At 60.4% G+C, this 57,671-nt stretch carries 52 protein-coding genes and 1 pseudogene (1 of these 53 running past the window's edge); 34 read left to right on the forward strand and 19 right to left on the reverse strand.

Annotation, left to right across the window (positions count from 1 at the left end):
- Positions 1 to 513 precede the first annotated feature (513 nt).
- Together HX866_RS24465 and HX866_RS24470 are read right to left on the reverse strand one after the other, a co-directional pair.
- The gene (locus HX866_RS24465; RefSeq protein WP_177140553.1) at positions 514 to 1,734 is read right to left on the reverse strand and encodes a CaiB/BaiF CoA transferase family protein; all 1,221 of its coding nucleotides are present in this window, start codon (positions 1,732 to 1,734) and stop codon (positions 514 to 516) included.
- A 17-nt stretch (positions 1,735 to 1,751) separates the two neighbouring features.
- Entirely contained in the window at positions 1,752 to 2,933 is a 1,182-nt protein-coding gene (locus HX866_RS24470; RefSeq protein ID WP_177101180.1) for an acyl-CoA dehydrogenase, read from the reverse strand.
- Between the two features lie 158 nt (positions 2,934 to 3,091).
- On the opposite strand from HX866_RS24470, the gene HX866_RS24475 reads away from it, so the two are divergent.
- The 14 genes from HX866_RS24475 to HX866_RS24540 all read left to right on the forward strand — a co-directional run bounded on the left by HX866_RS24475 (position 3,092) and on the right by HX866_RS24540 (position 17,054).
- A complete protein-coding gene (locus HX866_RS24475) occupies positions 3,092 to 4,012 on the forward strand; it encodes a LysR family transcriptional regulator (protein WP_177140554.1) in 921 nt (306 codons plus the stop codon).
- A 417-nt stretch (positions 4,013 to 4,429) separates the two neighbouring features.
- Positions 4,430 to 5,551, forward strand: coding sequence for a Re/Si-specific NAD(P)(+) transhydrogenase subunit alpha (locus HX866_RS24480; protein WP_177093748.1), 1,122 nt, complete (start codon positions 4,430 to 4,432; stop codon positions 5,549 to 5,551).
- Between the two features lie 11 nt (positions 5,552 to 5,562).
- Complete coding sequence (locus tag HX866_RS24485) at positions 5,563 to 5,886, forward strand: NAD(P) transhydrogenase subunit alpha (RefSeq protein ID WP_177093749.1); 324 nt, start codon at positions 5,563 to 5,565, stop codon at positions 5,884 to 5,886.
- Complete coding sequence (locus HX866_RS24490) at positions 5,886 to 7,322, forward strand: NAD(P)(+) transhydrogenase (Re/Si-specific) subunit beta (protein WP_177140555.1); 1,437 nt, start codon at positions 5,886 to 5,888, stop codon at positions 7,320 to 7,322. Before HX866_RS24485 ends, HX866_RS24490 begins: the two co-directional genes overlap by 1 nt.
- A 181-nt stretch (positions 7,323 to 7,503) precedes the next feature.
- Positions 7,504 to 8,997 carry an acetyl-CoA hydrolase/transferase family protein gene (locus tag HX866_RS24495; RefSeq protein ID WP_177093751.1) on the forward strand — a complete coding sequence of 498 codons (1,494 nt, stop codon included), beginning with the start codon at positions 7,504 to 7,506 and terminating at the stop codon, positions 8,995 to 8,997.
- 319 nt (positions 8,998 to 9,316) lie between these two features.
- Positions 9,317 to 9,532 (forward strand): DUF1127 domain-containing protein, encoded by a 216-nt coding sequence (locus HX866_RS24500; RefSeq protein ID WP_100940038.1) that lies wholly within the window; start codon positions 9,317 to 9,319, stop codon positions 9,530 to 9,532.
- A 379-nt stretch (positions 9,533 to 9,911) separates the two neighbouring features.
- Positions 9,912 to 10,229 carry a DUF2388 domain-containing protein gene (locus HX866_RS24505; protein WP_177140556.1) on the forward strand — a complete coding sequence of 106 codons (318 nt, stop codon included), beginning with the start codon at positions 9,912 to 9,914 and terminating at the stop codon, positions 10,227 to 10,229.
- 65 nt (positions 10,230 to 10,294) lie between these two features.
- Complete coding sequence (locus tag HX866_RS24510; protein ID WP_177093753.1) at positions 10,295 to 10,588, forward strand: DUF2388 domain-containing protein; 294 nt, start codon at positions 10,295 to 10,297, stop codon at positions 10,586 to 10,588.
- A gap of 27 nt (positions 10,589 to 10,615) precedes the next feature.
- A complete protein-coding gene (locus tag HX866_RS24515) occupies positions 10,616 to 10,936 on the forward strand; it encodes a DUF2388 domain-containing protein (protein WP_177093754.1) in 321 nt (106 codons plus the stop codon).
- Positions 10,933 to 12,900 (forward strand): DUF7844 domain-containing protein, encoded by a 1,968-nt coding sequence (locus HX866_RS24520; RefSeq protein WP_177140557.1) that lies wholly within the window; start codon positions 10,933 to 10,935, stop codon positions 12,898 to 12,900. The genes HX866_RS24515 and HX866_RS24520 overlap by 4 nt, the downstream gene beginning before the upstream one ends.
- A gap of 97 nt (positions 12,901 to 12,997) precedes the next feature.
- Positions 12,998 to 13,852 carry an IS5 family transposase gene (locus HX866_RS24525; RefSeq protein WP_177140558.1) on the forward strand — a complete coding sequence of 285 codons (855 nt, stop codon included), beginning with the start codon at positions 12,998 to 13,000 and terminating at the stop codon, positions 13,850 to 13,852.
- 647 nt (positions 13,853 to 14,499) lie between these two features.
- Positions 14,500 to 15,177 carry an N-acetyltransferase gene (locus HX866_RS24530; RefSeq protein ID WP_177140559.1) on the forward strand — a complete coding sequence of 226 codons (678 nt, stop codon included), beginning with the start codon at positions 14,500 to 14,502 and terminating at the stop codon, positions 15,175 to 15,177.
- A complete protein-coding gene (locus tag HX866_RS24535) occupies positions 15,170 to 15,994 on the forward strand; it encodes an ImmA/IrrE family metallo-endopeptidase (protein ID WP_177140560.1) in 825 nt (274 codons plus the stop codon). Before HX866_RS24530 ends, HX866_RS24535 begins: the two co-directional genes overlap by 8 nt.
- Positions 15,987 to 17,054, forward strand: coding sequence for a beta family protein (locus HX866_RS24540; RefSeq protein ID WP_177140561.1), 1,068 nt, complete (start codon positions 15,987 to 15,989; stop codon positions 17,052 to 17,054). Before HX866_RS24535 ends, HX866_RS24540 begins: the two co-directional genes overlap by 8 nt.
- Here HX866_RS24540 and HX866_RS24545 read toward each other — a convergent pair.
- The gene (locus HX866_RS24545; RefSeq protein WP_177140562.1) at positions 17,035 to 17,637 is read right to left on the reverse strand and encodes a sce7726 family protein; all 603 of its coding nucleotides are present in this window, start codon (positions 17,635 to 17,637) and stop codon (positions 17,035 to 17,037) included. The genes HX866_RS24540 and HX866_RS24545 overlap by 20 nt on opposite strands.
- A 482-nt stretch (positions 17,638 to 18,119) precedes the next feature.
- Here HX866_RS24545 and HX866_RS24550 point away from each other — a divergent pair.
- A pseudogene (locus tag HX866_RS24550) lies at positions 18,120 to 19,083 on the forward strand (IS481 family transposase).
- Positions 19,084 to 19,090: 7 nt separating this feature from the next.
- On the opposite strand, the gene HX866_RS24555 reads toward HX866_RS24550, so the two are convergent.
- The gene (locus HX866_RS24555; protein ID WP_177140563.1) at positions 19,091 to 19,597 is read right to left on the reverse strand and encodes a hypothetical protein; all 507 of its coding nucleotides are present in this window, start codon (positions 19,595 to 19,597) and stop codon (positions 19,091 to 19,093) included.
- Complete coding sequence (locus tag HX866_RS24560; protein WP_177140564.1) at positions 19,594 to 20,607, reverse strand: AAA family ATPase; 1,014 nt, start codon at positions 20,605 to 20,607, stop codon at positions 19,594 to 19,596. Before HX866_RS24560 ends, HX866_RS24555 begins: the two co-directional genes overlap by 4 nt.
- 387 nt (positions 20,608 to 20,994) lie before the next feature.
- On the opposite strand from HX866_RS24560, the gene HX866_RS24565 reads away from it, so the two are divergent.
- The 10 genes from HX866_RS24565 to HX866_RS24610 all read left to right on the forward strand — a co-directional run bounded on the left by HX866_RS24565 (position 20,995) and on the right by HX866_RS24610 (position 32,007).
- Positions 20,995 to 21,288 carry a DUF3077 domain-containing protein gene (locus HX866_RS24565; protein WP_177140565.1) on the forward strand — a complete coding sequence of 98 codons (294 nt, stop codon included), beginning with the start codon at positions 20,995 to 20,997 and terminating at the stop codon, positions 21,286 to 21,288.
- A 424-nt stretch (positions 21,289 to 21,712) separates the two neighbouring features.
- On the forward strand, positions 21,713 to 23,020 hold the full coding sequence (locus HX866_RS24570; protein ID WP_177140566.1) for a CitMHS family transporter: 1,308 nt from the start codon (positions 21,713 to 21,715) through the stop codon (positions 23,018 to 23,020).
- Positions 23,021 to 23,111: 91 nt separating this feature from the next.
- Positions 23,112 to 23,879, forward strand: coding sequence for a TerC family protein (locus HX866_RS24575; protein ID WP_177140567.1), 768 nt, complete (start codon positions 23,112 to 23,114; stop codon positions 23,877 to 23,879).
- 270 nt (positions 23,880 to 24,149) lie between these two features.
- Entirely contained in the window at positions 24,150 to 25,808 is a 1,659-nt protein-coding gene (locus HX866_RS24580) for a Na/Pi cotransporter family protein (RefSeq protein WP_177140568.1), read from the forward strand.
- Positions 25,809 to 25,863: 55 nt separating this feature from the next.
- Positions 25,864 to 27,234 carry a M16 family metallopeptidase gene (locus tag HX866_RS24585; protein WP_177140569.1) on the forward strand — a complete coding sequence of 457 codons (1,371 nt, stop codon included), beginning with the start codon at positions 25,864 to 25,866 and terminating at the stop codon, positions 27,232 to 27,234.
- A gap of 175 nt (positions 27,235 to 27,409) precedes the next feature.
- Complete coding sequence (locus tag HX866_RS24590; RefSeq protein WP_177140570.1) at positions 27,410 to 28,426, forward strand: DUF5924 family protein; 1,017 nt, start codon at positions 27,410 to 27,412, stop codon at positions 28,424 to 28,426.
- 78 nt (positions 28,427 to 28,504) lie between these two features.
- A complete protein-coding gene (locus HX866_RS24595; RefSeq protein ID WP_177093761.1) occupies positions 28,505 to 29,638 on the forward strand; it encodes an ABC transporter permease in 1,134 nt (377 codons plus the stop codon).
- Positions 29,635 to 30,438, forward strand: coding sequence for an ABC transporter ATP-binding protein (locus HX866_RS24600; RefSeq protein ID WP_121135781.1), 804 nt, complete (start codon positions 29,635 to 29,637; stop codon positions 30,436 to 30,438). The genes HX866_RS24595 and HX866_RS24600 overlap by 4 nt, the downstream gene beginning before the upstream one ends.
- Before the next feature lies 1 nt (position 30,439).
- Positions 30,440 to 31,378 carry an MlaD family protein gene (locus HX866_RS24605; protein ID WP_177140571.1) on the forward strand — a complete coding sequence of 313 codons (939 nt, stop codon included), beginning with the start codon at positions 30,440 to 30,442 and terminating at the stop codon, positions 31,376 to 31,378.
- Positions 31,375 to 32,007, forward strand: coding sequence for an ABC-type transport auxiliary lipoprotein family protein (locus HX866_RS24610; RefSeq protein ID WP_177093763.1), 633 nt, complete (start codon positions 31,375 to 31,377; stop codon positions 32,005 to 32,007). The genes HX866_RS24605 and HX866_RS24610 overlap by 4 nt, the downstream gene beginning before the upstream one ends.
- A gap of 140 nt (positions 32,008 to 32,147) precedes the next feature.
- On the opposite strand, the gene HX866_RS24615 is transcribed toward HX866_RS24610, so the two are convergent.
- The 4 genes from HX866_RS24615 to HX866_RS24630 all read right to left on the reverse strand — a co-directional run bounded on the left by HX866_RS24615 (position 32,148) and on the right by HX866_RS24630 (position 35,863).
- Entirely contained in the window at positions 32,148 to 33,377 is a 1,230-nt protein-coding gene (locus tag HX866_RS24615) for a nucleoside recognition domain-containing protein (RefSeq protein WP_177093764.1), read from the reverse strand.
- 123 nt (positions 33,378 to 33,500) lie between these two features.
- The gene (gene gltP / locus HX866_RS24620; RefSeq protein WP_177093765.1) at positions 33,501 to 34,799 is read right to left on the reverse strand and encodes a glutamate/aspartate:proton symporter GltP; all 1,299 of its coding nucleotides are present in this window, start codon (positions 34,797 to 34,799) and stop codon (positions 33,501 to 33,503) included.
- Between the two features lie 527 nt (positions 34,800 to 35,326).
- Complete coding sequence (locus tag HX866_RS24625; RefSeq protein WP_177093766.1) at positions 35,327 to 35,491, reverse strand: DUF1328 domain-containing protein; 165 nt, start codon at positions 35,489 to 35,491, stop codon at positions 35,327 to 35,329.
- Positions 35,492 to 35,581: 90 nt separating this feature from the next.
- Positions 35,582 to 35,863 (reverse strand): hypothetical protein, encoded by a 282-nt coding sequence (locus tag HX866_RS24630; protein ID WP_177093767.1) that lies wholly within the window; start codon positions 35,861 to 35,863, stop codon positions 35,582 to 35,584.
- 449 nt (positions 35,864 to 36,312) lie between these two features.
- Between HX866_RS24630 and algB the strand changes: the two genes are divergently transcribed.
- On the forward strand, positions 36,313 to 37,659 hold the full coding sequence (gene algB / locus HX866_RS24635; RefSeq protein WP_177093768.1) for a sigma-54-dependent response regulator transcription factor AlgB: 1,347 nt from the start codon (positions 36,313 to 36,315) through the stop codon (positions 37,657 to 37,659).
- A gap of 10 nt (positions 37,660 to 37,669) precedes the next feature.
- Positions 37,670 to 39,448 (forward strand): ATP-binding protein, encoded by a 1,779-nt coding sequence (locus HX866_RS24640; protein WP_177140572.1) that lies wholly within the window; start codon positions 37,670 to 37,672, stop codon positions 39,446 to 39,448.
- A gap of 11 nt (positions 39,449 to 39,459) precedes the next feature.
- Here the strand turns inward: HX866_RS24640 and HX866_RS24645 are convergent, their stop codons facing one another.
- From HX866_RS24645 to HX866_RS24675, 7 genes are all read right to left on the reverse strand, one after another.
- Complete coding sequence (locus tag HX866_RS24645) at positions 39,460 to 41,073, reverse strand: EAL domain-containing protein (RefSeq protein WP_177140573.1); 1,614 nt, start codon at positions 41,071 to 41,073, stop codon at positions 39,460 to 39,462.
- A gap of 76 nt (positions 41,074 to 41,149) precedes the next feature.
- Complete coding sequence (locus HX866_RS24650) at positions 41,150 to 41,929, reverse strand: N-acetylmuramoyl-L-alanine amidase (RefSeq protein WP_177140574.1); 780 nt, start codon at positions 41,927 to 41,929, stop codon at positions 41,150 to 41,152.
- An 89-nt stretch (positions 41,930 to 42,018) separates the two neighbouring features.
- The gene (locus HX866_RS24655) at positions 42,019 to 44,256 is read right to left on the reverse strand and encodes a GGDEF domain-containing protein (protein ID WP_177140575.1); all 2,238 of its coding nucleotides are present in this window, start codon (positions 44,254 to 44,256) and stop codon (positions 42,019 to 42,021) included.
- Positions 44,257 to 44,273: 17 nt separating this feature from the next.
- Positions 44,274 to 45,134 (reverse strand): endonuclease/exonuclease/phosphatase family protein, encoded by an 861-nt coding sequence (locus HX866_RS24660; protein ID WP_371318781.1) that lies wholly within the window; start codon positions 45,132 to 45,134, stop codon positions 44,274 to 44,276.
- Positions 45,135 to 45,144: 10 nt separating this feature from the next.
- On the reverse strand, positions 45,145 to 45,789 hold the full coding sequence (locus tag HX866_RS24665) for a thiol:disulfide interchange protein DsbA/DsbL (protein WP_177093773.1): 645 nt from the start codon (positions 45,787 to 45,789) through the stop codon (positions 45,145 to 45,147).
- A gap of 207 nt (positions 45,790 to 45,996) precedes the next feature.
- Complete coding sequence (locus HX866_RS24670) at positions 45,997 to 46,602, reverse strand: c-type cytochrome (protein WP_121135769.1); 606 nt, start codon at positions 46,600 to 46,602, stop codon at positions 45,997 to 45,999.
- Positions 46,603 to 46,647: 45 nt separating this feature from the next.
- Entirely contained in the window at positions 46,648 to 46,938 is a 291-nt protein-coding gene (locus HX866_RS24675) for a c-type cytochrome (RefSeq protein ID WP_121135768.1), read from the reverse strand.
- Positions 46,939 to 47,127: 189 nt separating this feature from the next.
- On the opposite strand from HX866_RS24675, the gene yihA reads away from it, so the two are divergent.
- The gene (gene yihA / locus HX866_RS24680) at positions 47,128 to 47,772 is read left to right on the forward strand and encodes a ribosome biogenesis GTP-binding protein YihA/YsxC (protein ID WP_177101197.1); all 645 of its coding nucleotides are present in this window, start codon (positions 47,128 to 47,130) and stop codon (positions 47,770 to 47,772) included.
- Between the two features lie 445 nt (positions 47,773 to 48,217).
- On the opposite strand, the gene polA is transcribed toward yihA, so the two are convergent.
- On the reverse strand, positions 48,218 to 51,037 hold the full coding sequence (gene polA / locus HX866_RS24685; protein WP_177140576.1) for a DNA polymerase I: 2,820 nt from the start codon (positions 51,035 to 51,037) through the stop codon (positions 48,218 to 48,220).
- A 74-nt stretch (positions 51,038 to 51,111) separates the two neighbouring features.
- Here polA and HX866_RS24690 point away from each other — a divergent pair, with 74 nt between their 5' ends.
- Both HX866_RS24690 and HX866_RS24695 read left to right on the forward strand, forming a co-directional pair.
- The gene (locus HX866_RS24690; RefSeq protein ID WP_121135765.1) at positions 51,112 to 51,402 is read left to right on the forward strand and encodes a DUF2782 domain-containing protein; all 291 of its coding nucleotides are present in this window, start codon (positions 51,112 to 51,114) and stop codon (positions 51,400 to 51,402) included.
- Between the two features lie 56 nt (positions 51,403 to 51,458).
- The gene (locus tag HX866_RS24695; RefSeq protein ID WP_177093776.1) at positions 51,459 to 52,409 is read left to right on the forward strand and encodes a homoserine kinase; all 951 of its coding nucleotides are present in this window, start codon (positions 51,459 to 51,461) and stop codon (positions 52,407 to 52,409) included.
- A gap of 91 nt (positions 52,410 to 52,500) precedes the next feature.
- On the opposite strand, the gene HX866_RS24700 is transcribed toward HX866_RS24695, so the two are convergent.
- A complete protein-coding gene (locus tag HX866_RS24700) occupies positions 52,501 to 53,421 on the reverse strand; it encodes a zinc ABC transporter substrate-binding protein (RefSeq protein WP_177093777.1) in 921 nt (306 codons plus the stop codon).
- Positions 53,422 to 53,487: 66 nt separating this feature from the next.
- Between HX866_RS24700 and zur the strand changes: the two genes are divergently transcribed.
- The 4 genes from zur to HX866_RS24720 are packed head-to-tail and all read left to right on the forward strand — an operon-like array spanning position 53,488 to position 56,293.
- The gene (gene zur, locus HX866_RS24705) at positions 53,488 to 53,970 is read left to right on the forward strand and encodes a zinc uptake transcriptional repressor Zur (protein WP_177093778.1); all 483 of its coding nucleotides are present in this window, start codon (positions 53,488 to 53,490) and stop codon (positions 53,968 to 53,970) included.
- On the forward strand, positions 53,970 to 54,758 hold the full coding sequence (gene znuC, locus HX866_RS24710) for a zinc ABC transporter ATP-binding protein ZnuC (RefSeq protein ID WP_177093779.1): 789 nt from the start codon (positions 53,970 to 53,972) through the stop codon (positions 54,756 to 54,758). Before zur ends, znuC begins: the two co-directional genes overlap by 1 nt.
- Complete coding sequence (znuB, locus tag HX866_RS24715) at positions 54,751 to 55,539, forward strand: zinc ABC transporter permease subunit ZnuB (RefSeq protein ID WP_177093780.1); 789 nt, start codon at positions 54,751 to 54,753, stop codon at positions 55,537 to 55,539. Before znuC ends, znuB begins: the two co-directional genes overlap by 8 nt.
- Positions 55,540 to 55,576: 37 nt before the next feature.
- Positions 55,577 to 56,293, forward strand: coding sequence for a PA5502 family lipoprotein (locus HX866_RS24720; RefSeq protein ID WP_177093781.1), 717 nt, complete (start codon positions 55,577 to 55,579; stop codon positions 56,291 to 56,293).
- A 68-nt stretch (positions 56,294 to 56,361) separates the two neighbouring features.
- Here HX866_RS24720 and HX866_RS24725 read toward each other — a convergent pair whose 3' ends face one another.
- Positions 56,362 to 57,671: the 3' portion of an RICIN domain-containing protein gene (locus HX866_RS24725; protein ID WP_177140577.1), read on the reverse strand. Its footprint extends 661 nt past the window's final position; the window shows 1,310 of its 1,971 coding nt (coding positions 662-1,971); its start codon lies off the right edge, out of view; the stop codon is at positions 56,362 to 56,364.

The raw sequence follows: 57,671 nt of genomic DNA on the forward strand, positions 1-57,671 counted from the left end.
CGCTGCTGTCAACACCTCTTTTACACCGCTTTCGATCGAGAAGATCGAATCGCTGAGAAGGCGAAAACTTGCTGCCTCATCAGCTACTTCTAGGCTTCGATACTCTGAAGCGAACCGCCAGTCCAAACTCTAAAAACCTTCGTAACTCATTGAATCTCAAAGGCTTTTCCGTTTCGACTGCGCCGGAAGTGGGGCGAATTATAGACCCACAGAATTTCCCGTCAACCGTTAATTTCAGTTTTATGGCAAATGGGCCAAAAAGCCCCGCAAACCTGTATGTAGGAGCGAGCTTGCTCGCGATGGAGGTCAACGATAACGCAGGGCATCTGGATGCACCGAGGCGCCCTTGCGCTCATCGCGAGCAAGCTCGCTCCTACAAGAGGCAGCGCAGCTCTCAAGTCTTGCAGCGTTAGAACCGACGCCATCGCCAGCAAGCCGGCGCCTACAAGAGCAGCAACTCTCAAGACCTGGATCGTTTGAACCCGCGCGTCTATATAGAAGAGAGCAGGGCGCCTAGAGGACGCCCGCCTCACGCAGCGCCCCTACGGCCTCCGGCGCCAAGCCCAACACTCGCTGCAATACCTCCAGCGTGTGCTCGCCTAATAGAGGAGGCGCATTGCGATACTCCACCGGCGTTGCGGACAAACGGATCGGACTCGCCACCTGCGGCGCCAACCCCGCCAGCGGATGCGGCAACTCCACCGCCAGGCCACGGGCCTGCACCTGGGGATCGGCGAACACCTGCGACAGATCATTGATCGGCCCACAGGGCACACCCGCCCGCTCCAACTGCGCCACCCACTCAGCCGTGGTCTTGAATACCGTCGCCTGACGAATCAACGGAATCAGCAGCGCCCGGTTGGCCACCCGCAACGTATTGGTCGCAAACCGCGGATCGTCCGCCCACTGCGGCTGACCCGCCACCTCGGCAAACTTGCGGAACTGTCCGTCATTACCCACCGTCAGGATGAAATCACCATCCGCCGTAGGAAAGTCCTGATACGGCACGATGTTCGGATGAGCATTGCCCAAACGCTTCGGTGCCACCCCCGTAGTTAGATAGTTCATGGCCTGATTCGCCAGGCAGGCCACCTGCACATCCAGCAGCGCCATATCGATGTGCTGGCCGCCACCGCCCTGATCGCGATGAGCCAGGGCCGCCAGAATCGCCACCGTCGAATACAGCCCGGTGAGGATATCGGTCAGCGCCACGCCTACCTTCACCGGCCCTGCGCCCTCATCCCCCTCGGGGCGACCGGTAAGGCTCATCAGCCCACCCAGCCCCTGAATCATGAAGTCATAGCCGGCACGCTTGGCGTAAGGCCCGGTCTGACCGAAGCCGGTGATCGAGCAATAGATCAGCGCAGGGTTGATGGCCTTGAGCGACTCATAGTCCAACCCATAGGCCGCCAGACCACCCACCTTGAAGTTTTCGATCAGGATATCGGACTTGGCCGCCAGCTCACGGACCAGGCGCTGCCCCTCGGACCGGGTGAAATCGATGGTCACCGACTGCTTGTTACGGTTGGCCGACAGGTAATAAGCCGCTTCCGTGGTGTTCTCACCATAGGCGTCCTTCAGGAAGGGCGGGCCCCAGGCGCGGGTGTCGTCGCCATTGCCCGGCCGCTCGACCTTGATGACCTCAGCCCCAAGGTCCGCCAGGATCTGGCCGGACCAGGGCCCGGCCAATACTCGCGACAAATCCAGCACTCGCAGATGCGATAGCGCGCCCATGAGCCAAGCCCCCTCTATTAATAGAACGCCTGGAGGCCAGTCTGGGCACGCCCGAGGATCAGCGCATGGACGTCGTGGGTCCCTTCATAGGTGTTCACCACCTCAAGGTTCACCAGGTGACGGGCAATCCCGAACTCGTCGGAGATCCCGTTGCCACCCAGCATGTCGCGGGCCATGCGCGCGATGTCCAGGGACTTGCCGCAGGAGTTGCGCTTCATGATCGAGGTGATCTCCACCGCCGCCGTGCCTTCATCCTTCATCCGCCCCAGACGCAGGCAGCCTTGCAGGGCGAGGGTGATCTCGGTCTGCATATCGGCCAGCTTCTTCTGGATCAATTGCGTCGCCGCCAATGGCCGACCGAACTGCTGACGATCCAGGGTGTACTGGCGAGCGGTGTGCCAGCAGAACTCGGCAGCGCCCAGTGCGCCCCAGGAGATACCGTAACGTGCGGAGTTGAGGCAGGTGAACGGGCCTTTCAAACCACGCACCTCAGGGAAAATGTTCTCTTGCGGGACAAACACGTTGTCCATGACGATCTCACCGGTAATCGAGGCGCGCAGGCCGACCTTGCCGTGAATCGCCGGAGCACTCAGGCCTTTCCAGCCTTTCTCGAGGACAAAGCCGCGAATGTCGCCGGCATCATCTTTAGCCCAGACCACAAATACATCGGCAATCGGGCTGTTGGTGATCCACATCTTGCTGCCGGTCAGGCTGTAGCCGCCGTCGACCTTACGTGCACGACAGATCATCGCGCCCGGGTCGGAACCATGGTTCGGCTCGGTCAGGCCAAAGCAGCCGATCCATTCGCCGGAGGCGAGCTTCGGCAGGTACTTCTGCTTTTGCGCCTCGGTACCGAACTCATTGATCGGCACCATCACCAGGGAGGACTGCACGCTCATCATCGAACGATAGCCAGAGTCGACCCGCTCGACTTCCCGGGCAATCAGGCCGTAGCTGACGTAGTTCAGCCCGCTGCCGCCGTACTCCACGGGAATGGTCGCCCCCAACAGGCCGACTTCACCCATTTCACGGAAGATCGCCGGGTCGGTCTTTTCGTGACGGAAGGCTTCGAGAACCCGTGGCGCCAGCTTGTCCTGGGCGAACTGCTCAGCCGTGTCGCGGATCATGCGCTCTTCCTCGGTGAGCTGTTGATCCAGCAGCAGGGGATCGATCCAGTTGAAGCTTGCCTTGGCGCCCATGGGTGAGTCCTCGTGAAGTCAGTAAAAAAGGTCTGGACTGATCCTAGGCCCCACCCGGTTATCCGGCAAACGAGGATTTCGCATACTGTTGTGCTAATTTCTCACTCCGAAAAGCTCTCAACCGCCATTTAGCATCACCTTTAGTGAGGTTGCCGTACATGCGCCGCAAGATCCCCAGCACCACCGCGCTGATCAGCTTCGAAGCCGCGGCGCGCCACGAGAGTTTTACCAAGGCCGCGCTAGAGCTTTCCCTCACTCAAGGTGCCATTTGCCGACAGATCGCCAGCCTGGAAGAGTTTCTCGGCGTCGAACTGTTCCGACGCTCCCGACGCGGCGTGAAGCTGACCGAAGCCGGGCTTTCCTACAGCCGGCGAGTCGCCACCCAACTGGACGCAGTGGAGCGCGATACGCTCTCGGTCATGGGCCAGCAGGGCGCCAACGTCATCGAACTGGCCGTGGTCCCGACCTTCGGCACCCAATGGCTACTGCCCAGGCTCAAGGACTTCCAGCAGCAGCACCCGGAAGTCACCGTCAACCTGACCAACCGGACCCGGCCGTTTCTCTTCGCCGACACCGACTTCGACGCCGCGATCTACTTCGGCGATGCCGACTGGTCAGGTACCGAATCCCACCGCCTGATGGGCGAGAACCCCATGCCGGTGTGCAGCCCAAGCCTGCTGGGCGACCTGCAGAGCCTGAGCCCGACGCGGATCGCCGAACTGCCGCTGCTGCAACAGACCACACGCCCCTATGCCTGGCGCCAGTGGTTCAACGCCCAGGAGCTGAATGTGCCCCGCGACATGACGGGGCCGCGCTACGAGCTATTCTCCATGTTGGCCCAAGCCGCCATGCATGAGATGGGGGTCGCGCTGATTCCTCCTTTCCTGATCCAACGGGAACTGGAAGAGCGGCGCCTGGTGATCGCCAACCCCAATGCACTCTCCAGCATCAAGGCGTATTACCTGATGATTCCCGAGCGAAAGGTCGAATCGGCGTCCTTGCGCGCTTTTCGTGACTGGCTGGTACACCAGGCGCAAGGCTACAGCCTGCTGTCTTCAAGGTCTTCCGCCGTTAGTTGACCCTGTAGTCAATATCCCTTAACACCTACAGATATAACAATATGTCGCCTTTCGGCGGACTGTACCGATATCCGTAAATTTGGTACTGAAGTGCCGGATGGCAAGGCTTTCAGCCCCTATTTCCGTCCGATATCCATTCATTCACGTCGCCGATTCGAATTTTCTTCAAATCCAGCCAAAATCCTTGTAAGCCCCTTTTTTCATGGGCCCGCGCCGTGACGTTGCGACATTTGGTCACAGCGTGACTTGTAGTTAATCCTGCGTCACCTTTCAGAATATCTTGAAGGGTGTGGTTTTCACCTGCAAAATGCCGCGCCCCGCCGACAAATCCGGCGGGATCGTGCTGATCGGCCGCTCCAGACGCACCATCCGCAGTGCGCTGGCCTCTTATAAAAAAGATCACGCAGGAGATTTGACGTGCACATTGGTGTTCCTCTCGAAACCCAGACGGGTGAAACCCGGGTTGCTGCAACCCCGGAAACCATCAAGAAGCTGATCGGCCAGGGTCATAAGGTCACTGTGCAAAGCGGCGCCGGCCTCAAGGCCAGTGTTGTCGACAGTGCCTATGAAGCGGCGGGGGCAGCCATTGGCAGCGCCAACGACGCCTTCGGCGCCGAGCTGATCCTCAAGGTGGTGGCGCCCAGCGACAGCGAACTGACGCTGATCAAGCGCGGCACCGTCCTGGTGGGCATGCTCAATCCGTTCAACAACGAAACCCTCGCCAAGCTGGCCGAACACGGCATCACCGCCTTTGCCCTGGAGGCCGCGCCACGCACCTCCCGCGCCCAGAGCCTCGATGTGCTGTCGTCCCAGGCCAACATCGCCGGCTACAAGGCGGTGCTGCTGGCAGCCCATCACTACCCACGCTTCATGCCAATGCTGATGACTGCGGCGGGTACCGTGAAAGCCGCGCGTGTGCTGATCCTGGGGGCGGGCGTCGCCGGCTTGCAGGCCATCGCCACGGCCAAGCGCCTGGGGGCGGTGATCGAAGCCTCGGATGTACGACCTGCGGTCAAGGAACAGATCGAATCCCTCGGCGCCAAGTTCGTCGATGTGCCGTATGAGACCGATGAAGAACGCGAATGCGCGGTCGGCGTCGGTGGTTATGCCCGGCCGATGCCCGCCAGCTGGATGCAGCGCCAGGCCCTGGCCGTGCACGAACGCGCCAAGCAGGCCGACATCGTCATCACCACCGCACTGATTCCGGGACGCAAGGCGCCGGTGCTGCTGAGCGCCGAGACCGTCGCGCAGATGAAGCCCGGCTCGGTGGTCATCGACCTCGCGGCGGCGCAAGGCGGCAACTGCCCGTTGACCGTGGCGGACCAAGTGGTGGTCGAACATGGCGTGACCATTTGCGGCCCGACCAATCTGGCCGGTGAAGTCGCGGCAGACGCTTCGGCACTCTACGCCCGCAACCTGCTGGACTTCCTGAAGCTGGTCTTCAACAAGGAAGGCCAATTCGAAGTGAACCTGGAAGACGACATCGTCGCCGCGTGCCTGATGTGCCGCGACGGTCAGATCGTGCGCAAGAACGGCTGAGGATAACAATAATGGAAGACATGCTGATCTCTCACGGCATCTACAACCTGATCATCTTCGTACTGGCGATTTATGTCGGTTACCACGTGGTCTGGAACGTTACACCCGCACTGCACACCCCCTTGATGGCGGTGACCAACGCCATCTCGGCGATCGTCATCGTCGGCGCTATGCTCGCCGCCGCGCTGACCGTGACCCCGCTGGGCAAGACCATGGGCACCCTCGCCGTGGCACTGGCCGCGGTCAACGTGTTCGGTGGCTTCCTGGTGACACGCCGCATGCTTGAAATGTTCAAGAAGAAAGCGCCCAAGGCTGTGAAAGAGGTGCAATCGTAATGAGCATGAATCTGGTCACGACGCTCTACCTGATCGCGTCGATCTGCTTTATCCAGGCCCTCAAGGGCTTGTCGCACCCGACCACGTCGCGGCGCGGCAACCTGTTTGGCATGCTCGGCATGGCCTTGGCGGTCCTCACCACCATCGGCCTCATCTATAAGCTGGGGGCTGAGCTTGCCACCGCCGGCATCGGCTACGTCATCGTCGGCCTGCTGATCGGCGGCACCGCCGGTTCGATCATGGCCAAGCGCGTTGAAATGACCAAGATGCCGGAACTGGTCGCTTTCATGCACAGCATGATCGGCCTGGCGGCGGTGTTTATCGCGATTGCCGCGGTGGTCGAGCCGCAATCCCTGGGCATCGTCAAACAGCTGGGCGATGCGATTCCGTCGGGCAACCGCCTGGAACTGTTCCTCGGCGCCGCGATTGGTGCAATTACCTTCTCCGGCTCGGTGATCGCCTTCGGCAAACTGTCGGGCAAGTACAAGTTCCGCCTGTTCCAGGGCGCACCGGTACAGTTCGGCGGCCAGCACAAGCTGAACCTGGCACTGGGCCTGGCCACCCTCGGTCTCGGCCTGACCTTTATGCTGACCGGCAACCTGAATGCCTTCGCCCTGATGCTGGCCCTGGCCTTCGTGCTCGGCGTGCTGATCATCATCCCCATCGGCGGGGCCGACATGCCGGTGGTGGTGTCGATGCTCAACAGCTACTCCGGCTGGGCTGCGGCAGGGATCGGCTTCTCGCTGAACAACTCGATGCTGATCATCGCCGGCTCCCTGGTGGGCTCAAGCGGTGCAATCCTCTCGTACATCATGTGCAAGGCGATGAACCGCTCGTTCTTCAACGTGTTGCTCGGCGGCTTCGGCAACAGCGCCGACGCCGCCGGCCCGGCCGGTTCGAAGGAAGCCCGTCCGGTGAAATCCGGTTCGGCGGATGACGCCACCTTCCTGCTGACCAACGCCGACACCGTGATCATCGTCCCAGGCTATGGCCTGGCGGTGGCCCGGGCACAGCACGCGCTCAAGGAACTGACCGAGAAGCTGACCCACCGTGGCGTGACCGTGAAATACGCGATCCACCCGGTGGCCGGACGCATGCCCGGGCACATGAACGTGCTGCTGGCCGAGGCCGAAGTGCCTTACGACCAGGTGTTCGAGATGGAAGACATCAACTCCGAGTTCGGCCAGGCCGACGTGGTGCTGGTGCTCGGTGCCAACGACGTGGTCAACCCGGCCGCCAAGAACGATCCAAAATCGCCGATTGCCGGCATGCCGATTCTCGAAGCCTTCAAGGCCAAGACCATCATCGTCAACAAGCGCTCCATGGCCAGCGGTTACGCCGGCCTGGACAACGAACTGTTCTACCTCGACAAGACCATGATGGTCTTCGGTGATGCGAAGAAGGTCATCGAGGACATGGTCAAGGCTGTCGACTAAAAGCTTGCGCTGACGCAATACCGAAAACCCCAGCCTCCCGTAGGCTGGGGTTTTTCTTTGTCCGCAGAAAACCGACCAAAGGCTCTGAATCCGCCTCTGGCATTCGACCTTGGTCGGGCGGCGAAACTATTTGAAACCTCTAGACTGCGCATCTTGCTTTCGTTGCCTGAGATAACACGCCATGTACCGTGATCGTATTCGCTTGCCTTCGTTGTTGGACAAGGTCATGGGCGCAGCCGACGCTGCCGCTCTGATTCAGGACGGCATGACCGTCGGCATGAGCGGTTTCACCCGCGCCGGTGAAGCCAAGGCCGTGCCCCATGCCCTGGCCGAACGGGCCAAGACGTCGCCCCTGAAAATCACCCTGATGACCGGCGCCAGCCTGGGCAACGATCTCGACAAACAGCTCACCGAAGCCGGTGTGCTGTCGCGACGCATGCCGTTCCAGGTCGACAGCACCCTGCGCAAGGCGATCAACGCCGGCGAGGTGATGTTTATCGACCAGCACTTGTCGGAAACCGTCGAGCAGCTGCGCAACAAGCAGCTCAAGCTGCCGGACCTGGCGGTGATCGAAGCCGTGGCCATCACCGAACAAGGGCATATCGTGCCGACCACCTCGGTGGGCAACTCGGCCAGCTTCGCGATTTTCGCCAAGCAGGTGATCGTCGAGATCAACCTGGCGCACAATCCGAACCTGGAAGGCCTGCACGACATCTATATCCCCAGCTATCGCCCGACCCGCACGCCGATCCCGTTGGTGAAGGTCGACGATCGCATCGGCAGCACCGCGATCCCGATCGACCCGGCCAAGATCGTCGCCATCGTGATCACCAACCAGCCCGACTCACCGTCCACCGTGACCCCGCCGGACGCAGACACCCAGGCCATCGCCAGCCACCTGATCGCCTTCCTTAAGGAAGAAGTGGCCGACGGACGCATGACCAACAAGCTCGGCCCGCTGCAGGCCGGCATCGGCAACATTGCCAACGCGGTGATGTGCGGCCTGATCGACTCACCGTTCGAAGACCTGACCATGTACTCCGAAGTGCTGCAGGACTCGACCTTCGACCTGATCGACGCGGGCAAGCTGTCCTTCGCCTCCGGCAGCTCGATCACCTTGTCGAGTCGGCGTAACAGCGACGTGTTCGGCAACCTGGAACACTATAAAGAGAAGCTGGTGCTGCGCCCGCAGGAAATCTCCAACCACCCGGAAGTGGTACGGCGCCTGGGTATCATCGGCATCAACACCGCCCTGGAGTTCGACCTGTACGGCAACGTCAACTCCACCCACGTCTGCGGCACGCGGATGATGAACGGCATCGGCGGCTCCGGCGACTTCGCCCGCAATGCGCACTTGGCGATCTTCGTCACCAAGTCCATTGCCAAGGGCGGGGCGATTTCCAGCGTGGTGCCCATGGTCAGCCACGTCGACCACACCGAGCATGACGTGGATATCCTCGTCACCGAAATCGGCCTGGCCGACCTGCGCGGCCTGGCGCCACGGGAACGGGCGAGGGCGGTGATCGACAACTGTGTGCATCCGGACTTCCGCGATGCCCTGAACAGCTACTTCGATCGCGCCTGCGCCCTGGGTGGCCACACCCCCCACATCCTGCGTGAAGCACTGAGTTGGCACATCAACCTGGAAGAAACCGGGAAGATGCTGCCGAGCTGATTGATACAGTTGCCCGCTGATGCAAACACAGTTTCATCAGCGGTCCTGGATTATTCGACAGATTGAAAAAAACTGTACTGCTGTACCGGTCATTTCCCGCCTCGAATCACCTCGAATCCTCCCAACCCAGACCAAAACGCACCATTTTGAGGCTGACAGGTACAGTTGCCTCAGTTTAGTGCAGTACAGCACCTCTAAACAGTTAACTGAGCCCTCACAATACAGATGAACTGTATCTACAGAGACTAGGCAAAGAGGAGGATCATTGGCATCAGTTAAACCACTACCTAATCCCGCCACAAGCGGAAGGATGCTAATCATGGAACGTACACTCAGTTCCGACATGTTCTACGAAAACACCGCTACTGACGCTCAAGCTTCGATGCCTCTGCGCGTTCTCGCCAACCTGATGTTGTGGCAGCGCCGCATTGCCAGCCGCCATCAACTGGCTCGCCTGGATTCGCGTCTGCTGGCCGATGCCGGTATCAGCGAAGCACAGCGTTACGAAGAGTTGAGCAAGCCGTTCTGGCGCTAAGCCGCGCTCGCTGGCCCTGACCCACCGGGTCCACCGCCAGCACCCGAATTGAAAAAACAGAGCCCGTCGCGGGAAACCGCGACGGGCTTTGTCGTTTTCGACGAAGCAATCTCGGGGAAGGCCTGCAAAAACACCGGGGTGGTACAGTTTTATATTTATAAAAACTAACCAGTACACTTTTACCTATCCCACACGAAAGCCTCTAAACCGCGGATCAACCGACGAAACCTGCTTTCGACGAGTAGGGAACTCCGCCTAATATCGTGGTCATAGGTAGCCCGAAGCGCGGAATGTGCGTCTGAGGTTCATCGTTCAGTGTGTTCGAGTGGCGGTCTCAGTCCGCTGCCACTGTTCCTTTTCATGCCCCAGGAGATTCACCATGTCCCGCCTTCGCCTGCTCAGCGCCGCCGCCCTGTTGACCCTGGCCAGCGCCGCCCACGCCAGCAGCTTCATTGTCACTACCGATTCGCTGGTTGGTGCCCTCAAGGCCTCCTCCGACGCTTCGTCCGATGCCACCTCGTCGTTGCGCGACAACAAGATCGTGCGCGCCGCCCAGGATGACGCCGCTAGCTTCGTCGCCAGCAATGGCCAGATCCGCAGCGTGAAACTGGAAAGCGCCTTCGACACCATCCGCCGCCAGGCCCCGCAGCTGCAAGCCAGCGACGCAGAGCTGGCCCAGGCGATCCTGGCGATCTGAAACCCTGGCGCATGGGCCTCGGATTCCGCTAGCCTTGGCGCTCGCTCAATAAGACATCGAGACCCATGCGATCACTCACCTTATTGCTCATAGCGTTCGCCTGGATCAGCCAGGCCCAAGCCTTCGACCTGACCACCCAGACCCTGGTCGGCAGTGGTTATGTCACCAGCCAAGTGACCACCGCGCCCTTCGACCGTAAACTGATACTCGCGGCCCAGGATGACGCTGCCGCGTTCGTGGCCACGGAAGGTCAGCTGCGTGGTGCACAACTGGAGTCGGCCCTGGCGTACCTGCGTCAAACCCAGCCAAAACTTCATGCCAGCGACCTTGAACTGGCCCAGGCAATTCTCGTCCAATAGTCACTTTGCATTCCCGGAGACCTTTACATGCGTACCCCCCTGATCGCTGCAGCCCTCGGCCTGCTGTTGCTGACCGACGTAGCTTCGGCGCACACCCTGGTGGCTACCAGCAATATGCTCGTACGCGCAACGGGCCGTACCCTCGACTTCACCTCGGACACCACCACCTCGATCCGCGACTCGAAAGTGGTCCGTGAAGCCCATGACGATGCCGCCAGCTTCGTCGCCAGCCAGGGCGATATCCGTGGCGCCCACCTGGAAGCCGCCTTTGCAGCCCTGCGCACCGAGGTGCCAAGCGCCCGTGACGCCAGCGACCAAGACCTCGCCGAAGCCATTCTCGCCCTGTGAGACTACTCGCCGGCGGGCTGCTGACCTGTGCCTTGTTGCTGTTCGGCAACGCGGCCCAGGCCAGCCTGCAGTTGCAGCTCAAGAACGAAGACCTGAGCCCGGCCGAACGACAAGCCAGCCAGGTACTGATCGATGAGGCCATGGCCCATCTGCCGCCGCGCTTTATCGAACAACTGGACCGCCGTATCGATGTCGTCTGGTCGACCCAGATGCCCGACAACGCCTATGGCGAGGCCTCGCTGGTCTCCGAAGTGGACCTCAATCGCGCCCTGCTGCCCGGTCTGGTGGACGGTTCGGCCGCGACAAAAAAAACCAATCGCTCCCATGGCACCGTGCGTGAGGAAATACTCGCCACCGTCCTCCACGAACTGACCCATATTTATGACCGTGCCCGTTTGTGGCCGGACGCCGAACGGACGCTGATCCAGCGCTGCACCCAACGCGACAGCAATACCGGCCTGGTCGGCCTGCCTGATCAATGCCGGGGCCAGACCGGCCGACGTTTCACCCTCAGCGACGACCCACGCCTGCTCGACCTCGCCGGCTGGCAACAATCGGTCGGCACCCGTGGCCAACGGGATCAGCACAACGGTCAGGTGGTCCGCAGCCCGGATATCTACGAGACCACCAATCCCAAGGAGTTCGTCGCGGTCAATATGGAGTACTTCCTCCTCGACCCGGCCTACGCCTGTCGCCGCCCGGCGTTGTATCGCTACTACCAGGAACGCTTCGGCTGGGCGCCGGCGGCCAAGGCCCCCTGCGACAAGGCGTTCCCGTTCCTCAACGCCGGCAACGACTTCGGCAAGACGCCCCTGGGCACGATTGACCCCGAGCGGGTCTACGAAGTCGATTACCTGCTGGCCGAAGCCAACCAGAACTGGGTCAGCCGCTGGGGCCACAGCATGCTGCGCCTGGTGATCTGCGCTCCCGGCCGACCACGGGGGCCGGATTGCCGGCTGGACCTGGACCAGAGCCTGGTGCTGTCCTATCGCGCCTTCGTCAACGATGTGCAACTCTCGACCTGGGGCGGCCTGACCGGGGCCTACCCGTCGCGACTGTTTGTCTTGCCGCTGTCCCAGGTCATCGACGAATACACCAAGACCGAACTGCGCAGCCTGGCCTCGGTGCCGCTGAAGCTGTCGCGCAAGGAAATCGAGGAAGTGGTCGAGCACGCCGCCGAAATGCACTGGAGCTATGACGGCAACTACTACTTCATCAGCAACAACTGCGCCGTGGAAACCTTGAAGCTGTTGCGCAGCGGCAGCGACAACGCCCAGCTCAAGGGCCTGGACAGCATTGTCCCCAATGGCTTGCTGGAGGTGCTCAAGGGCCGTGGCCTGGCCGACACCAGCGTGCTCGACGATCCCCGTGAAGCCTTGCGCCTGGGCTACCGCTTCGACTCCTACCGTGATCGTTACCAGGCCATGTTCGAGGTCCTGAGGAAACAGTTGCCGATCAAGCAGGAGACCGTCGAAGACTGGCTGTCACAGCCTGCCGAAGCCCGTCGCCCGTGGTTCACCCAGGCCAACCTGCGCGCCAGCGCGGCCATGCTGTTGCTGGAACAGGCGAGCTTTCGCCGGCAGTTGCTGCTGGCCCAGGACGAGGTCAAACAGAAATACCTCGGTGCCCGCGACATCAAGCTCAAGGACAACGACATGGACAAGGCCAACCGCACCTTGCAGGAGATCCTGGCCAACAGCGGCTACCTCAGTCGTCCGGCGGAATTGCTCGGCAGCAGCGGCTACGGTCTGCCGCAGCCCTCCGAGTGGAAGCGCCTGGAAGCCGAAAGCAGCCAGCGCCAGCAACAATTGCAGCGCCTGACCGGCGACCTCGACAAGGAAATCCGCAAACTGCTCGACCCGGCCCGTGAAGCGCAGATCGAGGCCAGCGAGGCCAACCTGAAGCTGGTCGGCGAACACCTGCGGACGCTGCACAAGGCGGCGGGCGGGCTGGAGCTGCCTTGAGGCTTAGGCTTCGTACGAAAACCTTCGTAACCCATTCAAGCCGCACGAAAGCCAGGATCCAGTAAAGTCCGCGACCATCAAAAGGCAGGAGCCTCCGATGGCAAAACGGTATGAACTCCCAGACGATTCCTGGGATGTGGTCGCAGATCTTTTCATCGAACCCCGACGCGGTGGCCGGCCCAGAGCCGATGGCTGTTTGATGCTCAATGGCATTTTGTGGGTGATGTGCTCAGGAGCTGCATGGCGTGATATGCCCGAGCGCTTTGGGCCTTGGTCAACCGTTTACCAGCGGTTCAGAGATTGGCGAAATCGAGGTACGTTCAGCCAGATGCTCAAGCGATTGCACCTCAGGCTCAACGAGCAAGAGCTGATTGATCTGGACACCTGGATGATCGATTCCACAGCCGTAAAGGCAACCCGAGCCTCTTCAGGCGCCGGAAAAAAAAGGGGGCTTGAAGAGCCAGAAGACCACGCGCTAGGTCGAAGTCGCGATGGTCTTACGACGAAAATTCACATGCTCTGCGATGCCAATGGAATACCGTTGTGCTTCAAGCTATCGGGCGGACAGGCCAGCGACATTACCTATGCTCAGCCGTTGCTTGAAGACGCTCATGTCCCTGCCCGTCGGGGCCGTCCTCGCAAGCGTTGCCGGTGGCTGCTGGCCGACAAGGGCTACGATGCCGAACACTTACGGCGTTACTGCGACCGTTATCGAATACAGCCGGTGATCCCTTACCGCACGATGAAACGCAAGCCCAAACCCGGACTGCTCCGTCTGTTCGACAGGCCCAAATACCGCCAGAGAAACGTCATCGAGCGCATGTTCGGCTGGCTGAAAGAGAATCGGCGGATCGGCACCCGCGATGACAAGCTCGCAAAAAGCTTTGAAGCTATGGTCTCACTCGCCTGCGCGATGAGGTGCTTGCGACATTTATTTTCGTACGGAGCCTAGGGGAATATTTACCGGCTGTCCCTTTTTCGAGTTGTGCTGGTGGGAACGGGCACTGCGTAAAGCAAGCCACCGTTTCCTTCGCGTCGAATGCATTCAGGGCATGCCAGAGCCAACGCGAGCGCGAGCTATACCTTGCAAACCTCCGCCGGAAAATTTCTATCCTGTCTAGCGGGTAGTCGTAACGCTCGTTGTAGATGACACGCAGGGTTGTGGAAATCACTTCAGGCCGTAGACACAGTGCGCTAGCCAGCAATAGTATAGTGCCATTACGCAGGTGGATCGGGTAAGGTCCATCTGATGCGGAACTTTGGGAAGGCTCAGAAATGGATTTCACACCCTTTATCGTTTGGGGCGCAAGGGCTAGCCCCCTGCCACATTCGTGGACTCGCTGGCGATCCTGCGTCACACATAGATCGTGGCAGCGATCCGAAAATCGCCTGGCAAACCCACAATCTTCCACGCTCATTATTGCCTTGCACGATCCGCTTGCTCACGGCATTCAACTGTCTGGCTACGTCGCCCCGGCTTTTCCAGCCATTCAGGATACTAAGGGTGATAAGGGCTCATAATTTTCGACGCATCAGCCCTCGACAGGGAAATACGCTATGCCTTATAGAATCCCATAATTTTTTGAAGCGCGGTGTTATATGGACATACAAAGTATCAACGCTCTTATTGCTTCACTCCCTCCGGCCACCGCCTTTGCTTCTGGCGTTAAGACAAACACCGTCGGCCAAAGCGTTTCATTTAAACTATTGCACGGATGGGACATTTCGCTAGCCAACAAGTGCGATACCGAGTGGACTGCTAAAAATATCGAAATACTTTACTGCGTAAAAAACTCAACTACAAGCGAGGCTGAGTTAATACAAAAAATTTCCGATTTGCACATGGAAGATGCCCACTGGAGATGGACCGCCAAAGCAATCCATCACAGCACACAGGAATATAATTGGTTTTTCTATATTGCTGAAGATGCTGTTCAGGCGGCCTGTCTCATATACCACCCCAAAGACAGCGTTATAGATGGCCAAGGAATTTTCTACATAGAGTATGTAGCTGTCGCACCCTGGAATAGACCCAACCCGCTGAGCAACGCACGTTTCAAGGGGGTCGGTTCAGATCTGATTAGGTATGCATCAAAATTCGCTACTGAGACCCTAGGCTTGCGTCCTGGGTTTTCGTTACACTCGCTGCCAAAAGCTGCAGCTTATTATGACAAAATCGGCATGATCTGCTTTCCAGAAAGAAAAAAAGAAAGCCTGGATTATTACGAGATGGCTAGAGACGTCGCTCAAGAATTCGGAGCAACAGTAAATGGATGATAACCATGAGCTAGAGGATTTTTTCGTCTCCACATCTGACTGCACTCCTGAGCGTCTTTTAGGTGCGTTAGAAGCTTATTCTGCCATCTCGAACAAATTAGGGACTAATAACCCCCTTATTTTTAAGGACCTGCTTTCGGGTGCAATGAGTAGTGCCTTATTCAGGCGTAGTGATACAGATAAAGAGACCGAAGTATTCTGCTGGCTTTCACAGGTTCAGCGCTATGCTGAAATTGTCGTTTCCACTGGAAACGTTAAGCGATTCGAAGGCCTTGATAGAGGCTCTTTGAAAAGTATCTGCAGCTTATCCTTGGACAGTAAAAACACAAAAAATATATCTAGTTTTCTATGGGCGTTTGGCATAGTACTGATTTACTTGCCTCAAACCGCAGGAATGAAAACCGACGGAGTATTTTTCAAACTTGACTGCGGGACCCCTGTAGTTGGCATGACACTCAGATATGATCGATATGATTACTTCTGGTTCACACTAATGCACGAGCTGTCCCACATCTCAATGCACTATGATCGATTTGAGGGCGCGCATTTCGACTCCCTTGAAGATATTGGCTCAGATGCCACTGAGCTAGAAGCAAACCAGTTTGCTAAAGAATCATTCATTAGCCGTAGCGATTGGCGATCCGCCTCTGCTCGTAGGCATCACAATGAAGAAGAACTATATAAAGACGCGGAAAAACTTTCAATACACCCTGCAATCCTCGCAGGCCTCATAAGGCATGAATCAGGGAACTTCTCTCTGTTCAGCAGAATTATTCACGAGATTAGCGTCACAAGGATGATAAGTGAAGATGCCTAAGTACATTCCGTTCCTCAAAGCCAAAGCTAATGAATTTGGAGCAATCAAATCTCTTAGCAAGGAAAGAAAACAGCTTATCGCCCCTTTTTTCGATCTTCCCCTGAAAAAAGATATGGATGCTACAACCTTAACGAAGAACATAGAGACTGCTGCTCGAAAGTTCTGCCTAAACACAAAGGGCGTACCTGAATATTTCGTAGACGACTACGACATCCCGGATTCGATCCTCATAGGAGGTCGTCCCAGCTATGAATATTTCGCCGCTTGCATGCACGCGCAGGGCCTAAGCTTCAACCCCGTTGTTGGCATAGATCGCACCGTCGACCGAAATGCCTGTGTGTTCACGCCAGCGATTACTAAGGCTGTAAAAAACAGACGCATCGCTTTAAGGGTCTCTAGCGACGACCTGATCAGCTACAATCTCATTAGAACAGACATTCTGCATCTCATAGCGATGGGGCAAGGCATTTACGATCACTGGGTCCTTGTCATTGATAACCGGGTTTGCAAAGGGGTGGACGCAACAGCTCGGGCAGCTCAGATCAAGGCGTTTTGCCTGGCTGCCGCTGTAGATCACGCATATGAGGCTATTGTAATTACTGGTTCTAGTCTTCCCCCCGTCACCGGAGGCATACTTTCAACCAATAATGAGATACACCTTGTACGCAACGAGACCGCCATTTACAGCAGTTCTATTATCGGCCTCAATGGTCATAAGGTGATCTTTGGTGACTACACTATTGTAAGCCCCGACTACTCCGACTCTGACATCGATCCGCGCAACATGTTGAACGTTACTGCCCCCAAGGTCGTCTACTCTTATGAGGATAAGCATTACATTGTACGCGGAGGGGGGATCAAGACGCATCCGAGAGGATTCAAACAATACAATGACATTGCGTCCACTATAGTAGCGAAGAGTTTTTTCCGCCACGGAAATTCGGAAGGAGACCTGTATTTGGTTCAGAAGGCGGCGGGACTCGGATCAACAGTCATGCCAGGGAGTATTTTGAAGCCTACAATAAACTCCCACATTGCCTTCATGCTTGATCTTTTATAAGACTTCTTAGCACAAGAGCCTGGCCTATCGTAAGGCTTAGCTCTTGGGCGCCATAAGCCTGGGAAATCAAGAAAGATAGAGCGCTTCTATTTATCTTAGCTTGAACTTTTTCTTCAAACTTACTGGCAATATCAAAAAGCTCATCCCGCCAAAGCGTCAGCAAGGCCACTTGCTTATCAAATGAAGGGTTTCTTAGAGCTTGACGAACTGGCTTGAAAACTACTACTCCTTTAGAGTTGCATTTTGCTTCAAGCACACCCCAGTGTTCTGGCGCGATCTTTATTGCCTTGGCTATATGTTTAGAGGTAGTCACTAAAGTGACTTTTCGGAAAGCGAGGTTGTAGTAAACTCCTTGCTGAGCAATTCTTTCAACCTTATCGCCATCCCCTTTGATCTCATAGCAATGAGCCTCTCTATGGATCGTAACTACATCTGCAATAGCATTACCATTATGAATTCGCAACTCTTCAATAACAGCTTTAGGCTGTGGATGCGCATTACTCAGCCTACTCACCAACGCGACACGGATCAAGGGGTCATTTAACATAGTAGGCAACATACTCACAACATTATCAACGCTCATAGTCCAGGGCAGGCTACGCACTCATTCACATCAGTTAAAATCTAGCACCTCAGATACTACTCGGATATACCTCCTCGGCCACAGTTCAAAGCCTATCCTGCTTACGAGTTACCGATCATAGGCATGCCACATGAGCCAAAGCCGGGTGCAATTGTATCACTGACTTGAGGGCGGCACGTCGGCCCAGATGCTGGGAGCTCTCAATTCCCACGCTTGGTGCCAGCCATTCTGACGCCTCGGTAGCTCAGTCACGAGCGCTCGTGCAGATATGCTGATTGACGTAGCCTCACTTTGACCAATCTTCAGCTCGCTGGAAGTCATTGGTAGCAGGTATCTGTCCGATATGCTGCAGGGAGGTATCAGAGATCTGCCCGACCCAGGGCAGGTCATGAGCTGCATGATTGCGAATCGGATACGATCTCTAGGTGTTCAGTCTCGGAGAGTCATGGTGCATCCTTAACCCTCGAACAAGAGGATGCTTTATGGAAGGACGTCTTCATGGCTCAGCCCGAACAACGCCGCGAATTCGAGCCGAGCTCCAAGCGTCGCAAGAGTCGAATCGCAAGCTTGCAGCCCGTTACAGGCTGAACGTCAAAACCGTCGCCAAATGGCGCTCACGGTCAACAACCAAAGACTCGCGAATGGGGCCTGCCCAGCCCCGTAGTGCCAAGCTGACACCGGCTGAAGAGGCGATGGTGGTTGAGTTCCGCCAGCGAACGATGCTGCCTTTGGACGACATGTTGGGGCATCTTCATCAGTGCCTTCCCCAGTTGAGCCGCAGTGCCTTGCATCGTTGCCTGGTCCGTCATGGAATCAGCCAGATCCCGAAGAGCACCGACGCACCTAAGCGCGGCAAGTTCTCCCCGACGGAGATGGGTTACCTGCATATCGACAGCTCTGAGCTACGCCTGGAGAGCGATAAACAACACATGTTCGTGGCTATCGACCGGGTGACGAAGTTCACCTATGTCGCGTTTTTTGATGCGGCAACAAAACGCAATGGTGCCGCGTTTTTGCGCCAGGTGATTCAAGCCTTTCCGTACCCAATCCATACCGTCCTGACTGACAACGGCGCAGCATTCACCGAGCAGCCCAGGTATCGGGGCGGAGCCACTAACCTCTTCGGAGGGGCACATCTTTGATCGTGTTTGCTATGAGCACGAGATCAAACATCGTCTAACCAAACCTTACCATCCATGGACCAACGGCCAAGTCGAGCGAATGAATCGAACGATAAAAGAGGCGACGATCAAGGCGTTTCACTACCCCGATTTTGATGCCCTAAAGGCTCACGTACTGGCTTTCGTGATGGCCTATAACTTAGCTAGGCATCTGAAGGCTTTGCGATGGCGCACTCCCTTCAAAGTGATCTGTGAGGCCTGGACTCAAAATCCAGACCGTTTCACAATTAATCCGCACCATCTCATTCCGGGACCGAACACCTAGGCCGTCGTTACACGATCAAACCGATATCGCGGGCCTTGATATCGTTAATGACAGATACCGACAGAGGATCGAATCCCAACGTTTTAACCAAAGGTTTCATTTCCTTGGCCAGCGCATTACTCAAATCAGGTAGGTATTGCTTGGGAACACCGTTGATGATTAACACGAGCTTGAAACCACACGTGCGCATGTCTAATGTTTGCAAAGCTGCCGGCAGTTCGGCAACAGCATCGCGATGACGCCCAAGGCATGAGGCAATCGTCAGTTGTGCCGCATTCGTCAGTTTTTGACGAATTTCTTCCATATAGTCTGCCGAGTTTCGCGGCACACTAGACTTGGCCTCCACAATCCAAGCCTCTTCCCTGCCTCCCGAGGAAGATTTTACCAGTACGAACTCAGCTATTTTCAGCCCTTCCCCGGCTTTTTTATAAACTAAGCTGCGCTCTATGGGGAAAAATTTATCCTCGTCGTAAGGTCCAAAGCGCATACCTGATTCGTCGAATTCAATACTCATCCCAGAGCTAGCTCCACTTCCTGTTCGTAAAGCCTGATGGACTCGTCAATGATCGGATTATCCGGCATGCCAGCTTGCAAATCATCAGATACCCAATGATCGCCGAGCGACGACAAAACAGGGATGGATATCTTTTTCTTTTGCGCCGCCAAGTACAAAGCCTTCACGACAAAATAAGAGTGACTGGCGATAAAAAACTGAATACCTCGCTCAGCGAGGGCAACAATAATTTCTATCAATTTGCTGATGGCCACGGGATGCAAAGCGGACTCAGGCTCATCGATAAAAACGACCGAGTCGACGGACAAATAACGATTACCTAACAGCGTATCAAGAATGGAAATTTTCTTAATGCCTTCAGCCGTTGCACCGATCTGAAATTTTTGATTGCCCTTCTTGAACTGCCAGCGATTCGACCCGTTATCGAACTCAACTTTACCACCTAGCATGTCTTCCAGATTTTTACGGGCCTTCGCAAAATGCGCGAAATTTTTACCGCCCGTAGGCGACAGACGAAGCGCCTTGGCCAAATCGTAATACGTATCGTCGAAGCCGAAGTCTTTATCGACTTCACGACTTTTCAAGATGATGTGCTGAAGAGAAAGCACTTCCTTCGGAGGTAAGAACACAGAGTTGCTTTCACGCGGGGCAACATGATTTTCCAAAGAAACGATATTTTTAGTCGTGTCTTTACCAAAACCATAACGAAAAAATTGGTTATCGACTTTCACTTTGCAGGACAATGGACTGTCCGCACTCTTTGTAACCAAATCACCAATCTTGTCCGTCTGGAAGGTCCAGTATAACTTGTCGGCCAATATCTCCGGCGCGGTGCGCTGTTCATTTCCGCGCTGATACTCTTCAAGAGTACGCATGGTGCAATACAACGCTTTGAGCAAGAAAGTTTTGCCACAGCCATTAGCGCCAATGACCAGATTGATACCTGAGAGATTTTCCCAGCTAATATCTTGCAAAGGTCCAAAATTATCTAACTCAACGCTATTGAGCATTGGCTGAAGCTCCTCTCTAGCCCAAAACCAGAGAGTGAGATTATCACTACCACCCTCTTACGGCCATCATGGCTCCAAAACAACACAAAGATAAGTCTCACAAAACATTGCTCTAGAGCTGGCTTGACCCTCCCCCTCTATCTCCATATCCTCGCAGCTGTCACGACACATTCGTGATCGGATTTGACGGTCCGGCTTCTAACGAGATACGACGCACCCCTTGTATCGCCGCGTGGGCACCTTCGTGCCTGTTGCATGGCTTTATGGTGACTGTGCGTGGGGCACCTTCGGGTGCGCCGGGTTTCTCGTTTCCGGTCCGTCAACCTACGCACAGTTGCCACCCGTTCGTTTGACGGCGTCTGGTGGCGGCTCAAAACGAGAATCGGAATGATGAAAAAGCCTACCAGCCACAAAGTCCCGTTTGGTCGCTACAACGAAACCGAGGCAACACTCTTTAGTGTCAATGCAGGTATCCCGCTGATCCATCTGCTGGAGAACGCCTCCATTGCCCTCGACTGCTCCTGTGCACTAAATGAAGAACTGGCCTATGGGGACAGCCGCCATCATCGATCATTGCGATGGACCGCGCTCCAGTTGGACGAAATGGCCAAGGCACTGATCGACGCCGCCATGAGCGGGGTACTGGCTGAACAGTCCGCAACGACCGAACAAACACACTGATCATCCCAAGAACTAGGAACAGGTCGTATTGCGCCGATACGACCTGCCTGTCGCCTTATATCGAGGCCAGCGAGGCCAACCTGAAGCTGGTCGGCGAACACCTGCGGGAGCTGCACAAGGCAGTGGGAAGGCTGGAGCTATCCTGATCCCCACCCCCACCTCCTACAGGTCCCGAGTTTCCCCAGCGAAAGCTGGCTGAAAGCTTCCCCCATTAGTATCGCCTCGCCACCGGCACCAGACCGGTCGGCCACGGCGCGCCCCGACAGCGCGCCGCGGCCCTTTCACAAAAATAAGATGGTGATACCGATGTCCGCTACGACCCGCCTGTTCGCTGCAAATCCGCCCGTAACACCCGCGCTCGACGCCCTGCGCTGACCCTCAGTCGCTTCGCCTTCCCTAGCCGCGTTACGCCCGGAGTATTCCCATGCTGACTTTCCTTGGCTTTGCCATGGTCATTACCTTCATGTACCTGATCATGACCAAGCGCCTGTCCGCGCTGATCGCCCTGATCATCGTGCCAATTGTCTTCGCCCTGTTCGGCGGCTTCGCCGCGGGCATCGGCAAGATGATGATCGACGGCATCACCAAGCTCGCGCCCACCGGCGTGATGCTGATGTTCGCCATCCTGTATTTCGCCCTGATGATCGACTCCGGCCTGTTCGACCCGGCCGTGCGCAAGATCCTAAAGCTGGTCAAGGGCGACCCGCTGAAAGTCTCGGTGGGCACCGCCGTGCTGGCCCTGGTGGTGTCCCTGGACGGTGATGGCGCCACCACCTACATGATCTGCGTCGCCGCCATGCTGCCGCTGTACAGCCGCATCGGCATGAGCCCGCGCATCATGGCCGGGCTGATCATCCTCGCCGGTGGCGTGATGAACATGACCCCCTGGGGCGGCCCCACCGCCCGGGCCGCGAGCGCGCTGCACGTCGACCCCTCGGACATCTTCGTACCGATGATCCCGGCCATGCTCGCCGGGGTCCTGGCGATCCTGGCCATCGCCTACGTCTATGGCCTGCGCGAACGGGCACGCCTGGGCGAGTTGCATGTCCTCGGCGATGAGGTCGACCACAGCGAAATCAGCGTCTCGCAGTACCCGGACGCGCGCCGGCCGAAACTGATCCTGTTCAACGGCGCCCTGACCATCGCCTTGATGTGCGCCCTGATCGCCGGCCTGCTGCCGTTGCCGGTGCTGTTCATGGTGGCGTTCAGCATTGCCATGATCGTCAACTATCCGTGCCTGCAACAGCAGAAGGACCGTATCGCCGCCCACGCCGGCAGTGTGCTGGCGGTGGTCGGGCTGATCTTCGCCGCCGGTATCTTCACCGGTATCCTGTCGGGCACCGGCATGGTCGACGCCATGTCCAAGAGCCTGCTGGCGGTGATCCCGTCGGCGCTCGGCCCTTACCTGGCGCCGATTACCGCACTGGTAAGCATGCCGTTCACCTTTTTCATGTCCAACGACGCCTTCTACTACGGCGTGCTGCCGGTGCTCGCCGAGGCCGCCAGCCACTACGGCATCAGCGCCGTGGAAATGGCCCGTGCCTCGATCGTCGGCCAGCCCGTCCACCTGTTGAGCCCGCTGGTGCCTTCGACCTACCTGCTGGTGGCCCTGGCCGGTATCGAATTCGGCGATCACCAGCGCTTCACGCTCAAGTGGGCGGTGCTGGTGTGCTTGTGCATCCTGCTGGCCGCCTTGCTGCTGGGGACCTTTCCACTCTTCGGCAGTCTATAAAGACAATGATTCTCTGCCGTATCGGCGCACAGTCTTCAGAAACTGAAGCCTGGCGCCGATACGGCTCCAACACTCGTACAAAGGAATAGATATGGATTGGCTGACCAACCCGGAAATCTGGGTGGCCTTTTTCACCCTGACCGCCCTGGAGATTGTCCTGGGCATCGACAACATCATCATGATCTCGATCCTGGTCAGTCGCATGCCCCGGCCTATGCAACAGCGCACGCGGATCTTCGGCCTGGCCCTGGCGATGGTCACCCGGATCTTGCTGCTGCTGTCCATCACCTGGGTCATGCGCCTGACCGACGACCTGTTCGTGGTCTTTGGCCAGGGTATCTCCGGGCGTGACTTGATCCTGTTCTTCGGTGGCCTGTTCCTGCTGTGGAAAAGCTCCCAGGAGATCTATCACGGCATGGAAGGCGAGGAAGAAGTAGGCGACGGGCCGAAAGGCAAGGGCGGCAACTTCCTCTACACCATCATCCAGATCGCCATTATCGACATCGTGTTCTCCCTCGACTCGGTGATTACCGCCGTGGGCATGGTCTCCTATGTACCGGTGATGATCGCCGCGATCGTGGTGGCGGTGCTGGTGATGATGCTGGCGTCGAAGACCATCGGCGACTTCATCGACAAGCACCCGTCGCTGAAGATGCTCGCGCTGTCATTCCTGATCGTGGTCGGTACCGTGCTGATCGCCGAAGCCTTCGACGTGCATGTGCCCAAAGGCTACGTCTACTTCGCCATGGCGTTCTCCCTGGCGGTGGAAGCGATCAACATCAAGATGCGCACGGCGATGCAGAAAAAGAAGCAGGAACAGCAAGCCGGGGAACAACACGAGGATGTGACGGGTCAATAACCCCAAGCACATGTAGGAGCGAGCTTGCTCGCGATGGCGGCCACGACGTCACCGCCAGCCTGTCGGCTGATCGCGAGCAAGCTCGCTCCTACAGGGGCAGTGGGGAAACATGAAAATGTGACATTTTTGTTTCAGGACAGACGCAAGCCATGCGATGCTGGCGCTCGGCCAAATAGCCAACTACAGCTTAGGGACAAGTCGTAGAAAAAAGGCGAACCGTCATAATCCGAACTTGCCCCCATGGGGCACCGTCATGCCAGGGGGCCGTCCATGCTGACCCTGCTCAATCTGCTTTCCGCCGTGACCCTGCTGATCTGGGGCACGCATATCGTCCGTACCGGCATCTTGCGGGTCTACGGTTCACACCTGCGCCACGTCATCGGCCGCAACATGTCCAAGCGTCCACTGGCGTTCCTCGCCGGGATCCTGGTCACGGCCATGGTGCAGAGCAGTAACGCCACCGCCATGCTGGTGACATCCTTCGTCGGCCAGGGCCTGATGGCCCTGACTCCGGCCCTGGCAATCATGCTCGGCGCCGATGTCGGGACCGCGCTGATGGCCCGGGTGCTGACCTTCGACCTGTCCTGGCTGTCGCCGCTGCTGATCTTCCTCGGGGTGATCTTTTTCCTCTCGCGCAAGCAGACCCGCGCCGGCCAGCTCGGCCGCGTCGGCATCGGCCTGGGGCTGATCATCCTCGCCCTGCAACTGATCGTCGAAGCCGCCGCGCCCATTACCCACGCCCAAGGGGTGAAGGTGGTGTTCGCCTCCCTGACCGGCGATATCCTCCTCGATGCCCTGATCGGCGCGCTGTTCGCGATGGTGTCCTACTCAAGCCTCGCCGCCGTGCTGCTGACCGCGACCCTGGCCGGCGCCGACGTGATCAGCCTGCCGGTCGCCATCGGCCTGGTGATCGGCGCGAACATCGGCAGCGGCGTGCTGGCCTTCCTCAGCACCAGCATGCAGAACGCCGCCGGCCGCCAGGTGGCCCTCGGCAGCCTGCTGTACAAGCTGATCGGCCTGCTGCTGATCATCCCGGCGCTGAGCCCATTGGCCCACTGGTTCGACGGCCTGGAGTACAGCCCCCAGGAAATAGTCATCGGCTTCCACCTGCTCTACAACACGATACGCTGCGTGCTGCTGCTGCCCAGCGTCGGCCCGATGGCGCGAGTCTGTGCCTGGCTGCTGCCGGAGCAGCCCGAGGTCAATGGCAAGGCCAAACCTCGCCACCTCGACCCCGCCGCCCTCGACACCCCCAGCCTGGCGCTGTCCAACGCCGTGCGCGAAACCCTGCGCATCGGTGACCTGATCGACAGCATGCTCGACGCCATGCTCAATGCCCTCAACGGCAAGCAGACCGCCGTGGCCATCGAAATACGCCGCCTCAGCGACGACGTCGAGGTGCTCGGCAGCGCGGTCAAACTCTATCTGGCGCAAATGCCCCGGGAAGACCTCAGTGAGCAGGACAGCCGGCGCTGGGCGGAAACCATCGAGCTGGCGGTCAACCTGAAGCTGGCCGCCGACCTGATCGAGCAGATGCTGCGCAAGGTGCAACGGCAGAAGACCTCGCAACGCCGCTCGTTTTCCGAGGACGGCCTGGAGGAGTTGGCCGGGCTACAACGGCAACTGATCGACAACCTGCGCCTGGGCCTCACGGTGTTCCTCGGCGCCGATCCGCAGAACGCCCGGCAACTGCTGCGGGAAAAACGTCGTTTCCGCGCCCAGGAACGGCGCCTGGCCCACGCCCACGTCAGCCGTTTGCAGCGCGGAGTGGTGCAGAGCCTGGAAACCAGCTCGCTGCACCTGGAGCTGATTGCCGACATGAAACGCCTGAATTCGTTATTCTGCGGCAGCGCCTATGCGGTGCTGGAAACCGCCGAGACCGGAGCCCTGGCCGTGGAAGATCTCGACGACATCAGCCAATCGTCTTGAACGTCCACGGTTGCCCCGTTGTCTTTGCGTAGGACCCTGCCTTCGGAAAATGGTTATGCGTTGCCTGCTGTTCGCCTGTCTGTTGCTCAATACCCTGCACGCCGCTGCCCTCGATCGTTTCCAGGTCGAGGGCTATCAATTGCCCAACGGCCTGCAGCTGCTGCTCAAACCCGGCAGCGAACGCGGCCATGTGGCGATCCGTCTGGTGGTGGGCGTCGGTTTCGACGACTTTTCATGCGCCGACAAGGAACTGCCGCACCTGCTCGAACACCTGTTGTTCAGTGGCGTCGACGCCAGCGGCGAAGGCGGCCTGGAAGAACGCATGCAAGCCCTGGGCGGCGAGTGGAACGCCTTTACCAGCAACGCCGACACCACCTTTGTGATCGAGGCCCCGGCCGCGAACCAGCGCAAGATCCTCGACCTGCTGCTGGAGATCATCACCCGAACCCAACTCACCGACAGCGCCATCACCGCCGCCAAGCAGGTGGTGGAGCGCGAGGAGGGCGGCCATTATTCGCACTTGCAACGCTGGCTGGACAACCAGGACCTCGGCCACGGCGCCAGCAAGCAGTTGGCGGTGGAGCTGGGGCTCAAATGCGCCGAGCGCGCCGATGTCCAGCACCTGACCCGCGAACAGTTGGAGGCCGTGCGCAAGAACTGGTACGCGCCAAACAACATGACCCTGATCATGGTCGGCGAGCTTGATCGCCTGCTCCCGGCGTACCTGGACCGGGCCTTCGGCGCACTGGAGCCGATCGAACCCAATGACCACCTGCCGCTGCCGGAAATCCATGACCAGGCCGCCGCCGCGCAACGCGAGCTGCCGCGAGGCTGGGTCGGTAACGGGGCGAAAATCCACTGGTTATTCCCGGAGCCGGTAGTGGAGGGTATGCCCGACGAAACCTTCGACCTGCTCAAGGATTATCTGGACTGGGCGCTGTATCGGCACTTGCGCCTGGACCACAGCCTCTCCTATGGGCCATGGAGCGAACGCGAAGTGCTCGGCGGCGTCGGCTTTTTCAGCGTTAACGCCGATGTCGAGCGCGACAACCTGGACGAGGCCCGGCAGGTGCTGGAGCAGCTCACGACCCAGCTGCTGAAGGACGGGCTCGACCCGGCGACATTCGCCCGCCTGCAACAGGCCGCCATCGCCCGCCAGGCCTGGGCGGTGCAGGGCAACAGCGCTCTGGCCGATTACTACTGGGGAGCCTTGGGCGATTATGAGAACGGCCATTTTGCCGACCCGGCCCAGGCCCTGCGGGCGGTGACGCTGGAAGAGGCCAACCGGGCGCTGCATCAGTTGTTCAGCCAGCCGGGATACGTGCGGATCGAGAAGCCGCTGTTCAGTGAAGAACAGCTGATGGGGCTGGGCGCCGCCCTGGTGGGGTTGGTGCTGCTGGGCGGGTGGATTCGTCGTCGACGGTAAACCGCGTTATCGTTCATCGCGAGCAAGCTTGCTCCTACAGTACGGTGTGAAAGCCAATTCTGCACACGACACAAATCCTCGATTGCTCGCGATCGAGGACATCGGCAACACGACTAATCGCGCCTGAAACGGTATTGTGTCGCGATATTTCAACCGCCCGACTGTGAACCGCCGAATGCCGAACTGGACCCTGCACATCCAACGCCTCCTCGCACTGATGAAGCGTTATCCAGGGGTGATCGCGGCCTTCGGTTTCTGCTCCGGTATCGGCAGTTTCATCCTGGTCGATCGCCAGCAGAGCATGGCCAGCTGGGTCGCGGTAGTCCTGCTGGTGAGCTGGATCTGGTTGATGATGGAGAACGTCTTCACGCAATTTTTCAGCCGGGTGTTCAAGCGCGATATCCCCGAGCCGTTGCTGCGTTATGCGACGCAGATGATCCACCAGGAAAGCCTGTCCTTCGTCCTGCCGTTCTTTTTCATTACCACCACCTGGAACAGCGGCCAGCTGGTCTTCACCGGGCTGCTCGGCGCGGCGGCGCTGGTCTCGATCATCGACCCGCTGTACTACGACTGGGTTTCGCCCAAGCGCTGGCTACTGCTGGGGCTGCATACCCTGACCCTGTTCGCCGCGCTGCTCACCGCGCTGCCGATCATTCTGCACCTGACCACCGCCCAGAGTTACCAGCTGGCCCTGGGCACCGCCCTGCTGTTGTCGATCCCGAGCCTGGCGGTGAGCCTGCCACTGCGCAGTTGGCACGGTTGGCTGATGCTGATCGGCGTGACCCTGGCGATCGGCAGCGCCGGCTGGTTCCTGCGTTCGTGGGTACCGCCGGCGACCTTGTGGATGAGCGCCGTCGCGGTCAGCACCGAGTTGCAAGACCGCACGCCGGGCGAAGGCCTGGACGAAGTCACCACCAGCCAGGTGCGCAAGGATGGTCTCTACGCCTACACCGCGATCAATGCACCACGGGGACTGGACGAGCGGATCTACCATGTCTGGCAGTTCAACGGTCAGGAGGTCGACCGTATCGCCCTGGATATCCATGGTGGGCGCAAGGAAGGTTATCGCGCCTGGTCCCACAAGCAGAACTTCCCCGCCGACCCCACTGGCAAGTGGCAAGTACGGGTCCTTACCGAGGACGGCCAGATGCTCGGCGTGCTGCGCTTCGAGGTGAAGGACGCGCCTCACTAGAGATCGGGGGCAAGATCGTGCTATTACAGTCGCCAGTATCAATGTCTGCTAGGCACGGAGCTTTCAATCATTAGCGCAATGGCCGGTACCGCCCACCTGGACACCTCAAGCAGTCCTGCGCGCCTGCGGATCAGTGGTGACTGGACGCTGGCCCATTACGCCAACCTGAAACAGCGCGCCGCCCAGTTGCTTGGCCAATACGACGCCAGCACCAACATCGACCTCAATGACCTCGGCGCCCTCGATACCGCCGGTGCGTCACTGCTGGTGGAGCTGCTCGGCGCCGAACGCCTGAGCCGCTCGGCCGAACATCCGGACTGCCGCATCAGTGCCGCCGACCGCGCCCTGTTGCAGACCGTGTACTGCTCGCTGGCAGATTTCTGCGAACCGCTGCGCGAACCCGAAGAAGCGGCTGGCATCCAGGTGCTGGCGCGCATCGGCCGGGCCGTCGATACCGTCTGGCAGGACACCCTGCAACTGCTGGGCTTTATCGGCCTGATCATCGAAACCCTGGCCCGGGGGATTTTCAACCCCCGGCGCTGGCGCATCACCCCGACCGTCGCCCATATCGAACAGACCGGCCTCGACGCCGCCCCCATCGTCGCCCTGCTGACCTTCCTGGTGGGCGCCGTGGTGGCGTTTCTCGGCGCCACGGTACTGAAAAGCTTTGGCGCCAGTATCTTTACCGTCGACCTGGTGGCGTTTTCCTTCCTGCGTGAGTTCGGCGTGCTGCTCACCGCCATCCTCATGGCCGGGCGCACCGCCAGCGCCTTCACCGCGCAGATCGGCTCGATGAAGGCCAACGAAGAGATCGACGCCATTCGTACCCTGGGCCTGGACCCCATGGAATTGCTGGTGCTGCCCCGGGTCCTGGCCCTGCTGATCGCCCTGCCGATGCTGACCTTCCTCGCCATGCTCTGCGGGATTGTCGGCGGCGGCGTGGTCTGCGCCGTGGCCCTGGGGATCTCGCCGGCGATGTTCCTGTCGCTGTTGCAGGCCGATATCGGCGTCCAGCATTTCCTCGTCGGCATGGTCAAGGCACCGGTCTTCGCCTTCCTGATCGCCGCCGTCGGCTGCCTGGAAGGTTTCAAGGTCAGCGGCAGCGCCGAGTCAGTCGGTGCCCACACCACCTCCAGCGTGGTCCAGTCGATCTTTATCGTGATCGTGCTCGATGCCGTTGCCGCGCTGTTCTTCATGGAGATGGGCTGGTGAGTCGACCGTCACGGGCGCCGAGCGAGGCGGTGATCGAAGTGCGCGGGCTGTGCAATCGCTTCGGCAGCCAGAGCGTCCACGAAAACCTCGACCTGGACCTCTATCGCGGCGAAATCCTCGCCGTGGTCGGTGGTTCCGGCAGCGGCAAGTCGGTGCTGCTGCGCAGCATCGTCGGCCTGCGCAAACCCAGTGAGGGCAGCGTCCGGGTGTTCGGTCAGGACTTGCGCAGCCTCTCGGAACAGGCCCGTTCCCAGGTCGAGCGGCGTTTCGGCGTGCTGTTTCAGAAAGGCGCGCTGTTTTCCTCGCTGACGGTCACCGAGAACGTCGCCCTGCCGTTGATCGAACACGCCGGCCTCAGTCGGCGCGATGCCGAGCACCTGGCGGCGGTCAAGCTGGCCCTGGCCGGCCTGCCGCTGTCGGCCGCCAACAAATACCCAGCGTCGCTGTCCGGCGGCATGATCAAGCGTGCCGCCCTGGCCCGTGCCCTGGCCCTGGACCCGGACATCCTGTTTCTCGACGAACCCACCGCCGGCCTCGACCCCATCGGCGCGGCGGCCTTCGACCAACTGATCCTGACCCTGCGCGATGCCCTGGGCCTGAGCGTGTTCCTAGTCACCCACGATCTCGACACCCTCTACACCATCACCGACCGGGTCGCGGTGCTGGCACAGAAAAAGGTATTGGTGGCCGATGCCATCGACCGGGTCGCCGACACCGACGACCCGTGGATTCACGAATACTTCCATGGCCCGCGTGGCCGCGCCGCATTTGACGCGGTAACCCCGCACAAGGAGGGATGAGATGGAAACCCGTGCCCATCATGTGATGATCGGCCTGTTCAGTGTGCTGGTGGTCGTGGCCGCGTTGCTGTTCGGCCTGTGGCTGGCCAAGTCCAGTGTCGACACCGCGTTCAAGGACTATGAGGTGGTGTTCAATGAGGCGGTCAGCGGCCTGTCCAAGGGCAGCCCGGTGCAGTACAGCGGGATCAAGGTCGGTGACGTGCTGCAACTGAGCCTCGACCCGAAAGACCCACGCCGCGTGCTGGCGCGCATCCGTCTGACCGGCGACACGCCGATCAAGGAAGACACCCGGGCCAAGCTGGCCCTGACCGGGATCACCGGCACCTCGTTGATCCAGCTCAGCGACGGCACGCCGCAGAGTCCCGAGCTCAAGGGCAAGGACGGCAACCTGCCGCAGATCATCGCTTCACCATCGCCGATCTCGCGCCTGCTCAACGACAGCAACGACCTGATGAGCGGGATCAATCTGCTGCTGCACAACGCCAACGAAATGTTCTCGCAGAAAAATGTCGGTCAGGTCAGCCAGACCCTGGAAAACCTCCAGCAGGCCACCGGGGCCATTGCCGGCCAACGTGACGATATCCGCCAGACCCTGAAGCAGATGACCCAGGTCAGCAAGCAGGTGAGCGCCACCCTGGAACAGACCACCGCGCTGATGCGCAACGCCAATGGCCTGCTCGACAACCAGGGCAAGCAAGCCTTCGGCAGCGCCGAACGGGCCATGCAATCCCTGGAGCTGAGCACCGCGACTCTCAATACCCTGCTGAGCAACAACCAGGATTCGCTCAACAGTGGCTTGCAGGGCATGAATGAACTGGCCCCGACGATCCGCGAACTGCGTGACACCCTCAGTTCCCTGCGCACCATCTCCAAGCGCCTGGACGCCAACCCCAGCGGCTACTTGCTGGGCCGTGACAAGAACAAGGAATTCACCCCATGAGGCGTACCCCTCGTGTATTGAGCCAGTTGACCCTGGTTGTCGGCCTGGCCTTGAGCAGTGCCTGCTCGATCCTGCCCCAGGCCGACCCGGCGGATGTCTATCGCCTGCCGACGGCGCAGAACAGCATTCCGGCGCCCAACAGCCTGCCGGTCAACTGGTCGTTGCGCATTGCCAAGCCGATTGCCAGTGACGCCTTGAACAGCCCGAGTATCGCCGTGGTGCCCCAGGGCGACCTGATCAGCCACTACAAGGCCTCACGCTGGAGCGATCCGGCGCCGGTGCTGCTGCGCAACCGGATCCTCGATGCCTTCCAGCGCGACGGTCGGGTCCGGCTGCTGAGCACCGACGACAGCAACCTGCAGGCGGATTTCGAACTGGGGGGCGAGTTGCAGGCGTTCCAGACCGAATACCGGGGGCAGGGGGCTGAAGTGGTGATCCGCTTCGATGCGCGGATGGTCCGCGCCATTGACCAGCGGATCCTCGCCAGCCGGCGCTTTGAAGTGCGCCAGCCGATCAGTGACAAGCAAGTGCCCGGCGTGGTCGCGGGCTTCGGCCAGGCCGGCGACAAGCTGATGACGCAGATGATCGACTGGGCGGTGCGGCAAGGCGAGGCTTCGGCGAAACGCTGAAGGCCTTATCGCTGGCAAGCCAGCTCCTACAGGGTTCCGGGCTTGGCGATAGGTGGCGGCGAGACACCGACCTGTGGGAGCTGGCTTGCCGGCGATGGCGGCGGTGAATCTTGCATCGCAACCACCGGCAAGCGCAGGTTTCAGCCGAAGAACCAGTAGCAGACCCCGATTGCCGCCACGACACCTGCCAATTCCGCCAGCAAGGCGCAGCCCACCGCGTGGCGCGCCCGCTGGATATTCACCGCACCGAAATACACCGCCAACACATAGAAGGTGGTTTCGGTGCTGCCCTGGATAGTCGCCGCCACCAGCGCCGGGAAGCTGTCCACGCCCTGGGTCTTCATGGTTTCGATCAGCATGGCCCGCGCCGCACTGCCCGAGAATGGCTTGACCATCGCCGTTGGCAAGGCATCGACGAAGCGCGTGTCCCAACCGGCCCACTGCACCAGGTGACGAATGCCGTCGAGGCCAAAATCCAGTGCCCCGGAAGCCCGCAACACACCAATCGCACAGAGCATCGCCACCAGGTACGGCAGCAGGTTCTTGGCGACATCGAAGCCCTCTTTCGCCCCTTCGACAAAGGCCTCGTAGACCTTCACCTTGCGCAACGCACCAATGACCAGGAACAGCATGATCAGGCCGAACAACGTCAGGTTGCCGAGAATCGACGACAGGTTGGCCAACGCCGCAGCCGACAACCCGGCCAGCACGGCCATGAATCCGCCCAGCATCAACGCGCCGGGAATCAGGTAGGCCAGCACCACCGGGTCCCACAGGCGCAGGCGCTGCATCACCGCCACCGACAGCAGGCCGACCAGGCTCGAAGCGCAGGTGGCCAGGAGGATCGGCAAAAACACCAGGGTCGGGTCCACCGCGCCTTGCTGGGCGCGGTACATGAAGATGGTCACCGGCAACAGGGTCAGGGACGAGGCGTTGAGCACCAGGAACAGAATCTGCGCATTACTCGCCACGGTCTGGCTCGGGTTGAGCTCCTGCAGGGAGCGCATGGCCTTGAGGCCGATGGGCGTGGCGGCGTTATCCAGGCCCAGGGCGTTGGCGGCGAAGTTCAGGGTGATCAGGCCGATGGCCGGGTGACCGCGCGGCACCTCCGGCATCAGGCGGCTGAACAACGGGCCCAGGGCCTTGGCCAGCCAGTCGACGATCCCGGCCTTTTCGGCGATCCGCAGAAAGCCAAGCCAGAGGGTCAGGGTGCCGAACAGCAGCACCATCACATCCACCGACAGCTTGGCCATGGCGAAGATGCTTTCCACCATCGCGGCAAAGATCGCGTGATTGCCAGCCACCAGCCACTGAGCCAGCGCCGAAACGGTCGCCACCACGAAAAAGCCAAGCCACAGGCCATTGAGCATCGGGAAAACTCCTTGAAGATGCGGCGAATGATAGCGGTCGGGCCAGAAACAACAAACCCCGGAAAGTCCGGGGTTTGTCTGGAGTAGCGATCAGCCTTTGGAAGCTTCGCCCGTCGGCAGCGGTTACTTGCTGCGCCAGTGCGGCAAGGAGTTCCAGTAGCGCTCACCCTTGGCATCGTCGTACAGGCCTTCCCAGCGGGAAATCACCAGCACGGCCAGGGCGTTGCCGATCACGTTCAGGGCGGTACGCGCCATGTCCATGATCCGATCGACACCGGCGATAAAGGCCAGGCCTTCCAGCGGAATGCCGACGCTGCCCAGGGTCGCCAGCAAGACCACGAAGGACACGCCCGGCACCCCGGCGATCCCCTTGGAGGTCACCATCAGGGTCAGCACCAGGAGCAACTGCTGGCTGATGGACAGATCGATGCCGTAGAGCTGGGCAATGAAGATCGCCGCGATGCTCTGGTACAGGGTCGAACCGTCGAGGTTGAAGGAGTAGCCGGTCGGCACCACGAAGCTGCAAATGGCTTTCGGCGCGCCATAGGCTTCCATCTTCTCGATCACCCGTGGCAACACGGTTTCGGAACTGGCGGTGGAGTAGGCCAGCACCAGTTCTTCCTTGAAGATGCGCATCAGCTTGATCACCGAGAAGCCGAACAGACGGGCTACCAGGCCAAGCACGGCAAAGGCGAAGAACAGGATGGCGGCGTAGACCAGCAGCACCAGCTTGGCCAGCGGCAGCAAGGACGCGAAGCCGAAACTGGCGACGGTCACCGCGATCAGGGCGAATACACCGATCGGCGCGTAGTTCATGATCATGTGGGTGACCTTGAACATGCTTTCCGAGACGCCCTGGAACATCTTCACCAGCGGGTCGCGCAACTCGGCTTGCAAGCTCGACAGGCCCAGGCCGAAGAGCACCGAGAAGAAGATGATCGGCAGCATTTCACCGCGAGCCATGGCGGCAAAGATATTGGAAGGAATCAGGTTGAGGATGGTTTCGATAAACGCATGCTCATGCTGCACTTCCGCGGCGGTAGCCTTGTACTTGGAGATATCCACCGTGCCCAGGGTGCTCATGTCGATGCCCGAGCCCGGGTGGAACACGTTGGCCAGCAACAGGCCGACCACAATGGCGATGGTGGTGACGATCTCGAAGTAGACGATGGTCTTGAGGCCGATACGCCCCAGCTTCTTGGCGTCGCCGACGCCGGCAATACCGACCACCAGCGAGGAAATGACAATCGGGATGACGATCATCTTGATCAGGCGGATAAAGATATCGCCTGCCGGTTGCAGGACGTTGCCGATCCACCAGGCCTTCTCGGCGCTGAAATGGTTGAGCAGCGCGCCCACGGTGATCCCCAGTACCAGACCGATAAGGATCTGCCAGGCGAGGCTGAGCTTTGCCTTCTTCATGTCGTTACCCTTGCTTCAAGTGGAGTCGGACAGAAGCCCTCACCGTTGCGCTTGCGCAGCCCCGGAAGCGGCACCTGTCCCCCATGGAAGGTCATCGCCCACCAGCCTGATGGCTTTTTGGCAGGCGAAAAAAGGCGCAACTATTCCCATGCAAGGGGGGGACGTCTAATGCCGTAAACGCCTACCCCATGCCGAATCGGCATGACATTTGTTTAACAATACGACCGTTTCGCCCCGGTTAAACAGGCCATTTCAGCCGGAAACCGTGCCGTAGACCGGCCATTACAGAGCATTTTTCCCTCTGTGCCCCAAGACTGAATCAAGGTCAGACAAGTAAGAAAATCCTACAAATTCAATCAAAAATGGGGGAAAACAGAGAGGGTATTTCTAGACGTACGGTCGCATCGGAAAAATGCACCCGCTAAAAATGCCACTTAATGTCGGAACGACATAGGGTTAAAGCAGCAAACGTCTATAGGGCAATGGCAGGAGCGGCCGCCCGACAGCCGGGCGGCGGTGGCTCAAGGTCAACCTCGACCGCGGCGTCCGAACAGGAAGGAAGCCACGAACATCACCAGGAATACGACAAAGAGGATCTTGGCGATACCGGTGGCGGTACCAGCGATGCCACCAAAGCCCAATACCGCAGCGACAATGGCAATGATCAGGAATGTGACTGCCCAGCTCAACATGGTGATTCTCCTCAACTTATACGTTTTGGGTGCAGCCTTTACTGCCCCGGGTACTGCGCCCGGGCTGCCGTCCGACAGCCCGGCTCTTGCCTAGAACACCCAACGCTGCTGAAACGGTTCGTCAGGCACCTGGGCTTGATCGACCGACGTCAGGCGGTAGGAGGTGGGGTCGCTGATGCTGGCACCGAGCGCACTGAAATGAGTCTGTTGCAGGCTATGCGCGGGCAGGCGCTGGACCTGGGCACTGGCCTGGTTCCAGCGTTGAAATTGCTGGCCGGCAATCAGCGTGACCAGTAACGCCAGCACCGCAAACAATCCTTGTTGCAGGCGCAGTGGCGAGAGATGGAGATGGGCGGCACGTGGGCGATTCATCCTGAAACTCCTCCGAGACAATGATGCGTGTTCCAGGGCCGGGAGAGATAAACGAGGCCGATCACTGGAAACGCTCTTGGGAGGAACGTTGCAGCCTGCATGCCAGCTTTTTTATTGATAAAACATCAATAAAATCAAATAGTTAAAAAATATCTCAAATTGATCAGGCAGCATCCTGCACGATGCTCGTCATACAGTCGTGCGTATTGCACGATGTCTCCGTAGGAAATGACCTAAATTCAAGAATAAATAGTCAGGAAATCAGTAGGAATTAGCTGAGAAGCCAACTGTCGGAAGGAAAGAGCCTAAAAAATTCCTCAAATCAGCGGGTTAGCAATCAGCGGCTGAGACCGTTACCCTGCTTGTTATCAGGTCAATCAGAAGCAGCTCTCTAACGTGCCGGATATTTCCGGAACAGACTGGAAACTTTTACTAAAGGAGCATGGGAGATGGAGTCAGCCACGGAACATCAAGGCCGTATTCTGCTGGTAGATGATGAATCCGCCATCCTTCGCACCTTTCGCTACTGCCTGGAAGACGAGGGCTACACCGTCGCCACGGCGAACAGCGCGGCCCAGGCCGACACCCTGTTGCAGCGCCAGGTCTTCGACCTGTGCTTCCTCGACCTGCGCCTCGGCGAGGACAACGGCCTCGATGTCCTGGCCCAGATGCGCATCCAGGCGCCCTGGATGCGCGTGGTGATCGTCACGGCCCACTCCGCCGTGGACACCGCAGTAGACGCCATCCAGGCCGGTGCCGCCGATTACCTGGTCAAACCCTGCAGCCCCGACCAATTGCGCCTGGCCACGGCCAAGCAGCTGGAAGTACGGCAGCTGTCCGCCCGCCTCGAAGCCCTCGAAGGCGAAGTCCGCCAGCCCAAGGACGGCCTCGACTCCCACAGCCCATCGATGATGGCCGTGCTGGAAACCGCCCGACAGGTGGCCGGTACCGATGCGAATATCCTGATCCTGGGCGAATCCGGTACCGGCAAGGGCGAACTGGCCCGTGCCATCCACGGCTGGAGCAAGCGGGCGAAGAAATCCTGCGTGACCATCAACTGCCCGTCGCTGACCGCCGAGCTGATGGAGAGCGAGCTGTTCGGCCACAGCCGCGGGGCCTTCACCGGGGCCAGCGAAAGCACCCTGGGCCGTGTCAACCAGGCCGATGGCGGGACCCTGTTCCTCGACGAGATCGGTGACTTCCCGCTGACCCTGCAACCCAAGCTGCTGCGTTTTATCCAGGACAAGGAATACGAGCGCGTGGGCGATCCGGTGACCCGGCGAGCCGATGTGCGGATTCTCGCCGCCACCAACCTCAACCTTGAAGACATGGTCCGCGACGGGCGTTTTCGCGAGGACCTGCTGTACCGCCTGAACGTCATTACCCTGCACCTGCCGCCCCTGCGCGAACGCAGTGAAGACATCCTGATGCTCGCCGACCGTTTCCTCGCCCGCTTCGTCAAGGAGTACGCGCGGCCGGCGCGCGGCTTCGGCGATGAAGCCCGCGAAGCCCTGCTCAACTACCGTTGGCCGGGCAATATCCGCGAACTGCGCAACGTGGTCGAACGCGCGAGCATCATCTGTCCCCAGGAGCGCGTGGAGATCAGTCACCTGGGCATGGCCGAACAACCGACCAACAGTACACCGCGCATCGGTGCCGCGCTGAGCCTGGACGAAATGGAAAAAGCCCATATCGGCGCCGTGCTGGCCACCAGCGATACCCTCGACCAGGCCGCCAAGACACTGGGCATCGACGCCTCGACGCTGTACCGCAAACGCAAACAGTACAACCTGTGAGTAGCCCACCATGAAACTCGCGATGAAGCTGCGCACCCGGCTCTTCCTGAGTATCTCGGCGCTGATCACCGTCGCCTTGCTGGGCCTGATGCTGGGCCTGGTCAGTGTGATGCAGATGGCCAAGACCCAGGAGTCGCTGATCAGCGACAACTTCATCACCCTGGACCTGGGCCTCAAGCTGCGCCAGAGCCTGGGCGACCAGTTGCTCCTGATGCTCAGTGACAAGCCGGACCAGGCCGCCCTCGAGGCCTCTCGCGAACACTACCTGCAACTGCTCCACGAAGGTATCGAACATGAGCAGGGCAACGACGTGCGCAGCGGCTTCGCCCAGGCGCGGATCGACTACGAAAAATTCTTCCAGGCCTTTACCCGTTCACGCAACGGCAGCGGCAGCACCGAGGAGCTCACCAGCAGCTTCAATGTCCTGCGTAACGGCCTGATCGCCGAGCACAAGCAGGCGCTGGACAACATCAGCTCCACGCAAAGCGATGCCCGCGAGCGGGCGCTGCTGGTGGCCGGGCTACTGGGGTTTGTCGGGCTGGCGGTGCTGATCATCGGCTTTATCACCGCCCACGGCATCGCCCGGCGTTTCGGCGCGCCCATCGAAGCCCTGGCCGAGGCGGCGGATCATATCGGCCAAGGCAACTTCGACGTCACCCTGCCGATTTCCCCGGCGGCCGAGATGAACCTGCTGACCCGGCGCTTCGGCCTCATGGCCGAGGCCCTGCGCCAGCATCAGGCAACCAACATCGACGAATTGCTCGCCGGCCAGCAACGTTTGCAGGCCGTGCTCGACAGCATCGACGACGGTCTGCTGATGATCGACCGCGCAGGCCGCCTGGAGCACCTCAATCCGGTGGCGCAACGGCAATTGGGCTGGGACGGCGACCGCCTCGGCCAAGGCCTGGGCGAGGCCCTGAAACGGCCCGAACTGGACGAACAACTGCAATTGATCCTGCGCGGGGCCAGCTTGGAGCGGGCACCGGAAGACCTCGAGATCGAGGTGGAAGGCGAGTCCCGCTTGCTGACCTACAGCCTGACCCCGGTCAGTCACACCGAGGGGCATATTCTCGGCGCGGTGATGGTCCTCCACGACGTCACCGAACAGCGCGCCTTCGAACGGGTACGCAGCGAGTTCGTCTTGCGAGCTTCCCACGAACTACGCACGCCGGTCACCGGCATGCACATGGCTTTCGGCCTGTTGCAGGAGCGCGTGCATTTCGACAGTGAATCCCGGGAAGCCGACCTGTTGAACACGGTCAACGAAGAAATGCAGCGGCTGATGCAATTGATCAACGACCTGCTGAATTTCTCCCGTTACCAGAACGGCCTGCAGAAACTGACCCTGGTGCCCTGCGACATCGAATCACTGCTCCAAGCCTGCCGCCTGCGTTATGCCGAACAGGCCCTGACCCAGGGCATCGACCTGCAGGTGGAGCTGCAGCCGCCCTTGCCGCGCCTGCCAGCCGATCAACCGCAACTGGAACGCGTGCTCGACAACCTGCTGGACAATGCCCTGCGCCACACCGCCCGGGGCGGGCAGATTCGCTTGCAGGCACGGCGCCATGGCGAGCGGGTCATCATCAGTGTCGAGGACAACGGTGAGGGCATTGCCTACGGACAACAGGGACGGATCTTCGAACCCTTCGTCCAGGTTGGCCGCAAGAAAGGCGGCGCCGGCCTGGGCCTGGCCCTGTGCAAGGAGATCGTGCAGTTGCACAGCGGGCGCATGGGCGTGTATTCGCGGCCGGGGCAGGGCACGCAGTTCTACATGGCGCTGCCGCTCTAGGGCTTCAGGCCCTAGGCTTCGTCATCCAGGCGACGGGAAGCCAGGCGTCGACCGCGGGTGATCAATTCGACGAACTGCACCGCCGTCAACGCCTGGGCGAACAGCCAGCCCTGACCGTAATTCACGCCCTCGCTGCTGAGCAACAACGCCTGGTGCTCGTACTCGATGCCCTCGGCGATCACCCGTAGGTGCAACGCATGGGCCATGCGAATGATATGCGGCGCCACACCACTGCTGGCGGCGTCATGGCCCAGGGCATCGATAAAGGACTTGTCGATCTTCAGGCAGTCCACCGGCAAGGTCTGCAGGTAGGCCAGGCTGCAATAGCCGGTGCCGAAGTCGTCGATCAACACCTGATGGCCGACATTGCGCAGGGCCTGCAAATTGTCCCGGGCCACCACCACGTCGATCAGCCCGCGTTCGGTGACTTCGAAGGCAATCTGCCGGGCACTGACCCGGTGCGCGTGCAACAGGTCGGCAATCACCTCACCGATGCGCGGCACCATCACATCGCAGGCCGCCAGGTTCACCGAGATGTACAACTGCGGATTGGCCCGCAGCAGTTGACCCAGCTGGTCCAGCAGCCGTTGCAGGACAAAGTCGGTGATCTGGCGGATCTGCCCGGTGTTTTCCGCCAAGGGGATGAACAGGTCGGGGCTGGTCAGCGTGCCGTCCGGCCGGCGCCAGCGGATCAAGGCTTCGGCCCCCACGCAATGGCGACTGCCGAGGTCGAAAATCGGTTGATACAAGACCTGGAACTCACCGCGCCGCAACGCGCCTTGCAGTTCGCCGTTGAGTGACTGGCGCTGGCGAGCCAGTTGCAAGGTCAGGCCACCGATGCAGAAAGCAATCAACAGGCTCACCGAGAGCAGCCACCACCACAGCGGGTCGATCGGCAACGACATGGCCGCCCGCGGCGCGACCATCACCAACTGGTATTCCGGGGTGCGGGTGGGCATGCGATAGATCAATTCATTCGGCGTGATCACCAGCGCGTCGCGCGTTGTCGCTGACCAGCCGGGAGGCGGCCAGATCTGCGCCGGCCCCAGCACCGGGATCGCCCGTCGCCCCCGGTCGACCACCACCAGCAGGCTGGCCCCCGGCGGCAGCTCCACCACATCGCTCAAATGCCCACGGGAGGTAGACACACGGAAATGACCACGGCCCAGCATCAGCGCCGCCAGGTTGTCATTGGGTTGGGCCGAGGTATTGAGCCAATAGCTGTAGGTCGGTCCGCGGATATCCGCCACCCGCGAGGTGACGTGGGCATCCTGGCTGGGCCAGTTGGAACAGGACTGGGTCGCGTCTACATAGAAGGTTTCGTAGATAAAGCGGTAGTTGAAGCTCAACTGCTGCAAGGTGTCGATCATGGCCGGGCTACAGTCCCGCAAGGGCTGGGCCTCCAATTGGTCGAGCCCCTCGCGCAGTTGCCCGAACAACTGTTCCAGGCGCTCCAGGAAACGTTGCCCCTGGGCATTCATCTGCTCGCTTTCGTGTTGCCTGACCTGGTGTATCACCACCCCCAGGCTACCGGCCAACAACAAGGCGGCACTGAGCAGAGCCGCCAGCAATGCCAGTGACCAGGGACGATGGAACCAGGAGCGCAACGTCTGGCGAGCCGGCATCAACGAATATCCTAAGACTTACCAATGAGTTATAGCAACAGATTGGGAAGTCGGCGCTGACCGTCCGGCGGTGACGTTATTTTGACCGATTGAGCACCTGGAGGATCGCCGCACTTTGCGCATCCGGCAGGCCGTCGAAGCGGGCCGGGCGGAAGTGCATCTGGAAGGCCGCCAGGACATGGCGCGTGGCAACATCCAGCTCACCGGTTTGCGGCGTGGTATAGCCCAAGAGCTGGAGCTGCTGCTGGAACCAGAGGGTGCTCGGCAGTTGCGCGGCGTAGGTTGCTTGCAACCGAGCGACCGCCTGCTCGTCGGGCCAGACACCCAGGCCTTCTGCCGCCAGGCGCTTCCAGGGCATCAGCGGTCCCGGGTCCTGCTTGCGCAGCGGCGCGATATCGCTGTGGCCGATCACATTGCGTGGCTCGATGTGATTGCGTTTGACGATGTCCTTGAGCAACACCACCAACGCCTGGATCTGCGCTTCGCTGTAGGGATACCAGACGCGCCCGTCAGGAGTATCACGGAAACCCGGATTGACGATTTCGATGCCAATGGAGCTGGAGTTCAACCAGGTACGTCCCAACCACTCGCTTTCCCCGGCGTGCCAGGCGCGCTGGCTCTCGTCCACCAGCTTGTAGACGGTGGCACGATTGTCGTCGCCGATCAGGTAATGGCTGCTGACCTGGCCATGGGTCAGCAATCTCAGCGAGTTTTCCATGTTCGCCGAGGTGTAGTGCAGGATCACGAACTGCACGCGGTTGTCGTAGTTGACCGAAGGGTGGCTGGTGTCCATTCGCGGACCGCTGGCGCAGCCCGCCAGCAGCAGGATCGAGAGAAGCAGAGGGAGCAATTTCATGGCGGCGGCAACAAGCAAAGACAGTATCGTCACAGCATAACGTACTGGCAGGCACAGCAACGGCCAAGCTCTGTTACCTGATGCAACCCTCAGCCTTGTTCGATGCGGTTACGCCCGGCATTCTTGGCCCGGTAAAGCGCCTCATCGGCTCTTTTCAACGCATGGTCGCTACGCTCTCCGCTCCTGAACGCCGACAGGCCGACCGATACCGTAATCGTCACGCGCTCGCCCTTGAAGTGAAACGGGCAGGCCGCGATGGCCGCGCGCAAGCCCTCGACCAACTTGAGCCCCGCCGTGACCGAGGTATTGGGCACCAGCAGGACAAACTCCTCGCCGCCGAAACGGGCAATGAAGTCGCCGGGGCGCAGGCGCTTGCGCAGCTCGCCGGCAATGATCTTCAACACCTTGTCGCCGGCCAGATGGCCGTAGTTGTCGTTGATCCGTTTGAAATGGTCGAGATCAAGCATGGCGATCAGCAGACTATTGCCCCGCTGCTGCCACTGCTCCATCTCCTGCTCCAGCCGCTCGCTCCAGGCCGCACGATTGGGCAGGCCAGTCAGCGGGTCGACCAGGGCTTTCTGGCGCTGCTCCTCAAGGTGATCACGATAGACCTGGGCCTCCTGCTCCATATGCGCCACCCGTTCGGCCAGGCTTTGCAGGCGCACGGCGACTTCCTGTTCGCGGATCGCACGTTGCTGCTGGTGCTGGTCCATGGTGCCCAGCAAGCCTTCGAGGCGGTTTTCCAGGATGTGCTTGAGGCTGTCCAGGTCCGCGGCGTCCTGCACGCTGCTTTGCAGACTATCGACATGCTCGCGCAATTGGCTGTGTAGTTCGTTCGCCGCCGTACGCCCTTCGGCGTGGCCAGCACTGGCCGCCTGCAGGTTGCTCTGGAATGACTCCAGGCGTTCGTTGAGTTGCTTGAGGTAGATCTGGAAGTCGTGTTGCCCGCTGTCGTTGATCGCCAGCATCAACACCGCCAGGTCATCGAGGATCGGCAGCAGTTCGTACCAGTTCAGCCCATGTTCGAGGCGATGACGCATGGCTTCGGCATGGGCCTGGTGACGCTCGGGCAGGGTCAGGTCATTGAGCAGGCCCAACAACGTCGACTCGATATGTTCGGCCACCGAGCTGTAGGACGGCTCCGGGGATTCGGGCAAGGCAAACAGCACATCCGGCTCGGGGTATTCCGGGTCGACGGCGGCCAGCGCTTCGGCCATCACCGGCGGTAACGGCAGGCTGTCGATAAACACCGCAGGTGCGGGATGCAGCACTGGGACTAGCACTTCAGGCGGTGCGGCTGCCTCGACGACAGGCACAGGCACGACGTTGGGCTCGTTGGGCTCGGCCGCCGCAACCGGCGACGGCGGTTGGCCATCCGCGCTCGCCGGGGCCGCGGGCGGCGCTTCGAGCACCGGCTTGGCGACGGCTGCCGATGACTCCGGCGGTATAACCGACGGCACATAGGCCACCGCCTCGACCGGTTTGGCCGCGAGCACCGGCTCGGGCTCAGCCGCAGGTAGCAGCGGCGCTTCGGGCTCGACTGACACGACGGCCTCGACCGGGGCCACAGGGGCGGGCGGCGCGGCGACAGTGGCAGTTACGGGCGCAGGTGCTGCGGATGCGGTGGGTGCAGCAGGTGCTGCGGGAGCAGGTGCAGGTGCAGGTGCAGGTGCAGGTGCAGGTGCAGGTGCAGGTGCAGCCTCCGACACCTCGACCTCGGGTTCACGCGCCACGGGTTCGGCAGCGTGGGCAGGAATCTCCTGGGCCCCGGAGGGCTGACCCGGTGCTTCCGGCGCGTTTTCCTTGCCACCGAACAGCCGTTGCAACAGACCGGGGCGGCCCGGCTCGGCCGGATGCTCAAGCTGCGTCAACGCCTTGCCCTGCAGGCCACTGAGTTCGCTGAGCAGCAAGGGGATTTCCCGCACCTGACCGGCACGCCCCTCAAGCTGTTTGGCGAAGTTCTTCAGCGGCCGCCGGACTTCACGGGGCAGCGGCAAGGATTGCAGTTGGGTCACCAGCGCGCTCAACGCGGTGCTCACCTGTTCGGCACGGGTCTCACGGCGCTGTTCGGAGTCAAGCACGGCCTTTTCCAGGCGGGGCAACAGGGCCGCCAGGGCTGCGTCCATATCGTCGCTGCGGACGATATCGCGCATTTCCTTCATGCACTGGTCAACTGCGCTGTCGGTGCCCTCGGCCGCCAGGGTACTGCGCACCAGCCCACGGCGAAGCAAGTCCAGGCGGGCGTCCCAACGACGCTCGAGCTTTTCCTGTTTTTCAATGCTTTTAAGGTATTTCTCTTTCCAGCGTTCGACTTCTTCGCTGCTCATGCCGGCGTCCGCGAGATTTAGCTACTCAAGGCCGGCAACGTATCAGAACCAATGGAGCCTGGCAGACGAATTTCGACGGCCACCGGCAAATGATCGGAAATGGGTTGGGCCAGCACCTCGACTCGCTCCAACGTCAGGCTGGGGCTGAGCAGAATGTGGTCCAGGCAACGCTGCGGACGCCAACTGGGAAAAGTGGCCTCCACCTGCGGTGCGAGCAAGCCGAGATCGCGTAAAGGCGAGTGTAGCAGCAGGTCGCTGGCATGGGTGTTCATGTCGCCCATCAGGACCTGATGCCGAAAACCGCCGATCAATTCACGGATATAGGCCAGCTGGCGGGTACGGGTGCGCGCGCCCAAAGCCAGGTGCATCATCACCACCACCAAGGCCTCCGGCCCCTCGCCAAAACGCACGAGAATGGCCCCGCGACCAGCTGGCCCCGGCAATGGGTGATCTTCGATCGCCCAGGGCCGCAAACGGCTCAGCACCCCATTGCTGTGCTGGGCCAGGCGTCCGAGGTTGCGATTGAGTTGCTGGTACCAGTAGGGAAAGGCCCCGAGCTGGGCCAGGTGCTCGACCTGGTTGACGTAGCCTGAGCGCAGGCTGCCGCCATCGGCCTCTTGAAGCGCCACCAGGTCGAAATCGGCGAGCAGGCCGCCGATCTTCTGCAGGTTGTCCGCCCGCCCGGTGTGCGGCAACAGGTGTTGCCAGCCACGGGTCAGGTAATGTCGATAGCGCTGGGTGCTGATGCCCACCTGGATATTGAAACTGAGCAGGCGCAAGCGGTTGTCCGCCGGCAGGCCGGTGCTCTCCAGGTGACGCTCGTTGACCTTGGGTTGATGCAGGCCAACGAGACGCTCCGCCCCCCAGTGCCCGATCACGGCGGCGGCCTTACTTGGCCGCCGTCGTGGCCGCTCGCTCTTTGGCGATCAACTGGTCGGCGACATTCAGCGCGGCTTCCGGACCACCGGCGGTGCCGAGGTCGAAGCGGTATTTGCCATTGACGATCATGGTCGGTACGCCGGAAATGCCGTACTGCTCAGCCAAGTCCTTGGCCTTTTTCATCTGCCCCTTGATGGCGAACGAGTTGAAGGTATCGAGGAACTTCTGCTTGTCGACGCCCTGGGTGGCGAGGAAATCGGCCATTTCTTCAGGCTGGGTCATCTTGTGGGTTTTCTGCACTTCTTCGAACACCGCCTTGTGCACACGGGCTTCCACACCCATGGCTTCCAGGGTCAGGAACATTTGCCCATGGGCGTTCCACGGGCCGCCGAAAATGGCCGGAACACGCACGAAGTTCACGTCGCTGGGCAGCTTCTCGGCCCAAGGATTGATGGTCGGTTCAAAGGCATAGCAATGCGGGCAGCCGTACCAGAAGAATTCGATCACTTCGATCTTGCCAGGGACTGAAACCTGTACTGGTTTTTCCAGCTCGACGTAGGTCTTGCCGGCCTCCAGCGGCACATCGGCGGCCTGGGCCGACATGCCGAACAGGCTGGCGGTGACGAGTGCGGCGCTGAGAATCAGATTACGCATGCTTTGCTCCTGGACATGGATAAGTCGCCTCAGACGCGACCTGTAACTCAGACAGACCGGGGCGGGCTCTAGTTCGGTAATTAGTGTAACGGCAGCGGCCACAAAAAAGGGCGGCCAAGGCCACCCTTTTATCGTTACAGCCATGGATTAATCGATCATTAACGTTGCCAAAGATGACAATCGCTCGACCCTCCGACTGTCAGAGCCTCAGTGCAGGCCCTGTACGTAGCTGGAGACGGCTTCGATATCCTTGTTGCTCATCTTCGCGGCGATGCTCTGCATGATCTTGGTATCGCCGTCGTTGGTGCGGTTGCCTTCGCGGAAGTCGGTCAGCTGCTTGGCGACGTATTGCGCATGCTGGCCGCTCAGGTGCGGGAAACCGGCGGCGGCGTTGCCCGCGCCATTGGGCGAGTGGCAACCGATGCAGGACGGCATGCCCTGGTCGAGCTTGCCACCGCGGAACAACTCTTCACCGTGGGCCACGACCTTGGGATCGGCGGCGCCGACGCTGCCTTGCTGGCTGGAAAAGTAGGCGGCGATGTCAGACAGGTCCTGATCGCTCAGGTTGGTCAGCAGACCGGTCATTTCCAGTACCGTGCGCTTGCCGGACTTGATGTCCTGCATCTGCTTGGTCAGGTAGCGCTCGCCCTGGCCGGCGAGTTTCGGAAAGTTGGGGGCCATGCTGTTGCCGTCTGGCCCGTGGCAGGCTCCGCAGACGGCGGCCTTGGCCTGACCGGCCTTGGCATCGCCAGCGGCCTGGGCCAGGCCTGTGATCCCCAGGGTCAACAGCAGACTCACGATCAGTTTGTTCATCAGCTAATCCAACTACGGCTAAGGGTTAAGAGTTATGGACCGGGCTTACTCGCTCATCCACTGGATGATGCTTCGGTAATCCTCGGTACTGCAGTCCATGCACAAACCACGCGGCGGCATCGCCTTGAAACCCTGGGTCACGTGTTGCACCAACGTCTCCATACCTTGCGCCAATCTTGGCTTCCAGGCCGCCTGGTCACCCTTTTCAGGGGCCATCGGCAGCTGTCCGGCATGGCAGGCACCACAAACACGGTTGTACACGGCCTCCGGATCCTGTGTAGCCTGCGCGCTGTAAAGCGGCATCAAGAGTCCGGCGGCCAGCAGCCATTGGGTCATAAATGACCTTCTCAGGGTTGGGGACGTCCCACGTTCTAGTGCGCGGTCTAGGTCTATCGCCCCCATGGGCCTTATCCTGTGTATGGACAAAGCACACACAAAATCTGCGGCATTATATACTGGCGCTACTGAAACGGAAATGACACTGCTGCCGCGTCCATCCCCGGCACCGCCCATATCGGAAATCCCATGCAACTCAAGAACCCCATTCTCGGCCTGTGCCAACAGTCCACCTTCATGCTCAGCGCCGCCAAAGTCGACCAGTGCCCGGACGACGAAGGTTTTGAAGTGGCCTTTGCCGGCCGTTCCAACGCCGGTAAATCCAGCGCCCTCAACACCCTGACCCATGCGAGCCTGGCGCGCACCTCGAAAACCCCGGGGCGCACACAGCTACTGAATTTCTTCAAGCTAGACGATGATCGGCGTCTGGTCGACCTGCCGGGCTACGGATATGCAAAAGTTCCGATTCCGCTGAAGCTGCACTGGCAGCGTCACCTGGAAGCGTACCTGGGTGGTCGCGAGAGCCTGAAGGGTCTGATCCTGATGATGGACATCCGCCATCCGATGACCGACTTCGACCTGTTGATGCTCGATTGGGCGGTGGCCAGCGGCATGCCGATGCACATCCTGCTGACCAAGGCCGACAAGCTGACCTACGGCGCGGCGAAAAACACCTTGCTCAAGGTGCAGGCGGAAATTCGCAAGGGCTGGGGCGATGCCATCAGCATCCAGCTGTTCTCGGCGCCGAAACGCCAGGGCCTGGAAGAGGCCTACACCGTATTGGCCGACTGGATGGAACTGGCGGACAAGGGCGCCGAGGAAGCCGCAGAATAAAGCTGCTTTTAGCTTTTGAGGCCCGACAGACGGACATAAAACTGTCTGTGGTGCGTTCAGGCAAGGCAAACGTGCGGCGTGAAAGGCGAAGTTTACTGGCTGTAAATGAGTCTTTCACGCCGCACGTTTAACACAGCATGAGCCCGCCACAGCCAGTTTTAGGGTAAAAAAAACCCCGGACTTCGTATGGGGAGGGGAAGTTCGGGGTCCAAGTTCCGAACCGCTAGGGCGGCGTCCGGAATATCTGCCAACACTTAACACAACATAGGAGCATCGAAGGGCTTCACCAGCCATTCAGTAACTCTGAGTGTGGTTTTGCCGATTTAGTTCCAAAAATTTTCAAAAACTATTTGGCATAAGTGACGGGCATCTCTGAACTAATGGCCTTTCGATAGTGCTTTACCGCGACGTCATGTCACGGCAAAACACAGCCAAAAACCGCGACTCAGTGCGCCTCATCCCAGTTGTTGCCCACGCCCACGTCCACCAGCAGCGGCACATCCAGCTGCACCGCACCGCTCATATGGACGCGGATCTGCTCGCTGACTTCCGCCACCAGGTCCTCGCGCACTTCCAGCACCAGTTCATCGTGCACCTGAAGGATGACCCGGGCATCCAGGCCGGATTCGCCGAGCCAGTTATCCACCGCCACCATGGCCTTCTTGATGATGTCCGCCGCCGTGCCCTGCATCGGCGCGTTGATCGCCGTGCGCTCGGCGCCAGCGCGCTCCTGGGGACGATTGGAGTGGATCTCCGGCAAGTACAGCCGACGCCCGAACAGGGTCTCGACATAACCCTGCTCCGAGGCCTGGCCGCGAGTGCGCTCCATGTATTCGCGAACCCCCGGATAGCGGGCGAAATACACGTCGATGTAAGCCTTGGCGGTCTTGGTGTCGACGCCGATGTCCTTGCCCAGCTTCTGCGCGCCCATGCCGTAGATCAGGCCGAAGTTGATGGCCTTGGCGCTGCGGCGCTGGTCAGACGTGACCTCGCCCAGCTCGACCTTGAACACTTCCGCCGCCGTCGCCGTGTGCACGTCGAGGTTGTGGCGGAAGGCATTGAGCAAGCCTTCGTCCTTGGACAAGTGGGCCATGATCCGCAGCTCGATCTGCGAATAGTCCGCCGCCAGCAGCTTGTAGCCTGGGGGCGCGATGAACGCCTGGCGGATCCGCCGCCCTTCGGCGGTGCGCACCGGGATGTTCTGCAGGTTCGGATCGCTGGAGGACAGCCGCCCGGTCGCCGCTACCGCCTGGTGATAGGAGGTGTGGATACGCCCGGTACGCGGGTTGATCTGCTCCGGCAGGCGATCGGTGTAGGTGCTTTTCAGCTTGCTCATGGAGCGGTACTGCATCAGTACCTTGGGCAACGGATAGTCGTCTTCGGCCAGCTTGGCCAGGACTTCCTCAGCCGTGGACGCCTGGCCCTTGCCGGTCTTCTTCAGCACCGGCAGGCCGAGCTTCTCGTAGAGGATCGCGCCCAGTTGCTTGGGCGAGCCGAGGTTGAACTCCTCGCCGGCGATCACGAAGGCTTCGCGCTCCAGCTCCACCATCTTCTTGCCCAGCTCGATGCTCTGCACCCCGAGCAAGTCGGCATCCACCAGCGCACCCTGGCGTTCGATCCGCGCCAGCACCGGCACCAGCGGCATTTCGATATCGGTCAGCACGCTGAGCAGGCTCGGCTCGGCGGCCAGTTGCTCATGCAGGGCCAGGTGCAGACGCAAGGTCACGTCGGCGTCTTCAGCGGCATACGGCCCGGCCTGCTCCAGGGGTATCTGATCGAAGGTCAGCTGCTTGGCGCCCTTGCCGGCGATGTCCTGGAAGCTGACGGTGTCGTAGTCGAGGTACTTCTTCGCCAGGCTGTCCATATCGTGCCGGGTCGCCGTGGCGTTGAGCACGTAGGATTCGAGCATGGTGTCGAAAGCGATGCCGCGCACCGTGATGCCGCACGCCGGGTCACCGCCGATGGCGCAGTTGGCGAGGATATTCATGTCGAACTTGGCGTGTTGGCCGACCTTGAGCTTTTCCGGATCTTCCAGCAACGGCTTCAAGGCCCGCAACACGCTGTCGCGGTCCAGTTGCTGCGGTACATCGAGATAGCTATGGGTCAGCGGCACATAGGCGGCTTCATTGGCTTGTACGGCGAAGGAAACACCGACCAACTGCGCCTGCTGCGCGTCGATCCCGGTAGTTTCGGTGTCGAAGGCGAAGAGTTTGGCGCCCTTGAGCTTCTCCAGCCAGGCATCGAAACGGGCCTGGTCGAGAAGGGTTTCGTACTGTGGCTCACTGGGAACTTCGGCCACCGGCGGGTTAGCGCCCGTCGATTCGGCATCGAAGAGCCCGGCGCTCTCGGCCACAGGTGCCGCAGCCGCCGCCAGCTCGATGCGCTTGGCTTCACGCTGCAACTCGTCGATCCAACTCTTGAACTCCAGCTCGGCATACAGCTCGGCGAGCTTTTCCCGGTCCGGTTCGCCCAGGTGCAGATCGTCCAGGCCGACCTCCAGCGGCACATCGACCTTGATGGTCGCCAACCGGTAGGACAGGAACGCCATGTCCTTGTGCTCGAGCAACTTGGCCGGCAAAGTCTTGGCCCCGCGAATCGGCAGGTTCGGCACCTCGTCGAGCTGCTCGTACAGTTCTTTCAAACCCCCATTGACCCCCACCAGCAAGGCCACCGCAGTTTTCTCGCCGACACCCTTGACCCCCGGAATGTTGTCGGAAGAGTCACCCATCAACGCCAGCAGGTCGATGATCTGCTCTGGAGCGACACCAAACTTCGCCTTCACGCCCTCCACGTCCATCGAGGTTTCGTTCATGGTATTGACCAGGGTAATGTGCCCGTCGACCAACTGCGCCATGTCCTTGTCACCGGTGGAAATCACCACCGGACGGTCGGCGGCCGCGCTGCTGCGGGCCAGGGTGCCGATCACATCGTCGGCTTCCACGCCTTCCACGCACAGCAACGGGAAACCCAGGGCGCGCACGCTGGCATGCAGCGGCTCGATCTGCACGCGCATGTCGTCGGGCATACTTGGGCGGTTGGCCTTGTAGTCGGCGTACATTTCATCGCGAAAGGTCCCACCCTTGGCGTCGAAGACCACCGCGAACGGGCTTTGTGGATACTGTTTACGCAGGCTTCTGAGCATGTTCAGCACGCCCTTGACCGCCCCGGTGGGCAAGCCCTTGGACGTGGTGAGCGGCGGCATCGCGTGAAAGGCGCGATACAGGTAGGAAGAACCGTCCACCAGGACGAGAGGGGCTTGGCTCATGAGTAGGATCAACCTTTTCGGCGGGTGCGGCGGTAGAATAGCCGGACCGTTGACGACAAAGGGACAAGGTTATCATGCGTAAACTCAATCGCCTGTTATTGGGCGGCCTGCTTGCACTCTCGCCGTTGGCCGTGATGGCCGCGTCGGATGCGCCGGTAGCCGAGCCAGAAGTGACGATCCACACGGAAGGGGACAAAACGATCCAGGAATACCGGCAAAATGGCTTTCTGTATGCCATAAAGGTCACCCCCAAAGGTGGCAAGCCTTACTTCCTGGTACGTGCAGACGGTACTGATGCAAACTTCATCCGCTCGGACCAACCGGATATGCTCATTCCGGCATGGAAAATCCTTGAGTGGAAGTGAGCCCCTAACTTTAATCGGCGCCGCCTTGGGCGGCGCCCGTACTGGCAGTTTTAACCATGTCTGTGTTCACCCCCCTGGCTCGGCCTGAGCTGGAAACCTTTCTCGCCCCTTACGGGCTCGGTCGTCTGCTCGACTTCCAGGGAATTGCCGCCGGCAGTGAAAACACCAACTTCTTCATCAGCCTGGAGAAGGGCGAGTACGTCCTGACCCTGGTTGAACGCGGACCGGTGCAGGAAATGCCGTTCTTCATCGAGCTGCTCGATGTCCTGCATGACGCCGACCTGCCAGTGCCCTATGCCTTGCGCACCACCGACGGCCAGGCCCTGCGCGAACTGGCCGGCAAACCGGCGTTGCTGCAACCACGACTGGCCGGCAAACACATCAAGCAGCCCAATGCCCAGCACTGCGTGCAAGTGGGCGAACTGCTCGGTCACCTGCACCTGGCGACCCGCAACAATATCCTCGAGCGCAAGACCGACCGCGGTCTGGACTGGATGCTCGAAGAAGGTGAAAAGCTCAAGTCGCACCTGGACGACGAAGCCCGTGGCCTGCTGCAAGCGGCGCTGGAGGAGATCGGCCGGTACAAGGCGCAGATCCTCGCGCTGCCCCGGGCCAACCTGCATGCCGACCTGTTCCGCGACAACGCGATGTTCGAAGGCACCCACCTGACCGGGTTGATCGACTTCTACAACGCCTGTTCCGGGCCGATGCTCTACGACGTGGCGATTGCCTTGAATGACTGGTGTGCGGATGACGCCGGGGTGCTCGATGGGCAACGGGCGCGGGCGCTGCTGGGGGCTTATGCCGGCCTTCGGCCGTTTACGGCTGGCGAGGCCGAGTTGTGGCCGACCCTGTTGCGGGTAGCTTGCGTACGCTTCTGGCTGTCACGCCTGATTGCCGCCGAGTCCTTTGCCGGGCAGGACGTGCTGATTCACGATCCGATGGAGTTCCAGATTCGCCTGGCACAGCGCCAGCAGGTCAGCATTCAGTTGCCGTTCGCAATGTAGGAGCGAGCTTGCTCGCGATGGTAGTCCAGACGCCGCGGGGCATCAGGTTCCCCCGCGTTATCGTTGACGGCCATCGCGAGCAAGCTCGCTCTTACAAGTGCTCCAGGCACCCGGCCAGATCATTGCCGAGCTTCTCCAGCACCTGCTCATACCCATGAGCCGTCGCCGGCGTGTAGCCACCCAGGCCATCCAACTCGGCCAGCTTCACCGGCAAACCGCTCACCAGGGTTTCCGCCAGCCGTGGCCGCAACGGCGGCTCACTGAACACACAGGTCTTGCCCACTTCCTGCAAACGCGTCCGCATCGCTGCCACATGCTGGGCGCCCGGCTGCACTTCGGCGGCCACGCTGAACACGCCGGTGTGCTTGAGCCCGTAGGCGTCCTCGAAGTAGTCGAAGGCCTCGTGGAAGACAAAGTATGGCTTGTCCGCAACACCCGCCACCCGCGCCTTCAACCGTGCATCCAGGGCATCGAGCCGCCCATCGAAAGCCTTCGCGTTGCTCTGGTAACGCCCGGCGTTGGCCGGATCCGCCGCACTCAGGTCCGCGGCCATGCGCGCGGCAATCACCCGGGCATTCACCGTCGACAGCCACAGGTGCGCATCCAGCGTGCCCGGACGATGATCGTGGTCATGTTCGTCGGCATCTTCGGCATGGGAGTGGCTATCTTCGGCAAATCGACGCAGCTTCATCCCCGGCAGATCCTGCACCGCCACGGTCGGTAAGCTGCGGCCCTTGAGCACTCGGGGCAGGAAGCTTTCCATGTCCGGGCCGATCCAGTAGAGCAGGTCCACCGACTGCACCTTGCGCACATCGGACGGCCGCAATGCGTAGTTGTGCGGCGAAGCACCCGGCGGCAGCAGCACCTCGGGGGTGTCCACGCCCTCCTGCACAGCAGCGGCAATCAACTGGAGAGGCTTGATGCTGGTCAGCACGCTGACCTGCGCCTGAACCGGGGAAATCACTAGCAAACTGGCACTGATGGCGACAAAAAAGGCAAAAAGACGGGGCACGATGAACACTCAAGGTGGCAGGAACAGGTAACATAATAACGTCTCTCACAAATGCCGTCGCCGCTCATGCCCAAAACCCCTCTCGCCAGTCGTCCCCATGATCACTCCCATTGCGTGCACAGCGCGCTGTCCGACGCCGATGCCCTGTGCGCACGCCAGGGCCTGCGCCTGACCGCCTTGCGGCGGCGAGTGCTCGAGCTGGTCTGGCAGAGCCACAAGCCGCTGGGCGCCTATGACATCCTCGCCGTGCTGAGCGAGCAGGACGGCCGCCGCGCCGCGCCGCCGACCGTCTACCGCGCCCTGGACTTCCTGCTGGACAACGGCCTGGTCCATCGCATCGCCTCGCTCAACGCTTTTGTCGGCTGCAACCACCCGGAACACGCCCACCAGGGCCAGTTCCTGATCTGCCGCCAGTGCCACGCCGCCATCGAGCTGGAGCAGAAGTCCATCAGCGACGCCATCATCAACAGCGCCCGGGATGTCGGCTTTGCCGTCGAGGCCCAGACCGTCGAAGTGATCGGGCTCTGCTCGGGTTGCCAGGGGGCCTGATGAGCACCGCGCTGATTCGCCTCGAGCAGGTAGGGGTGACCTTTGCCGGGCAGAACGTGCTCGACAATATCCACCTGAGCGTCGAACCCGGGCAGATCGTCACCCTGATCGGCCCCAACGGTGCCGGCAAGACCACCCTGGTGCGCGCTGTGCTCGGGCTGCTCAAGCCGGATCGCGGCAGTGTCTGGCGCAAGCCGAAGCTGCGGGTCGGCTACATGCCGCAGAAACTCCATGTCGACCCGACCCTGCCGCTGTCGGTGCTGCGCTTCCTGCGCCTGGTGCCGGGTGTCGACCGCGCGCGCGCCCTGGCGGCCCTGGGCGAAGTCGGCGCCGAACAGGTGATCGACAGCCCGGTGCAAAGCATCTCCGGCGGCGAAATGCAGCGGGTGCTGCTGGCTCGCGCCCTGCTGCGCGAACCACAACTGCTGGTGCTCGACGAGCCGGTGCAAGGCGTCGACGTCGCCGGCCAGGCCGAGCTCTACAGCCTGATTACCCGCCTGCGCGATCGCCACGGCTGCGGCGTGCTGATGGTCTCCCACGACCTGCACCTGGTGATGAGCACCACCGACCAGGTGGTCTGCCTCAACCGCCACGTCTGCTGCTCCGGTCACCCTGAACAAGTCAGCGGCGACCCGGCCTTCGTCGAGCTGTTCGGGCAGAACGCCCAGAGCCTGGCGATCTATCACCATCACCATGACCACGCCCACGATCTGCACGGCGCCGTGGTCAGCGAAGAGGCCCCGGCGGCCCATACCCACGTTCACGGAGAAAGCTGCAAGCATGGCTGATTTTCTGCTCTACGCCTTGCTGGCAGGCTTGGCCCTGGCCCTGGTGGCCGGCCCGTTGGGTTCGTTCGTGGTCTGGCGACGCATGGCCTATTTCGGCGACACCCTGTCCCATGCGGCGCTGCTCGGCGTGGCCCTGGGCTTTCTGCTGGACGTCAGCCCGACCCTGGCGGTGACCGTCGGCTGCCTGCTGCTGGCGGTGCTGCTGGTGACCCTGCAACAGCGCCAGCCCCTGGCCTCCGATACCCTGCTGGGGATTCTCGCGCCCAGCACCTTGTCCCTCGGGCTGGTGGTACTAAGCTTCATGCATGAAGTGCGCATCGACCTGATGGGTTACCTGTTCGGCGACCTGCTGGCCATCAGCACCGGCGACCTTTACTGGATCCTCGGCGGCAGCGCGGCGGTGCTGGTGCTGCTGATCAGCCTCTGGCGGCCGTTGCTGGCCATCACCGTGCATGAAGAGCTGGCCACCGTCGAAGGCCTGCCGGTCGCGTCGTTGCGCCTGGCGCTGATGCTGTTGATCGCCGTGGTGATCGCGGTGGCGATGAAGATCGTCGGTGTACTGCTGATCACTTCCTTGCTGATCATCCCGGCCGCCGCCGCCCAGCGGCACGCCCGTTCGCCGGAGCAGATGGCCCTGGGTGCCAGCCTGCTCGGCATGCTCGCGGTGTGCGGTGGCCTGGCGCTGTCCTGGTTCAAGGACACCCCGGCGGGGCCGTCCATCGTGGTCACGGCCGCCGGCCTGTTTCTGCTGAGTTTTGTCCTGCCCCGCAGAGGGGTGTAGACTTGCTCGTTTTTTGCGCAATTAGAGAGTCGCAGGAATGAAGCCGTTCGCCTCCCGTTATCTGCTCCTTGTCGCATTTTCCCTGCTGCTGGGCGCCTGCCAGAGCACCCCGCCGGTGGACACCACAGTGCCCGACGCCCGGGTGGCGGCCATTGCCGCGCTGGAGCAGAGCATCAACAGTAATGAACTGGCCACCGCCGAGGACCAGTTGGGTGCCTTGCAGACGCAGTCGCCGGATGATCCCCAGTGGGTGACCTACCAGCGGCAGCTGGCCGAAGCCTATCTGCAACGCAGCCAGATCGTGCTGCAAAAAGGCGACGTCAATGCCGCCGCCACCGCCCTGAGCCGGGCCCGGGCGCTGATGCCCAAGGCACCGGCCCTGACCGGCGGGGTCAATGGCGCGATTGCCCAGGCACGTAAAGCCGAGCTGGAAAAAGCCGAGGCCGCGCTCAAGGCCGCCGAAGCCAAGCCGGCGGCACGCTTGATCGATCCGAGTGCCGAGAGCAGCACGATCGCCCTGAACATCCAGGACGTTGCGCAACTGCGCAAACAGATGGATGCACTGGCGGCAGACGTGGTCAATTACCAGTGCACGGTGACGTTCCAGGTGCCACGCACCCAGGATTACCCATGGCTGGCGACCTTGCTGGAAAAGCGCGTGAAGAAGCTTGATGCCGATTTTGCGCTGAAGATCGACAAGCAGATCGATCGGCAGGTGAAGGCCCAGGTGGTCTTGACGCCGCGCAAGCCGTAAAGCCTGCGCCCGCCGCTTGCAGTCACCATGACCTCAAGCGGCGAGCAAAACCTCATCCGAACCGACGCTTACAGCCCATCACGAAGTATTTCGATACGCCACCGCTGACGGGCATCGACAGGGTTCCTGTAGGTCGCGACCCAGTCCGGGCTGATCTGCGGTGACACGCCATTTTCGTTGGGCATGACATCACCCGCCGAAGGCGCTCCGGGGTAACTGGCCCAAGGGATATTGAACCGGTTGAAGGCATTGACCGGCACATCGTCGAAGGCCATCGCGCCGTTCGGTTTTGCCGAGGGCAGCGTCCCCTGGACAAACAGCCGCCAGTCCAGATCATAGAGCGAATGAATCCTGTCCGCGCGCCACTCCCATTGCTGGCGATTGTCGATACGGCAGGTTTCAGTCAGCAGCGCACCGGAGCGCTCCTGCAACGTCAGGCATTTTCCGGACCCGCGGTTGACATAACGACTTTCCGAATCCAGTCCCCACAGATGGCTTTTTTGCTGTGCGTTGCACGCGGCAAGCGTCACCGTGCTCCCCGACTCGACCAGGCAACTTCCCGCACCGTCCTGGGAGCGGATGAGCACCGACATCTCTCGCGTCAGGTAAGGGCTCGATAAATCCAGGACAAACTCACTGTTATAGCCATAGCTGACCAACTCGCTGCGTTTCCTGATCTGGGTCCGATCCCGCCACCATTCATCCACCTGCAGGTCATAACCGCCACCGACTATCACTTTCGCATCGCCGCTGTAACTGCCTGGCAACGCCCAGACACTGTAGGTTTCCAGACTGGCTTGGCGCATCATCGGCGTCATGCGGCTCTCTGTCAGAATCGGCCCGTTCGCGGTGACTCGGTCAATCAACGCACTTCTGAGACGTGGGGCGATGGGGGCTTCCCAAAGCGCACCCTGGTTATTCGACGAGGCCAACAACGAGTAGTCTTTGAAGCTGGTGGCCAGGGTCTTGCTATTGCTGTGCTCATAACTGGCACCCAGGCTGAAAGGGGATTTGGCAACGTAGGTGGCCTTGTCCGACGCTCCGGGCCCGAACTCGGCACCCACCGAACCACCGATGATGAACCCACGGGTCTGTGTCTCGCTGTAGCTGAACTCCGTTCGACCATCACTCGGGGGAGCAAATTTCACCAGCGCCGGGCCGACGCCGGCGGCCTCGACCCGATGACTCGCCCGGTAGGTATGGGGCAGGTAGGAGGCCCAGAGATTTCTGACGCCGGGTATCGGTGTGACAATGCCATTTCTCGCCGACTTAATCGTCGTCGGCTTAGCTTTGACAATAATGAATTTCTTGTCTTGGGCACGCTGGGCACTTCTGATGATCTCGATATTGGCCAATGTCGAGACTTCACCTCTCGGCC

It is taken from the genome of Pseudomonas gingeri, assembly GCF_013386165.1.
In the GTDB taxonomy this organism is placed as follows: domain Bacteria; phylum Pseudomonadota; class Gammaproteobacteria; order Pseudomonadales; family Pseudomonadaceae; genus Aquipseudomonas; species Aquipseudomonas gingeri_C.

Coding starts and splice junctions, on each gene's coding strand:
- HX866_RS24465 (WP_177140553.1), bottom strand. CDS start 1,734: ATGGGCGCGCTATCGCATCTGCGAGTGCTGGATTTGTCGCGAGTATTG.
- HX866_RS24470 (WP_177101180.1), bottom strand. CDS start 2,933: ATGGGCGCCAAGGCAAGCTTCAACTGGATCGATCCCCTGCTGCTGGAT.
- HX866_RS24475 (WP_177140554.1), top strand. CDS start 3,092: ATGCGCCGCAAGATCCCCAGCACCACCGCGCTGATCAGCTTCGAAGCC.
- HX866_RS24485 (WP_177093749.1), top strand. CDS start 5,563: ATGGAAGACATGCTGATCTCTCACGGCATCTACAACCTGATCATCTTC.
- HX866_RS24490 (WP_177140555.1), top strand. CDS start 5,886: ATGAGCATGAATCTGGTCACGACGCTCTACCTGATCGCGTCGATCTGC.
- HX866_RS24495 (WP_177093751.1), top strand. CDS start 7,504: ATGTACCGTGATCGTATTCGCTTGCCTTCGTTGTTGGACAAGGTCATG.
- HX866_RS24500 (WP_100940038.1), top strand. CDS start 9,317: ATGGAACGTACACTCAGTTCCGACATGTTCTACGAAAACACCGCTACT.
- HX866_RS24505 (WP_177140556.1), top strand. CDS start 9,912: ATGTCCCGCCTTCGCCTGCTCAGCGCCGCCGCCCTGTTGACCCTGGCC.
- HX866_RS24510 (WP_177093753.1), top strand. CDS start 10,295: ATGCGATCACTCACCTTATTGCTCATAGCGTTCGCCTGGATCAGCCAG.
- HX866_RS24515 (WP_177093754.1), top strand. CDS start 10,616: ATGCGTACCCCCCTGATCGCTGCAGCCCTCGGCCTGCTGTTGCTGACC.
- HX866_RS24525 (WP_177140558.1), top strand. CDS start 12,998: ATGGCAAAACGGTATGAACTCCCAGACGATTCCTGGGATGTGGTCGCA.
- HX866_RS24530 (WP_177140559.1), top strand. CDS start 14,500: ATGGACATACAAAGTATCAACGCTCTTATTGCTTCACTCCCTCCGGCC.
- HX866_RS24535 (WP_177140560.1), top strand. CDS start 15,170: ATGGATGATAACCATGAGCTAGAGGATTTTTTCGTCTCCACATCTGAC.
- HX866_RS24540 (WP_177140561.1), top strand. CDS start 15,987: ATGCCTAAGTACATTCCGTTCCTCAAAGCCAAAGCTAATGAATTTGGA.
- HX866_RS24545 (WP_177140562.1), bottom strand. CDS start 17,637: ATGAGCGTTGATAATGTTGTGAGTATGTTGCCTACTATGTTAAATGAC.
- HX866_RS24555 (WP_177140563.1), bottom strand. CDS start 19,597: ATGAGTATTGAATTCGACGAATCAGGTATGCGCTTTGGACCTTACGAC.
- HX866_RS24560 (WP_177140564.1), bottom strand. CDS start 20,607: ATGCTCAATAGCGTTGAGTTAGATAATTTTGGACCTTTGCAAGATATT.
- HX866_RS24565 (WP_177140565.1), top strand. CDS start 20,995: ATGATGAAAAAGCCTACCAGCCACAAAGTCCCGTTTGGTCGCTACAAC.
- HX866_RS24570 (WP_177140566.1), top strand. CDS start 21,713: ATGCTGACTTTCCTTGGCTTTGCCATGGTCATTACCTTCATGTACCTG.
- HX866_RS24575 (WP_177140567.1), top strand. CDS start 23,112: ATGGATTGGCTGACCAACCCGGAAATCTGGGTGGCCTTTTTCACCCTG.
- HX866_RS24580 (WP_177140568.1), top strand. CDS start 24,150: ATGCTGACCCTGCTCAATCTGCTTTCCGCCGTGACCCTGCTGATCTGG.
- HX866_RS24585 (WP_177140569.1), top strand. CDS start 25,864: ATGCGTTGCCTGCTGTTCGCCTGTCTGTTGCTCAATACCCTGCACGCC.
- HX866_RS24590 (WP_177140570.1), top strand. CDS start 27,410: ATGCCGAACTGGACCCTGCACATCCAACGCCTCCTCGCACTGATGAAG.
- HX866_RS24595 (WP_177093761.1), top strand. CDS start 28,505: ATGGCCGGTACCGCCCACCTGGACACCTCAAGCAGTCCTGCGCGCCTG.
- HX866_RS24605 (WP_177140571.1), top strand. CDS start 30,440: ATGGAAACCCGTGCCCATCATGTGATGATCGGCCTGTTCAGTGTGCTG.
- HX866_RS24610 (WP_177093763.1), top strand. CDS start 31,375: ATGAGGCGTACCCCTCGTGTATTGAGCCAGTTGACCCTGGTTGTCGGC.
- HX866_RS24615 (WP_177093764.1), bottom strand. CDS start 33,377: ATGCTCAATGGCCTGTGGCTTGGCTTTTTCGTGGTGGCGACCGTTTCG.
- gltP (WP_177093765.1), bottom strand. CDS start 34,799: ATGAAGAAGGCAAAGCTCAGCCTCGCCTGGCAGATCCTTATCGGTCTG.
- HX866_RS24625 (WP_177093766.1), bottom strand. CDS start 35,491: ATGTTGAGCTGGGCAGTCACATTCCTGATCATTGCCATTGTCGCTGCG.
- HX866_RS24630 (WP_177093767.1), bottom strand. CDS start 35,863: ATGAATCGCCCACGTGCCGCCCATCTCCATCTCTCGCCACTGCGCCTG.
- algB (WP_177093768.1), top strand. CDS start 36,313: ATGGAGTCAGCCACGGAACATCAAGGCCGTATTCTGCTGGTAGATGAT.
- HX866_RS24640 (WP_177140572.1), top strand. CDS start 37,670: ATGAAACTCGCGATGAAGCTGCGCACCCGGCTCTTCCTGAGTATCTCG.
- HX866_RS24645 (WP_177140573.1), bottom strand. CDS start 41,073: ATGCCGGCTCGCCAGACGTTGCGCTCCTGGTTCCATCGTCCCTGGTCA.
- HX866_RS24650 (WP_177140574.1), bottom strand. CDS start 41,929: ATGAAATTGCTCCCTCTGCTTCTCTCGATCCTGCTGCTGGCGGGCTGC.
- HX866_RS24655 (WP_177140575.1), bottom strand. CDS start 44,256: ATGAGCAGCGAAGAAGTCGAACGCTGGAAAGAGAAATACCTTAAAAGC.
- HX866_RS24665 (WP_177093773.1), bottom strand. CDS start 45,789: ATGCGTAATCTGATTCTCAGCGCCGCACTCGTCACCGCCAGCCTGTTC.
- HX866_RS24670 (WP_121135769.1), bottom strand. CDS start 46,602: ATGAACAAACTGATCGTGAGTCTGCTGTTGACCCTGGGGATCACAGGC.
- HX866_RS24675 (WP_121135768.1), bottom strand. CDS start 46,938: ATGACCCAATGGCTGCTGGCCGCCGGACTCTTGATGCCGCTTTACAGC.
- yihA (WP_177101197.1), top strand. CDS start 47,128: ATGCAACTCAAGAACCCCATTCTCGGCCTGTGCCAACAGTCCACCTTC.
- polA (WP_177140576.1), bottom strand. CDS start 51,037: ATGAGCCAAGCCCCTCTCGTCCTGGTGGACGGTTCTTCCTACCTGTAT.
- HX866_RS24690 (WP_121135765.1), top strand. CDS start 51,112: ATGCGTAAACTCAATCGCCTGTTATTGGGCGGCCTGCTTGCACTCTCG.
- HX866_RS24695 (WP_177093776.1), top strand. CDS start 51,459: ATGTCTGTGTTCACCCCCCTGGCTCGGCCTGAGCTGGAAACCTTTCTC.
- zur (WP_177093778.1), top strand. CDS start 53,488: ATGCCCAAAACCCCTCTCGCCAGTCGTCCCCATGATCACTCCCATTGC.
- znuC (WP_177093779.1), top strand. CDS start 53,970: ATGAGCACCGCGCTGATTCGCCTCGAGCAGGTAGGGGTGACCTTTGCC.
- znuB (WP_177093780.1), top strand. CDS start 54,751: ATGGCTGATTTTCTGCTCTACGCCTTGCTGGCAGGCTTGGCCCTGGCC.
- HX866_RS24720 (WP_177093781.1), top strand. CDS start 55,577: ATGAAGCCGTTCGCCTCCCGTTATCTGCTCCTTGTCGCATTTTCCCTG.